Here is a 55,241-nt window from a genome sequence, read left to right on the forward strand (position 1 = left end):
TTCCATGCCTTGCTCGGCGAGAACGGCGCTGGCAAGTCGACCCTCGTCAAATGCATCATGGGCTATTACCACGCGACCGAAGGCGACATCCTCGTCGGCGGCCGCGAGCAGGCGATCGCCAATCCGAAGGACGCGCATGCGCTCGGCCTCGGCATGGTCTACCAGCATTTTACACTGGTGCCGGCCATGACGGTTGCCGAAAACCTCGTGCTGGCGCGCGACAATGTGCCGGCCGTGGTCGATTGGTCGAAGGAGATGAAGGAGCTCGAGGCGTTCCTGGCGCGGATGCCCTTCAAGGTGCCGCTCTCGGCAAAAGTTTCCGACATCTCGGCCGGCGAGCGGCAGAAATGCGAGATCCTGAAGCAGCTTTACCTGAAGCGCCGCTTCCTGATCCTGGATGAGCCGACCTCGGTGCTGACGCCGGCCGAAGCCGACGAGGTGCTCGGCATGCTCCGCGACATGGTCGTCAAGGGCGAGCTCACCATCCTGATGATCACACACAAGTTCCGCGAGGTCATGGCCTTCGCCGACGAGGTCACAATCCTGCGCCGCGGCAAGCTCGCCGGTGCCGGCAAGGTCGCCGAGCTGACGCCGGACGCGATGGCGCGCACCATGATCGGCGCAGAGGAGTTGACCGTGCAGCCGCCGCGGACCGGCGAAGCCGGACAGGCGCGGTTGGAGCTGGCAAAAGTCCGCGCGCTCGACGATGCCGGCGCCATCGCCGTGCATGACGTTTCCCTCACCGTGCGTGCCGGCGAGATCGTCGGCATCGCCGGCGTCTCCGGCAACGGCCAGCGCCAGCTGGTCGAAGTCCTGGCCGGCCAGCGCGAAGCGGAGGGCGGTGAAATCCGCGTCGCAGGCGATCCCTATCACGCCAGCCGCGAAGAGATGCGGCGCCACAGGATGTCGCTCCTGCCCGAAGAGCCGCTGAAGAACGCGTGCGTCGGCGGCATGAGCGTTGCGGACAACATCGCCTTCCGCGAGTTCGACCGCGCACCCTTCGCCAGCGGCGGCTGGTGGCTCAACCGCGGCGCCTTCCGCGACGACGCGAAGAAGAAGATTGGGCAGTACAAGATCAAGACCCGCACCCCGGATACGCCGATCTCGGCGCTGTCGGGCGGCAATGTCCAGCGTGCCGTGCTCGCCCGCGAACTTGCGGGCGATGTCGAGGTGCTGATCGCGGCCAATCCCTGCTTCGGCCTCGATTTCGCTGCCGTGGCGCAAATCCACGCCGAGATCATGGCGGCGCGCAACCGCGGCGCCGCAGTGCTGCTGGTCAGCGAGGATCTCGACGAATTGCTAGAACTTTCCGACAGGCTGGTGGTGATGTTCCACGGCGAATTCGTGTATGAAGCACGGACCAGCGAAGCCGATCTCACCGAGGTCGGCCGGCACATGGCGGGGCACTGACTAATCGTTTGAGCATGATTTTTTCGGAAAACCGATGCACACTTTTCCGGATCATGCTGTGGGAGCATCGATGGACGGCGCAAGCGAACGCGACGAGTATTTCCTGCGTCTGTCCTTCGCGGTCGCCCGCCGTTCCCTTGCCCATGGCAACCATCCGTTCGGCTGCATCGTCGTCGATGCCGATGGCAAGGTGCTGATCGAGGCCGAGAACGGCTACATGCCGGACCACGACGGCACCGCACATGCCGAGCGCCTTGCGGCCACTCAGGCCTGCCGCACGCTGAGCCGCGGGGTGCTGGCGACGGCGACGCTCTATTCCTCCGCCGAACCCTGCGCGATGTGCGCCGGCGCGATCTACTGGGCCGGCATCGGCCGCGTGGTCTATGGCCTCAGCGAGCACCGCCTGCGCAGCGTCACCGGCAATCACCCGGAGAACCCGACGCTCGACCTGCCCTGCCGTGAGGTCTTTGCCAGCGGCCAGCGGCCGACGACGGTGGTCGGACCGCTGCTCGAAGACGAGGCCGAAGCGCTGCACGACGGCGTGTGGACGAAGTAGGCGCCGCGGGGTCGATGCGCTCCCTCGTCCCGCTCTTGCGGGGAGAGGGTTGGGGTGAGGGGCTGCTTCCGCAAATATCGTAAGAGTTGGATTCGCGGAGAATCCCCCTCACCCGGATCGCATCTGACGATGCAATCCGACCTCCCCGCAGGCGGGGCGAGGTGAAGAAAACAAGATGACGCCGCGTTGCTGCGCGGCGCCATCGTTGTAGCTCGGAAACTTTCAGCCGATCAGAACTTCACAGTGATACCACCGTAGACCGTGGACTCGGTGCAGCTCTTGGTGCTCTGGCCGGTCGCGGCGACCGTGCAGACGCCAGCCATGGCATTGTGGTCGAGGCCGAACTTGTTCTGCCAGTAGCGGTAGGCGACCCAGAGGTCGACGAAGTGCGAGTACTTGTCACCCAAAGCCGCCTTCGACGCATCGAAGGTCAGGCGGATCGGTTCGCTGTTCAACTCGGTCTTGGACTTAGTGCTGAAAATGCCAGTGCCCGAAAGCGCAGGAAGGCCGTTCGAGTCGCCCTTCGGTCCGTACCAGCCGGCGCGGCCGCTGATCGACCAGAACTGCATGTTCGGCGGCAGGAAGCCGAGGTCCATGTAGTAGTTGACTTCGACGGCCCAGGTCGGGTTGTAGCTGACATTACCGTCGGAATTACAGGTCACGCCCGCGACGCCGGCACCGAACAGGCCGCACTGGGTGAAGGCGTTGTGGTTCAGGAACTCCCAATACATCAACGGAGCGACGTTGATATAGCCCTTGTAGGGAAGGTCGAAGGCGAACTGGAGACCAGCGACCACGTCACGCTTGGCAGGCGCAAGGAAGTTGTTCTCGGTATTGGCGTCCATACCGACTTCAAACGAGATGTTGTGCAGCGGCCCCATCGTGAAGGTCTTGGTGTTGAACAGCTCGTTCCAGCCGAAGGTCGAGCGGAACAGGCCATAGATCTCGGTTGCGCCCGCGCAGTTGCCGACACCGCCGGTGATGGTCACGCCCGGCGCGACGCAGGGCGAGGCGGGGTCGTTATGACCCGACTTGAACATCGAGATCGTGAAGAAGTTGGTGCCGTAGGCCCAGAGGTCGAAGTGCGTGAACGAATAGACCTGCTTGGCGGTGGTGCCGTTGATGCTGCCGTCCGGGCGGGTGCTCCACATGCCGGGGTCGGTGCCCTTGGGCATCCAGGAGAACGACACGCGGTCGTCGATCACCAGGAAGAACGGGAGATCAGGAGCCTTCTTGGCGGCCTTGACCGGCAGATCCGCAGCCTGCGCCAGACCACCGGTGGCGAGCGAAGCAAGTGACAGCACTGCAGCTGCAATTGCCCTGAAACGAAACGACATTCTGAATACCCCCAAGCTTGGACACGCAAAAATTAATGTCCCTTGGGAGCGACACTTGCGCCGAAGTCCCGAAGTGAGAAGCCTCAACTTCTTTCAAGGCATGGCGCTTGTTTCGGCAGCGTATCGCATTTCACTGCGGAATTTTGAGGGTATCCGATGCGACATCGTCAACGGCCGTGGACAACGTCTTGCCGAACATTCCCGTTTGATTCTGTTTAGCTTTTGCATCGGCGCGATAACCCAAGCGCGACTGTCGAAGGCGGCCGTCGTGGTCACGGAGAAATGCATACAGGCGGGTGGCGCGACTTTGCTCAGCTTCAGGTCAGGCCTGCCTAGCGGGTTCCGATTTGGCTAGAACCGTCACAAATTTGCAACAGCCGCCGCGTGCAGCGCGCAACCGCAAGAGCCGTGCAAGGGGCCATTGCGGACGCCTGGTGCCTGGAAACGGCCGCGACTCGCGCGACCGGCCTTCTGCCGAAGCGTTAAGCAAGGGATGACGCTTTTTCACACCTTACGCAGCGGTTCAAACTAGCCCAGTATTAAGGCACTTCATCCCATGCAAGCGCATCAGCGAATGTTAGATCCGACATCCAACGGCCTGCATTCCGGCGAGTCCCCGTTACTCAGGACGGTGGGACTCACCAAACGCTATGGAGATTTCCTTGCCAACGATTCCATCGACATCGAGATCTGGCCGAACGAAATCCACGCGCTGCTCGGCGAGAACGGCGCCGGCAAGTCGACACTGGTGAAGGCGATCTATGGGCTGATCCAGCCCTCTGCCGGCGAGATCCGCTGGCAGGGCGATCGAATCGTGCTGTCCGGCCCGTCGGAAGCGCGCAGCCGCGGCATCGGCATGGTGTTCCAGCACTTTTCGCTGTTCGACAATCTCACCGTCGCCGAGAACGTCGCGCTTGGGCTCGACGGCACGGAATCCTTCAAGGACATGTCGGCGCGGCTGGAGCAGGTGTCGAAGACCTATGGCCTGCCGCTCGATCCCAGGCGCGAGGTCTGGCAGCTGTCCGTCGGCGAACGCCAGCGCATCGAGATCGTCCGCGCGCTGATGCAGGACCCGAAATTCCTGATCCTGGACGAGCCGACCGCGGTGCTGACGCCGCAGGAAGCCGACCAGCTCTTCATCGTGCTGGAGCGGCTCAAGGCCGAAGGCCGCGCCATCCTCTACATCAGCCACAAGCTCGAGGAGGTGAAGCGGCTCTGCGATACCGCCACGATCCTGCGCGGCGGCAAGAAAATCCGAACCTGCAATCCCCGGCTCGAAACCGCAGCCTCGCTCGCACGCATGATGGTCGGCGGCGAGATCAAAGAAGTGAAGGCAGCCGCGGGCCGGCAGACCACGATACCGCGGCTGGTCGTCAACGATCTCTCGCTCGCGCCGGACGAGGCGCATGGTGTGTGGCTCGAGCACATCTCCTTCGAACTGAAGGGCGGCGAAATCCTCGGCATCGCCGGCGTGGCCGGCAACGGCCAGGACGAGTTGTTCGCAGCACTATCTGGCGAACGGCTGTCGAAGGATCCGGGCACGGTGGTGATCGAAGGTATTGCCGCCGGCCACCTCTCGATCACCAAGCGGCGCAAGCTCGGCGCCGCCTTCGTGCCCGAAGAGCGGCTCGGCCATGGCACCGCACCGCGCATGAAGCTGTCGGAGAATGCGCTGCTCACGGGACACGCGGCGAGCGGCATGGTCCATCATGGCTTCATCGACACAGCAGCCACGCTCAAGACCGTCGACCGCGCCACCGAAACTTTCGACGTGCGCAAGGCCAAGCGCGATCCGGAAGCAGCATCCCTCTCCGGCGGGAACTTGCAAAAATTCATCGTCGGCCGCGAAATCCTGCGCAACCCTGCAGTGCTGGTGGTGAGCCAGCCGACCTGGGGCGTCGATGCCGGTGCCGCCGCCGTCATTCGCCAGGCGTTGCTGGATCTCGCCACCGCAGGCGCCGCGGTGCTGGTGACCAGCCAGGATCTCGACGAGCTTGCCGAAATCGCCGACCGCATCTCCGTGATGTTCCACGGCCGCCTGTCGGAGCCGCTCGCCACACGCGACGCGACACGCGAAAGGCTCGGCCTGTTAATGGGCGGCAGCAGCCTGGAGCCGAAGGAGGCCGTGCATGCAGTTGGTGCTTGAGAAGCGCGCCGAGCGCTCCAACATGATCGCGCTGGTCTCGCCGCTGATCGCGATCGGCTTGACGATCGTGACCATGACCATCCTGTTCGCGATCCTCGGCAAGAATCCGCTGCTCGCCCTGCAGGCCTATTTCATCGCGCCTCTGACCGACAGCTATTCGCTTCAGGAGATCGCGGTGAAGGCGACGCCGCTGGTGATGATCGCGATCGGGCTGTCGCTCTGCTATCTCGCCAACGCCTGGAATATCGGCGCAGAAGGGCAATTCCTGATCGGCGCCGTCGCCGGAAGCTGGATCGCGGTGAAGACGCAAGGCACCGACGCCGGCGCCTGGGTGCTGCCGGCAATGCTCGTGCTGGCTGCAGCCGCGGGCGCGCTCTATGCGCTGATCCCGGCGATCTGCAAGGTGAAGTTCGGCGCCAGCGAGATCCTCATCAGCCTCATGCTGGTCTATGTCGCCGACCTGCTGCTGGACTATCTCGTGCGCGGTCCCTGGCGCGATCCGAACGGCTTCAATTTCCCGACGACGGCCGAGTTCGATCCGGTTGCGACGGTGCCGCTGCTGATCGAAGGCGGCCGGCTGCATCTCGGCTCGATCATCGCGCTGCTGGTGGTTGCAGCGGCTGCGATCCTGCTCGGGCGCACCATCAAGGGGTTCGAAATTCGCGTCGTCGGTGCCGCGCCGCGCGCGGCACGATTCGGCGGCTTCAACGCCAACCAGCTGATCATCCTGACCTTCGCGGTGTCGGGCGCGTTGGCTGGCCTCGCCGGCATCATCGAGGTCGCCGGTCCCGTCGGACATCTCCAGCCCGGCATCTCGCCCGGCTATGGTTTCACGGCGATCATCGTCGCGTTCCTCGGCCGGTTGAACCCGATTGGAATATTAATTGCAGGCCTTTTTCTCGCACTAACCTTTATCGGTGGCGAGCAGGCGCAGATCGCAATGAAGATCCCGTTGGACGTCACCAAGGTCTTCCAGGGCATCTTGCTGTTCTACGTGCTCGCCTGCGATTCCCTCATCCTCTACCGCTTCAAGCTGGTCTTCCCGAGCCGACAGGTGGCCCGTGGAGCTGGTTGAAGCCATCATCCTGTCGGTGCTCGCGGCGTCGACGCCGCTCCTGATCGCGGCAACCGGCGAGCTCGTGACCGAGCGCTCCGGCGTGCTCAATCTCGGCGTCGAGGGCATGATGATCGTCGGCGCGGCCTGCGGCTTTGGCGGCGCGTGGCTGACGGGCTCGATTCTGGTCGGCGCGCTGTTCGGCATCGTCGCGGGCACGCTGATGTCGCTGATGTTCGCGCTGATGGCACTCGGGCTCGCCGTCAACCAGGTTGCGACTGGGCTGGCGCTGACCATTCTCGGCGTCGGTCTCTCCGGCTTGATCGGTGCCGGCTTCGTCGGCGAACGCATCACGCCGGCAGCTCATCTCAACATTCCCGGCCTCACCGACATTCCGCTGGTAGGTCGCGTGCTGTTCGGCGAAGACGCCTTCATCTATTTCTCCATTGCACTCATCATCGGCGTCTGGTGGTTCCTGTACCGCACGCGCGCAGGATTGATCCTGCGTGCCTGCGGCGACAACCACATCTCCGCGCATGCGCTCGGCTATCCCGTGCTGCACATTCGCACCCTCGCCGTGATGTTCGGTGGCGCCTGCGCCGGGCTGGCCGGGGCCTATCTGCCGCTCGCCTACACGCCCTTCTTCATTCCCGGCATGACCGCGGGCCGCGGCTGGATTGCGTTGGCCCTGGTCGTGTTCGCATCCTGGCGCCCGGGCCGGCTGGTGGTCGGCGCTTATCTGTTCGGAGCTGTGACGATCCTGCAACTGCATGCGCAAGGCTGGGGCGTCGGCATTCCCTCGCAATTCATGTCGGCACTGCCTTATCTCGCGACCGTCATCGTGCTGGTCCTGCTCTCCCGTGCGCGCACCGGCGGCTCGACCGCACCGGCCGCGCTCGGCACCGTGTTCGTGCCTGACCGCTAGCGTTTTCATTTTCGCAACGTGCGCGATGGGGCGCGCACGTTGCGGATCGTGGCTTTCCCCTGATGTTTGGAGATTGATAATGAGGAAATCACTTCTTGCGCTGGTTGCCGGCCTTCTGCTTGCCGGGAGCGTCAGCGCAGCCTCCGCCGCCGACAAGCTGAAGGTCGGCTTCATCTACCTCGGCCCGATCGGCGATCTCGGTTGGACCTATCAGCATGAGCTCGCCCGGCAGGCTCTGGTAAAGGAGCTCGGCGACAAGATCGAGACCACCTATCTCGAAAACGTGCCGGAAGGACCCGATGCCGAACGCGCGATCGAGCAACTGGTCCGCGCCGGCAACAAGCTGATCTTCACCACCTCGTTCGGCTACATGGACCCGACGCTGAAGGTCGCCAAAAAATATCCGAACGTGCATTTCGAGCACGCCACTGGCTACAAGCGCGACAAGAACATGTCGACCTATTCGGCCAAATGGTATCAGGGCCGCTACATTCAAGGCCTGATCGCGGCCAAGATGTCGAAGTCCGGCGTGCTCGGCTATATCGGCTCGTTCCCGATTCCCGAGGTCGTCTCCGGCATCAACGCGACGATCCTCGCGGCGCAGACCATCAACCCGAACATCAAGGTCAAGATCATCTGGGCCAACACCTGGTTCGATCCAGGCAAGGAGGCCGACGCCGCCAAGGCACTGATCGACCAGGGTGCCGATATCATCATGCAGCACACGGATTCGCCCGCCGCGATGCAGATCGCCAGCGAACGCGGCAAGCTCGCTTTCGGCCAGGACTCCGAGATGATCAAGTTCGGGCCCAAGACCCAGCTGACCTCGATCCTCGACACCTGGGGCTCCTACTACATCGAACGCGTCAAGGCCGAGCTCGACGGCACCTGGAAGTCCGAGGACAGCTGGGGCGGTCTCGACAGCCACATGTTCGCGATGGCGCCGTATACCAACATGCCTGACGACGTGAAGAAGATCGCCGAGGATGCCCAGGCGGCAATCACCGCGGGCAAGCTGCACCCGTTCAAATGCCCGGTGATTGGGCAGGACGGCAAGGAGATCGAGTGCAAGGGCGGCGCCAATCTCGCCGACGGCCAGATCCTCGGCATGAATTTCTACGTCAAGGGTATCGACGACAAGCTGCCGGGCAAGTAGCACGCTTCTTGCATTGACTAAATCACCTGCTCCTCCCGGAGGAGGTTCGGAGGGGGTGGCCAGAAGCACCCGGCACTTGTGGTCGCCCCCTCCTTCTATTTTACCCCGCCCGCATCGCCCGCGCCGCGGAACTGTGCCGGCGGATGAGGTCCGGCACGTCCAGTCCCGGGATCGCGCCATCGACCACGGCCCAATTCCCCGCCACCATCACCCGATCGGCCCGATGCGCCCCGCACAGAACCAGTGCAGCCACGGCATCACCGTGGCCGGAGAAGCGCAGCTCGTCCAGCTTGAACAGCGCGAGGTCGGCGGCTTTGCCGACCGCGATCTCGCCCAACTCCGGCCGACCGACACACGCCGCCGAGCCCTTGGTAGCCCAGCGCAGCGCATCCTTGTGGCTAACCCTGGTCACACCGTAGCGCGCCCGCTGCAGCAGGAACGCGGCCCGCACCTCCTGCATCAGGTTCGATCCGTCGTTGGAGGCCGAGCCGTCGACGCCGATGCCGATGCCGACGCCAGCCTCTTCCATCTCGCACACCGGACAGCATCCGGAGGCCAGCAACTGATTGCTGCACGCACAATGGCTGATGGTGGTCTTGGCCTTGCCGAGCCGCTTCATCTCGTCGGCATTGAAGAAGATGCCGTGGGCGAGCCAGGTCCGCGAATTAAGCCAGCCGCATTGCTCGAGATAGTCGAGCGGACGGCAGCCATACATCTGCTGGCAGAATTTGTTCTCATCCTCGGTTTCGGCGAGATGGGTATGCAGGCGCACGTCGAGCTTGTCGGCGAGATCGGCGGTGCCGCGCATCAGCGAGGTCGTTACCGAGAAGGGCGAGCAGGGCGCAAGCGCGATCTGCACCATCGCATCCGCACCACGCTGGTGATATTTTGCCACAACACGCGCACTATCGGCGAGGATCGTATCCTCGTCCTGCACGACGCTATCCGGCGGCAGGCCGCCGTCGCGCTGCGACAGGTTCATCGAACCTCGCGTCAGCAGCACGCGCACGCCGAGCCGCTTTGCGACGCCGACCTCGATGTCGACGGACTCTTCGAGCCCCGCCGGGAAAACATAGTGATGGTCGGTCGTGGTGGTGCAGCCGGACAGCAGCAGCTCGGACATCGCCAGGGTAACACCGAGCTCCAGCGATTCCGGCGTCATCCTCGCCCACACCGGATAGAGTGCCTGCAGCCAGGGGAACAGCTCGCGGTCCATCGCCGCCGGCAGTGCCCGCGTCAACGTCTGGTAGAAATGATGATGGGTGTTGATGAGACCCGGCAGCACGACATGTTCGCTCGCATCGAACACCGTGACATCTGCCGTCGCGGCCGTGCCACCGGCCGGCACGAGTTCAATGATGCGACCATCCCTCACGACTACACCGCGCCCGGCACCATCGGCGAGAATGGCCAGGGGATCCCTGATCCAGATCGGCTTTGCGTCGCTCATGATCCTGTTTCTCCTCGCCCTCGTTAACGAATGGCCTGCAAGGCGGAGGCCATCCCGAGCGCGTTATTGCTGCGACTTGTTGTTGCCACTTGGCGCTGGTCTTGCAAGACTTTCCGAGAGAATAATGCGTTCGGTGGAAGCGTTGGCGCAGCCATGGACTTGAATACCATCACAGCGGTCGCCCATCCGCAAACGCGCGCGCAATTGCCCGCTTGGACGCCAGGTGATGCTTGGCTCGCGGGCGGCACGTGGCTGTTCTCGGAGCCGCAAGTCCACCTCACACGGCTGATCGATCTCACCGATCTGAAATGGCCGGCGTTGACGATTACCGAGAGCCACCTCAGCATCGCCGCGACCTGCACGATCTCGCAACTCGATGCGCTCACCTGCCCGACCGACTGGCTCGCGGCACCGCTGATCAGCCAATGCTGCCGCGCTTTTCTCGCCTCCTTCAAGATCTGGAAGACGGCGACCGTGGGTGGCAATCTCTGCATGTCGCTGCCGGCAGGACCGATGATCTCGCTCACCGCCGCGCTCGATGGCGTCTGCACGATCTGGAAAGCCGGCGGCGGCGAGCAGAGGATTCCGATCGTCGAATTCGTCACGGGCAACCAGCGCAACCGCCTGTCGCCGGGCGATCTGCTGCGGCAGATCGACATTCCACTTGCCGCACTGAAGCGCCGCTCCGCGTTTCGCCAGATCTCGCTCGCGCCGGTCGGCCGCTCCGCGGCCCTTCTGATCGGAAGCCTTGACAGCGCTGGCGCGCTGAAGCTGACCGTGACCGCATCGACCGTGCGCCCGATTCCGTTGTCGTTTCCAAAGCCACCCGATGCGAACGCGCTTCGCTCGGCAGTAGCCGAGGCAATCACGGATGATCTCTATCACACCGACATTCATGGCAAGCCGCTCTGGCGCAAGCACATGACGCTGCGGCTCGCCGAGGAGATCCGCGTCGAGCTCCTGGGAGCAACGCCGCCATGAGCTTCGAGGTCAATGGCGCGACATTTCCGCAAGCCCCACGCGCCGGCCAGTGCCTGCGCACGTTCCTGCGCGAGCTTGGCCATTTCGGGGTGAAGAAAGGCTGCGACGCCGGCGACTGTGGCGCCTGCACCGTGCTGCTCGACGGTGAGCCCGTGCACAGCTGCCTGATCCCCGCGTTTCGCGCAGAGGGACGCGCAATCACCACGATCGAAGGTTTCGGCGGCGAACATGGCGCGCACCCGATGCAGCAAGCCTTCCTCGACGCGCAGGGATTCCAGTGCGGCTTCTGCACGGCCGGCATGATCCTCACCTGCGCCACGCTGGACCAGGCGCAGCGCACCGATCTTGGCGCCGCGCTGAAGGGCAACATCTGTCGCTGCACTGGCTATGGCGCGATCGAGGACGCGATCCACGGCAAGTCCAATGTCGATAATAGCGTCGAGGCCGGCGGCGCGTTCGGCCGCAGCCTGCCGGCGCCCGCGGGCCCGGACGTCGTCCGCGGCACGGCGCGCTACACATTTGACACGCAGGTCGAAGGCCTGCTGCACATCAAGCTTCTGCGCTCGCCGCATGCGCACGCAAGAATTGTCGCGATCGACAGATCGGCGGCGATGGCCGTGCCCGGCGTGCACGCGGTCCTGACGCACGAGGACGCCCCATCGGTGCTGTTCTCGACGGCGCGGCATGAGAAGGACTGGATGGACCCCGAGGATACCCGCATCCTCGACGACGTCGTCCGCTTCATCGGCCAGAAGGTCGCCGCCGTCGTCGCCGAGAGCGAAGGCGCGGCCGAGGAGGCATGCCGATTGCTGAAGGTCGACTACGAGATCTTGCCTGCGCTGATCGATCCCGAACAGGCAATGATGGCGGGCGCGCCGCTCGTGCATCCCGATCGGACCGGCGCGAACCGCGTTGCCGACGCGCGGCGCAATCTCGTCGCGGAGACGCATGGCGAATTCGGCAATGTGGCCTCCGCCCTCGCCACATCCGCGGTCACCTTTGATGCCACCTTCCACAGCCACCGTGTGCAGCACGCGGCGCTGGAGACCCATGGCGGCCTCGCCTGGCTTGACGATGCAGGTGTCCTCAACATCCGCACCTCGACGCAAGTGCCGTTCCTGACCCGGCGTGCGCTTTCGGACATCTTTCAACTTCCGATGGATAAGGTCCGCGTGTTCTGCGAGCGCGTCGGCGGCGGTTTTGGCGGCAAGCAGGAGATGTTCGTCGAGGATATTCTGGCACTCGCCGCGCTGAAGACGGAGCGGCCCGTCAAGCTCGAGCTCACGCGTGAGGAACAGTTCATCGCGACCTCGACGCGGCACCCGATGCGGGTTCATATCAAGGCCGGCGCCGATGCCGACGGCAGGCTCACCGCGCTGCAGCTCGACGTGCTCTCCAATACCGGCGCTTACGGCAATCACGCCGGCCCCGTGATGTTCCACTCGCTGTCCGAGTCCATTGCCGTCTATAATTGCCCGAACAAGAAGGTGGACGGCTTTGCGGTCTACACCAACACGGTGCCGGCGGGCGCATTTCGCGGCTATGGCCTGCCGCAGACGCTGATCGCGGTCGAGGCCGCGATCGACGAGCTGGCCAAGCAGCTCGGCATCAACCCTTACGAGATGCGCCGGCGCAACATCGTCAAGCCCGGCAATCCCATGCTGTCGCCGCCGCCGTCCGAATATCACGACGTGCTGTACGGCTCGTACGGTCTCGACCAGTGCATCGACCTCGTCGAGCACGCGATGCAGGCCGATGGCCCGCAGCCCGAGCTGTCGGGCGAATGGCTGATCGGTGATGGCGTTGCCTTGACCATGATCGACACGGTGCCGCCGGCCGGCCACATGGCCGACGCGATGATCGCGCTCAACGACGATGGCGGCTTCGATCTCACCGTCGGCACCGCCGAGTTCGGCAACGGCACCAGCACCGTGCACGGGCAGATCGCCGCGACCGTTCTCGCGACCACCGTCGACAGGATCCGCCAGCGCCAGTCCGACACCGCCCATGGCGGCCACGACACCGGCGCCTATGGCAGCACGGGCACGTTCGTTGCCGGCAAGGCGACGCAAGCCGCAGCCATGCAGCTTGCGACCGAATTGAAGGCGGCCGCCGCCAGCGCATGGCTTTGCGATGTCGCGACCTGCACGCTCGAGGGCGAGTTCGTCGTCAGCGGCGTGCGGCGAATGTCCTTTGCCGAGCTGGCGAAGCTCGCGCGCGAGGCGGGTCGTCCGCTCGTCGCGCACGGCAATTCCGAGGGAACGCCGAGATCCGTCGGCTTCAACGTGCAGGGCTTTCGCATCGCCGTGAACAAGGGCACCGGTGAGATCAGGATTCTCAGGAGCGTGCAGGCAGCGGATGCGGGCGTTGTCGCCAATCCCATGCAGTGCCGCGGCCAGGTCGAGGGCGGTGTTGCGCAGGCGCTTGGTGCTGCGCTCTACGAGGAGATGGTGATCGATGCGAATGGCCGCGTCACCAATCCCAAATTCCGCGATTACCATCTGCCGTCCTTCGCGGACGTGCCGCGCACGGAAGTGTTGTTCGCCGAGACATCCGACACGATCGGACCGTTAGGGGCGAAGTCGATGAGCGAGAGCCCGTACAATCCGGTCGCAGCCGCACTGGGCAATGCGATTGCCGATGCCACCGGGATCCGCTTCACCACACCGCCTTTCAAGCCGGATCGGTTGTTTCCGGCGCTGCACGACAAGTTCGGCGACTAACTGCCGCGATAGGTCGAATAGCTCCAGGGCGTCACCAGCAGCGGCACGTGATAGTGGCTCTCCGGCTCGCTGATCGCGAACCGCAGCGGGATATCGTCGAGGAATGGCGGATCTGACAGCTGCACGTTGCGCTCGGCGTAGTATTTGGCGACGCTGAAGCGAAGCTCGTAGCGGCCGATCGGCAGCGGACGTCCGCCGATCAGCGGCTGGTCGGTGCGGCCGTCTACATTGGTGAGGGTGCGCGCGATGACGCGGCTCTCGCCGAGACTCGCGAGCTCAATCAACTCGACCGCGATGCCCGGCGCGGGCTTGCCCGCGTGATTATCGAGCACATGCGTCGAGAGCCGGCCGTGCACCTTGAGTTTGTCATCCGCGATGACGAGCTGGTCGAGCCGCAGAGCAGCGATACGAGATATTTCCTCGAGGGCGCGGCGTGTCTCGGTCTTAGCGATGTTCTGCAGTCGCGCCTCGAAGTCCTGCAGGATGGAATCCTTGGTGTGCCGGCGCGCGCAGACGATATACGGGATGCCAAATTTTTCGCGATACGCATTGTTCGCCCGCTCAAAGGCCGCATGTTCGGTGTCCGACAGACGGTCGAGACCGGCGCTGTTCTGCTCGGCACTCGAGTCAGGCGTGAGTCCCGCTGCGCGCTGGGTCTTGTTGGCGAGGTCGGGATGCGCGCGTATCAGCGCCAGTTGCACCTCGGGCTCGGCGCTCGCGATCGCCGCCTTGATCGCGTCGAGCAGTGGATTGATGCCGGCAAACGGACGGCGCGCCGCGGCTTCTTGAGCAATCCAAGGCGAATATTCGACCACGTTTTCAAGTACAGCGACGAAATCGTCGAAGCTCGCGGCATTGAGATCAGACAAGGCGATCTGCGACATTGCTTCCCTACCCGATCTCGAACGCGTCGGCGGCAAGATGCGCAAGCTTGTCGTGCCAATGCTGCGCGATCTGCAGCCGCGTCGGCACCCAGACGCGCTCGTGCTTGCTGATATAGTCGAGAAAGCGGATCAGGCCCGCCGCGCGACCCGGCCGGCCGGCGAGACGGCAGTGCAGGCCCACCGACATCATCTTCGGCGCGGTCTCACCCTCGGCATAGAGCACGTCGAAGGCATCTTTCAGATAGGTGTGGAATTGCTCGCCCTCGGCAAAGCCTTGCGGGTTGATGAAGCGCATGTCGTTGGCATCGAGCGTATAGGGAATGATGAGCTGTTTGCCCGTCGCGCCCTTGACCCAATAGGGCAGATCGTCGGCATAGGAATCAGAGAGATAGAGGAAGCCGCCCTCCTCCATCAGCAGACGGTTGGTGTTGATCGAGGAGCGGCCGGTGTACCAGCCGAGCGGCCGAGAACCGGTCGCCTCGGTATGGACGCGGATCGACTCGGCAATCTCGGCGCGCTCCTGCGCCTCGGTCATATCCTTGTGCTCGATCCATTTCAGGCTGTGGCTCGCGATGTCCCAGCCGGACTCCTTCATCGCGGCGACGATTTCCGGATTGCGCTTCAGCGCGGTGGCGACACCGAACACGGTGGTCGGCCATTTGCGCTCGTTGAATATCCGCCACAGCCGCCAGAAGCCGGCGCGCGAGCCATATTCGAACATAGATTCGATATTGGCATGACGCTGGCCGGGCCAGGGCTGCGCGCCCAGCACGTCGGACAGGAACGCTTCCGACGCGCGGTCACCGTGCAGAATGTTGTTCTCGCCGCCTTCCTCGAAATTGACGACGAACTGCACCGCGACCCGCGCGTCGCCGGGCCATTGCGGATGCGGCGGATTGCGGCCGTAACCGCGGAGATCGCGCGGGTAGCGGGCGTCAGTCACTCAGACTTCCTCGAAGCGGATCGGCAGTGCGCCCTTCCACAGCACGCTCTTGCCCAGCGTCGCGAGATTCTCGAGGCCCGAGGTTACCGTGATGAAGTGGTTGCCGGCGAGCTGGCCCATCTTGCTGGCGAAATGCACGCCGCCATAGGCCATCAGGATCTCGGTCTCGCTGATGCCACCGGGATAGAGGATGATCTGCCCGGGTGCGGGATAGCTCGTGTGGTTCTCGTAGCCGACGCCGAAGTCGAGATCGCCGAGCGGCATCCAGACGCCTTCGCCGCTCCAGCGCACATGGATGATATGGCTCTCGAACGGCAGCGCCTTGCGGAACGCCGCGACGGTCTTGGGCGCCGCCTGCTCCTCGAAGCGGGCGTCGAAGGTGAAATCGCCGGCGCGGATAACGAGTTTGCTCATCTCATCTCTCTGGATCGGGGACGGTGGCCCCACGGGGAACTTGCAAGCAAAGAGCATTCCAGCGAGCTTCGCGCAAGTGGCGCTCGCTCCTCACCTGCGGTCGTAAGACCAGCCGAACAGACCGCTCCGCCGCACCTCAGGCTCGGACTCGGCAGCCGGTGCGGGCGCCTCCTTCAGTTCCGCCTGCGGCGGGGGCGGAGGCGGCGCCGGCAGGTTGTCGCACTTCATGGAATAGACCAGCTTGCCGTCCGCGGTGCGTCCGATCGGCGCGCAGGGGTCGGGACGCGCCGCCGAGGTTTTGGGAGCAGGTTTCACCTGCGCCACAGCCGGCGAGGCGATCAAAAGCAGGACCAGCAGATATTTCGACATCGTTGTCGCGCCTGAAACCTTCATTGGCCCTATTCAACCGGATTGCGCCGGTCAAGTCCATCGGGCCCGGCCGGGCGATTGCCGAATATTTAGCCGGGACCAAAAAAGTTGCTCGCCCCATCGTGAAGCCGCGTTGCCGATCGTGAAGCCGGCGACGGTGACACTCGGCCGGACGCATCGCCATGTGAGCGTCAACGACGCGCAGATGAGATCGTCCTCAGTCGGAAGCGTCGTCACGGGAGAAACAACCATGCAGAAGACTCTTGCCATTCTTGGCGCTACGCTGATAACCGCCATCACCATCCAGACCGCCGCGGCGAGCGACCGCCATCACGCCCGCAAGCCCCAGCCTGCTCCCATCACCCAATCGGTCCGCGACTCCAACGCCGCCGTGTGGCCATCGCAGCCGACCGTCCCCGACTGGTCGCGCTACGCCAACGGCGCAATGTCGGCGCCTGCGGGCAGGTGATGTTGGGAGGGTAGAGCGCGGTTGCTCCAACCTCGTCCTTGCGAGCGCAGCGAGGCAATCCAGAGTCTTTCCGCGGGACAGACTGGATTGCTTCGCTGCGCTCGCAATGACGGAGCAAGGGGCGGCATTGCCATCCTCCAATGCATGTTCCAACTCGCAGACACACCTTCGCATTCTCGCGGCTGATTTCGCCCGAGCTTTGCCTGGTCACTCCACCCTCTTGTCCAAGAGGGCGCAGGGAAGGCCGGGTGCTGACCTCGCACCCACGGTCCGCTGTGCGCAAGTAGCGCAAGGAAAAATGCACAGCGGCATACAGGTGAAGCCGAACACACGGCCTTCCCTGCGCAGTGGGTTGACGGCTTATGCCGTGCTCTCCCGGGAGCCGAATTCCTTCTGGCCTCCCTCGCCTCGCAGATTAGCGATGCGGTTAACCCGGTTGGGCGCTCCGCACCTCCGCGAAAAGCTTGGCCGTAGCGACGACGGCCAGGACCACACGATTTTGCCGTACGCGCTCAGCGCCGTCCGTCTACACGTGGCCGCGGACTCACGGGGACTACCCGCCCTGCCCTTAACCTCTCGTGCCGACGCTGCCGCGTCCACCGCAAGTCCGGCTCTCGATCAGTGACGACGTACGATCGCCCCTCCAGGTCGAGCCGGGATGGGCGATACATACGTCATTTCCGAATTTCGGTAAAGCGGAATATTTTTACCGGGAGAGGTTGACAGGCCGCGCGCAGGTGTTTTGCCCGTCGGGCAACCCTCAATACGGATTGTAGTAGCGCGGGCCGCCATAGTAGCCGTAGCCGGGACCATAATAGCGCGGGCCGCCATAGTAATAGTTGTCGTAGTACTCCTGGCGCCGGCTCTCGGCGATCGCGCCTCCGATCAGACCGGCCGCGACGCCCATGAAGGCGAGGCCCGCAGCGTTCGGTCCGCGCCGGTAATAGTGGCGACGCCGCGCAGAGCTGAAATCGGTAGCATTGGATGAGCCTTGCCCTGCCACGGTCGAGGGCGTTGCCCTGGCCGGCGTGGGGGACGCGGCGGCCGACGGCGAGATAGACGCCGCGACCAGGGCCAGACTGGCGAACGCGGCCAGCGCTGCGTTGCGGCCAACTCTCGAATTCACGGACCTGTCACTCATCTTCACGTCCTCTGTTCTCGCCCAATGAAAGATATGGAAACAGCATATAATGCGCAAAGCACTGAAATGGTTTCGTGATGGCGGCAATCTGCCACGCTTGGAACGCTTTGGATCAACCCGGATGACACCACGCACGACCTCTAGGCCCGATAGCTCCAGTATTTCCGGAGTGCATCGCCTGAGGCCTGGAGGTCGAAGCGCCGGTCGGGGGCGAGTTGCTGTGCGATCAAATTGAACATGTCGTTCAGGATCGAACGCTTCTCGCCGAAATAGGAGTGGTGCAGGCCGACCAGGCTGGTGTCGACCAGCGACGCATCGATCGTATCGATGCCGTCAACGATCGTCAGGGCCTCGCCGGCCTCGCCCGCCCGGGGATAGCCGTGCACGAATTTCGAGGCCAGCAGCGCCACGTCGCGCGACGAGGCATAGAGCGTGACGCGCGCAGCACAGCCTTTGAACTTCGCCGCGAGCTGGATGAAGCGGTCGCGGTCGATGTCGGGCGCGGCAAAGATGATCTGACCGAGCTTTGCGGCGCCGGCCGGCAGCTGCCAGGAGGTGACGCGTTCGAGCGTGTTGATCACCGCGCGATTGCCCATGCTGTGGGCGATGATGTGAACCTTGCCGGCGCCGATTTCGCCGAGCGCGAGCTGGAGAAACGCCTCGAAATGATCGCGCGACCAGTCGATCGTGCTCTCGTCCACCGTGTACTTCCTGGTGTCAGCCGCCGACGCCCAGCTATACAGCAGCGTCCGGCCTGCGAATTTCAAATCCACGGCAAGCTGCCCGGCCCGCCGCGCCGCATCCTCGAACGTCACGTTGTAGCCGTGCACGAAGATTAGGACGTCATGATCGCTCGCCGCGGCAAGCGAGTCCTTCAGGCTCGTGACGAAGGCATCCCGGCCAAGCGCCCCGACGGTCTTGAGGATCACGTGCTTTTCGGGATTGGCCGAGAATTCGAAGTGCCACCAACTGGGACCGGTGAGCTCGCCGAGGTCGCGGCCGCGCGTGGGCACGCTGACCTCCGCGACGCCTAAGGACAGCGTGCCGCGCGCGCCGCCAAAATAACGCGCCGGCGTGTCGTCGCCCCGGGCGCGGTCGGTGCCGTAGAAGACCGGGATGGTGACGACGCCGGTCGTCTCATTCGTGGTCGGCCGGACTGTGTCCGGGACGACGGGCGGCGACACCCGGCCGCGACGGGTCACGGTCTCCCTGGCGGTGGTGGGCGCCGCCATGTCTGCCATCAAGCGCTCGACAAGCTCCATGGCCGGCGGCTCCGCAAGCAGCCGTACGACCAGCAGGTCGAGCGACCGGCGAAGCTTGTCCGGATCTTCGCCGCGGCCGGCGCGCCCGGCGAGCTCCTGCAATTCTTCGCCGTAAGGGAGCCATTTGTCGCCCAGCAGATCCTTCAACCGGGGCCCTAGCTCGAGCAAGGCAAGCAACAGGCGAAGCGTGTCCGACATCGCACGTCCCTCGTCGCTGAATGCGGCCAGGCACCAGCCCCGCCGTCCATCGCTAGCCTAGAGGTTGTGAACGATCTGGCAAGTCCGCTGCGCGTGCCAGCGTCAACTTGCCCGGGGCGCGGCGCGCGCTTTACGACAATGCGCCCAGCACGCCGCGCGTTGCCTTGTCGATTTCCTCGACATAGCGGCGCCGGGCAAAGGTCTCGGTGAGGAAGCCGACGACCTTGCGGCTGTCGGTGGAATCGACCACCGCCAGCATCTCGGCCTCGGCCTCGTCGAACACCGCCATCGCGCTCTTCACGTTCATTTCCGGGATCAGAACGATCTCGGTCAGGCGTGCGAGCTCGATGACCTGGATATCGTCGGCGATGGCGTCGAGGTCGCTGGAGAACAAATCGGGCAGCAGGACGAGGCCGACATATTCGTCAGCATTGTTGACGATGACGATGCCGGGCCGCGACCCCAACGCGAATTCCCCCCGTGTCGCGGCGATGGTGGTGGTCGACGGCACCTTGCCGACATCGGAGCGCATCAGCCGCTCGACGGTGAGGTTGCGCAGCCAGCCGACGTCGTTGGCGCTGCGGATGGTCTCGCCGCGCAGATGCAGGCGCCAGGTCGAGAAGGAGTGGCCGAACATGAAGCGGACGCAGATCGAGGTGACGATGCAGCCAGCCAGCACCACGGCGGTGACGTCGACATTGCGGGTCATCTCGAGCACGAGGAACGACATGGTCAGGGGACCGCCGACGATGGCGACGCCGAGCGTCGCCATGCCGGTCAGCATCGCCACTAGCGGATCGATCACGAAATTCGGGCTGATCAGCAGCAGGACACCCGAGAAGAACTTTCCGATCAGGCTGCCGACGAACAACGAGGCGAAAAAGAGACCGCCGCGGAAACCGGAGGCCAGCGAGATCAGGCAGGCCGTCACCTTCAGCGCGATGATGATCGCGATCAGGCCGATGGTCATGTCGTGGAAGAGATCGAGCACCATGGCGCCGTGGCCGGCCGCGAGCACCTGCGGCGTGATGATCGCAAAGCCGCCGACGATGAGACCGCCGATCACCGGGCGCAGCCAGACCGGCAGCCACTTGAATAGCCGCTCGAACACCGAGGACGAGCGCATCACCGCGATGCCGACGCCGCTGGTGACGAGTGCGAGCACGATCAATGCGAGATATTGCTCGACGCCGACGGCGCTAACCCTGGGAATTTCGATCGAATAAGGCGCACCGCCGAGCCATTGCGCGGTCAGCGCGCCCGCGAGCGAGGCCGCCAGTATCGGGGCTGCGCTGCCGACCGAATAGACGCCGACGATCAGCTCGCAGGCGTAGAAGGCGCCGGTGATCGGCGCGCCGAAGGCCGCCGCGATCGCCGCCGCAGCGCCGCAGCCCACGATCAAGCGGAGGTCGTTCCGGCGGAGATTGAAGAACTTGCCGAGCAGCGAGGCGATGCCCGAGCCGATCTGGGTGTAGCCGGCCTCAAGGCCGACCGAGGCGCCGCAGCCGTTCGAGATCAGGGTCTGGCTCGACACCACCACGCTGTCACGCATCGACAGATTGCCGCCGCGCAGCGCATTGGCCTCGATCGGGTCGACTGCGCTCGAGAGCTTCAGCCGTCGCCGCCACCATTCCATGATGCCGAGCACCAGACCGCCAAGCGCCGGCGCGATCATCGCCGCCCAGGGACTGATATAGGTGTTGGCGGAGAGGCGCACGTCGATCGGAATGCCGTAGATCACGACATGGGCGATCTGCGCGATCTCGGCCATCAGCGTCACGATCGCGCCGGCCAGCGTGCCGATCACGAGCGCCAGCGGGATCAGGTAGAACTCGTTGCTGCGCAGGAGCGCGCGCAGCCGGACCATGGTGCGGTTCGTCCCCTTGCCGTCGACGAAATATCTGATCCGCGCGAACACGCCTGCCCTACCCCTCCGACATGCCGTAGCCGGCCATGCGTTGGCGGACCCGTTCGATTTCGGCGCTCGACAGCAGCGGCGGTTTGCCGATCTGGAGACAGCCGTGATATTGCCGCGCCAGCGTCTCGACCTCGACGGCGAGCCACATCGCCTTGTCGAGCGTCGCGCCGATCGCGATCATGCCGTGATGGTCGAGCAGGCAGGCAAGCCGGCCGACCAGCGCGCGCACCGCATGCCCGGACAGCTCCGCCGTGCCGAAAGTGGCATAGGGCGCGCAGCGGATGCTGTCGCCGCCGGCGGCCGCAATCATGTAGTGCACGGGCGGGATGTCCATGCCCATGATCGCCAGAATGGTGCAATAGGTCGGATGGGCGTGCACGACGGCGTTGACGTCGGCACGCGCCTTCAGGATGTCCAGATGGAAGCGCCACTCGCTGGACGGCTTCTGGCCGGGGGCATGCGAGCCGTCCATCGCCATGAAGACGATCTGGTCCGGCGTCATGACGTCATAGGGTACGCTGGTGGGCGTGATCAAGAGCCCGTCCCCATGCCGCAGGCTGATATTGCCGGACGTGCCCTGGTTGATGCCGAGCGCGTTCATGCGGCGGCAGGCGTCGATGATGGCCTGTCTCTTGTCGAGCTCGTCCGTTGTCATCGACATCCCGATTTCATCCGACCTTCTTGTCGACCTTCTTGGCGATGGGCGCTTGTTAGACCCGAAGTACGTCAAAGCAACATGGCAGTGCAAGCGAAAGCGGACCTGTTCAGGTGCCGGCGAGCCCGCCACACCGATAATTATATCGTAAAATCAACAGATTAACAGATTGCCGCAGCCTAATGACAGGCTCGCCCGGACGGCCGCGATCCCGTTGATCACAAACTGCGCCGAATAGGCCGCGAACAGCATGCCGAGGACGCGCGACAGCACGGCATTACCGGTGCGCCCCAGCGTCCGCGCGATCAGGCTCGCCGAGACGAAACAGAGCATGCAGAGCAGGCAGACCGCGAGCACGATCGCGATGATGATCGTGACTATCGCCTTCGGCGCCGCGGAACAACTCCGCGGCGTCGATGCGTCAGACTGCAAGGGCCTGCTCCGCTTCGAGGAGCCAGGCATGCTCCAAGCGCGCGATGCTGGAATTTGCTGGAACCATCACCATATCCTCGCTTTCCAACCACAGCGCCTTCCCCGAGTTTTTGCCATGCAACCCAAAAACCCCTTCGACTGGATGCTGTCCGAAGCCCTGGACCAGCTGACCCGCGGCGAACGGCTGCGCCAGCAGTTCGGCCGCCAGGAAGCCTGCTGGGAGCCGCCGATCGACGTGCTCGAGACCGAGCATGAGCTCCTGATCCTGGTCGCGCTTCCCGGCGTCAGCCCGGACAATGTCGAGACGGTGATCGAGGACGGCGTGCTCGTCATCTCCGGCCAGCGCACGCTTCCGCCGGAGCTTCGCAACGCCCGCATCCACCGGCTCGAGCTGCCGCAGGGCCGCTTCGAGCGGCGGATCGCGCTTCCCCTCGGCCGCTACGCCATCAGCCGCTTCGTGATGGACGGTTGCGTCGCTCTGCGCCTCGCCAAATCCTGAGGTCGATCATGGCCACCGAACAGATGACTACCGCACAGACCAGTCCTGACGTGAAGATCCCCGAAGACGCACTGATCATCATCCCCGTGCGCGAGATGGTGCTGTTCCCCGGCGCCATCGCGCCGATCGCGATCGCGCGGCCGAAGTCCGTCGCCGCCGCACAGCAGGCGCTGCGCGAGCAGCGGCCGATCGGCATCGTCCTGCAGCGTAGCCCCGAGACCGAGGAGCCCGGCCCGGACGATCTCTATCGCGTCGCGACCATCGCCAACATCGTGCGCTACATCACCGCGCCCGACGGCAGCCATCACATCGTCTGCCAGGGCGTGCAGCGCGCGCGCATCCTCGACTTCCTGCCGGGGACGCCGTTCCCGGCCGCGCGCATCCAGCAGATCCCCGAGCCGATCACGAATTCGCCCGAGATCGAGGCGCGGGCCCTGAACCTGCAGCGCCAGGCCATCGAGGCGATCGAGCTGCTGCCGCAGGCGCCGCCCGAGCTGGTCGCGATGTTCCAGAACACCACCGCGCCCGGCGCGCTGGCGGATCTGGCGACCTCGTTCATGGACATCAAGCCGCAGGACAAGCAGGAGGTGCTGGAGACCATCGACCTCGCTCTGCGCGTCGAGAAGGTGTCGAAGCATCTGGCCGAGCGGCTGGAGGTGCTGCGCATCTCCAACGAGATCGGCCAGAAGACTCGCGCCAGCTTCGACGAGCGGCAGCGCGAGGCGATCCTGCGCGAGCAGATGGCGACCATTCAGCGTCAGCTGGGCGAAGGCGACGGCAAGGCCGCCGAAGTCGCCGAGCTGACGGCTGCCATTGCCAAGGCCAACATGCCGCCGGAAGCGGATGCGCATGCGAAGAAGGAGCTTCGCCGCTACGAGCGCATGCCCGAGGCCGCCGGTGAATCCGGCATGGTCCGCACTTATCTCGACTGGCTGATCGAGCTGCCGTGGGCGCTGCCCGCGGAGAAGCCGATCGACATCAAGGAAGCGCGCCGCATCCTGGATGCCGATCATTTCGGCCTGGAGAAGATCAAGAGCCGGATCATCGAATATCTGGCGGTGCGCAAGCTCGCACCGCAAGGCAAGGCCCCGATCCTGTGCTTCGTCGGCCCGCCCGGCGTCGGCAAGACCTCGCTCGGCCAATCCATCGCGCGCGCGATGGATCGCCCCTTCGTGCGTGTCAGCCTGGGCGGCGTGCATGACGAGGCCGAGATCCGCGGCCACCGGCGCACCTATATCGGCGCGCTGCCCGGCAACATCATCCAGGGCATCAAAAAGGCTGGCACGCGGAACTGCGTCATGATGCTGGACGAGATCGACAAGATGGGCCGCGGCGTGCAGGGCGATCCCTCTGCCGCCATGCTGGAGGTCCTCGACCCCGAGCAGAACGGAACGTTCCGGGACAATTATCTGGGCGTGCCCTTCGACCTCTCGCGCGTGGTGTTCATCGCGACCGCCAACATGCTGGACCAGATTCCCGGTCCGCTCTTGGACCGCATGGAGCTGATCAGCCTTGCCGGCTACACCGAGGAGGAGAAGCTGGAGATCGCGAAGCGGTATCTGGTACGGCGGCAGCTGGAGGCCAACGGCCTGACGGCCGAGCAGGCCGAGATCGAGCCGGAGGCGCTGAAGCTGGTCGTCAAGGGTTACACCCGCGAGGCCGGCGTGCGTAACCTCGAGCGCGAGATCGGCAAGCTGTTCCGCCATGCCGCGGTGCAGGTCGCCGAAGGCACGGCTGCGAAGGTCGTGGTGACGCCGAACGACATCGGCACCGTGCTCGGCCAGCCGCGCTTCGAAGGCGAGATCGCGCAGCGCACCAGCATTCCGGGCGTGGCCACCGGCCTTGCCTGGACGCCGGTCGGCGGCGACATCCTGTTCATCGAGGCCTCGCGCGTGCCCGGCCGCGGCGGGATGATCCTGACCGGGCAGCTCGGCGACGTCATGCGCGAGAGCGTGCAGGCGGCGATGACGCTGGTGAAGAGCAGAGCCACGCAACTCGGCATCGATCCCCAGGTGTTCGAGAAGAGCGACATCCACGTTCACGTGCCGGCGGGTGCAACCCCGAAGGACGGACCGAGCGCGGGTGTGGCGATGTTCACGGCCCTGACGTCGCTGCTCACCAATCGCACGGTGAGGAGTGACACCGCCATGACCGGCGAGATCTCGCTGCGAGGGCTGGTGCTGCCGGTTGGCGGCATCAAGGAGAAGGTGGTGGCCGCCGCCGCCGCCGGACTGAAGCGGGTGATGCTGCCGGCACGCAACAAGCGGGACTACGACGACATCCCGAAGAGCGCGCGGGACAACCTCGAATTCATCTGGCTGGAGCGCGTCGACGAGGCCATCGCGGCGGCGCTCGAGCCGGCTGAGGCCAAGGTCGAAGCGGCGGAGTGATGTGATGAAGAAACTGCTGGAAGAAGCGAAGCGATCGCGGAAGACGCAGCGGCTGCGTCAGTTGCTGGATCGGGCCATCGACCGGGTGCGCGATGCGCTCGCAGGACCCGAGCCGCGGCTTCAGCCGATCCCGGTCCGGGTGAAGCGCCGCAAGGGCTGAACCCCTCCGCCTCAGCCCTCGCGGTCACATACTCAGTACAAAAGGCCCCCTCTCATCGAGGGGGCCTTTGCGTGATCAGGCCACGGCGTCCTTGGCAGCCTTGACCGGGCGGGCGCGGACGATCTTCCGGGCCGGCTTGGCCTTGAACATCATCTCTTCACCCGTGAACGGGTTGGTGCCCTTGCGCGCCTTGGTCGCGGGCTTCTTGATGACGACGAACTTGGCGAAGCCCGGCACCAGGAACAGGCCGTTCTTCTTGAGCTCCTTGTGGCCGACGTCGGTCAGCGTCTCCATGACGCTCTTGACGTCGCGCTTGGAAAGCTCGGTGGCGGTCGCAATCTTTTCGATCAACTGCGATTTGGACATTTGGGCTGGCATCGTGTCTCCTCTGATTCGTTGCCGGTTGCATATTAGACCAACCGGCGAAGGCCTAGAGCCTTCTGCACAGTTTTGTCGCGGTTTTACGGGCTTTTTTGGCCCCCTCAGGCAAAAAACCCTGCATTTTAGCGGCTTCCTGAGCGGAAGGCACCTCGGGCAGCGGTTTTTGCCTTGTTTCAAAGGCCCGCAAGCAGCCTTGCTAAAGCTGATTCGATGCTTTCGACAAGCGACGACCGGCCTCTTTGCCCGAGGAGGAGCGCGTTTCACCCTAGAAAATAAGGCTAGATCCGTTCGATGATGATAGCCGGTGCCATGCCGCCGGCCGCGCACATGGTGACGAGACCACGCTCGAGGTCGCGCCGTTCGAGCTCGTCGAGCACGGTGCCGATCAGGATCGAGCCGGTCGCGCCGATCGGATGGCCGAGCGCGATCGAGCCGCCATTGACGTTGACCTTGGCGCGGTCGAGCTTGAGATCGCGGATATATTTTTCCGCAACGACCGCAAAGGCCTCGTTGATCTCGAACAGATCAATGTCATCGATGGTGAGCCCGGCCTTCGCCAGCACCTTGCGCGTCGCCGGCACCGGCGCGTTCAGCATCAGGGTCGGCGAGTCCCCCATATTCGCCATCGCCACCACGCGGGCACGCGGCTTGAGACCATGCGCCTTGGCGTAGGACGGCGATGCCAACAGGATCGCAGCGGCACCATCGACGACACCCGACGAGTTGCCGGCGTGGTGCACGAAGTCGATGTTGAGATCAGGATATTTCTGCAGGATCAGGCCGCGATAGGTCGTGCCCTTGTCGTCCAGCGCATAATCGGCAATCGCGGGGAAGGCGGGCTTCAAGCTGCTGAGCCCTTCCATCGTGGTCTGCGGCCGCGGATATTCTTCGTGGTCGAGCGCGAGGCTGCCGTCCTCGCGATGAACGGGCACGAGGCTCTTCTTGAAGTGGCCACCGGCAATCGCCTGCGCCGCCCGTTTCTGGCTTTCGAGCCCGAGCGCATCGACGTCCTGCCGCGTGATGCCTTCCAGCGTCGCAATCGCATCGGCGCAGACGCCCTGATGCGACTGCGGGTGCCGCGCACGCAGGCGCAGATTACCGCTATCCATCATCATCGGACCGCCGCCGCGACGCCCCTCCATCGACATCATCTCGCATCCGCCGGCGATGACGAGATCTTCCGCGCCAGCCATGATCGAGCACGCCGCCATGTTGACGCTGGTGATGCCGGAGCCACAAAAGCGATCGAGCGTCACGGCGCTGGCGCGCACGTCATAGCCGGCATCGAGCGCCGACATCCGCCCGAGATCGCCGCCCTGCGTTGCGACCTGTGCGCTGCAGCCCCAGACGATGTCGTCGACATCGGCGGTGTTGATGCCGGTGCGATCGGCGAGCGCGCGCAGCACGGTGGCGCCAAGCTGCTGCGGATGAATGCCGGAGAGTGCTCCCTTGCCCGCCTTGCCGACGCCCCGCGGGGTGCGGCAGGCATCGATGATCAGCGCGTCGGTCATGGCGTTGTCCTCTTGTCATGAGCGTTGAAGGCGGTTTTGAATCACGGGGAGAGCGGAGTCAATGCGCGGCGTTTACGCCCCCGCCGCGTTGTTTGCGATCACGTTGCGGTAAAAGCTCGCGCTGAGTTTTGGCGTACGCACCTGGGTGTCGAAATTGACGTGATAGAGCCCAAAGCGCTTGTTGAGCCCGAACACCCATTCGAAATTGTCCATCAGGCTCCAGAGGAAGTAGCCGCGCACCGGTACGCCCTCGGTGGTGGCGCGCTGGAGCTGGGCGAGATAATTGCGCAGATACATGATGCGGTCGGTGTCATAGATCTTGCCGTCCTGCATCACCTGGTCGTCGCCGGACGTGCCATTCTCGCTGATATAGATCGCATCCGTCTTCCAGATATTTGCAGCCAGCTTCGGCACCCAGTAGATCGTCTCGGGGCCAACGCGGAGCCAGTCCGAATTCATGTGCGGAAACGCTTTCGGGATCGGCAGCGGCATGAAGCCCGCACCCTGGTCGGACGCAACGATGTAGTGCTGCGGCGCGTAGATGTTGAGGCCGAGGAAGTCGACCGGCGAGGAGATGATCTTTAATTCCGCCTCGGTGTATTTCGGCGCGGCGGCGCCGGCATATTTCAGGAATGCGTCGGTGTAGCGGCCTGTCATGATGACGTTGAGATAGCCGGCATTCAACTCGCGCAGCGCGATCTCGGCGGCGCGGACGTTCTCGGGCGTGTCGATCGCGGGAATGCAGGCATCGATATTCTCGGCCGGCCCGACGCGCGTGCCGCGTCGGCCATGAGCGCGCACCGCCTGCACCGCAAGCCCGTGCGCGAGCGCGCTGTTGTGCCGGATCTGGTTCAGTTCAGCCTGCGGCAGGGTCAAGCCCGGCGCATCGATGCCGATGCCGTAGCCGAAATAGACGAAACGGCCGCTCTCGTTCAGCGTAAAGACGTTCCTGACGCGATCGGTCATGTGCTCGGCGACATAGGCCGAGTAGTCGCCAAAGATCTTGCAGGTCTCGGTCGAGCGCCAGCCACCAAAACGGTCCTGCAGCGATTGCGGCAAGTCCCAGTGATAGAGCGTCAGCCACGGCTCGATGCCGTTTTTCAGGAGCTCGTCGACCAGGCGATTGTAGAAGTCGAGCCCTTTCGGGTTCGGCTTGCCGTCGCCGTCCGGAAACACCCGCGGCCAGGCCACCGAGAAGCGATAGGCCTTGCAGCCGAGCTCCTTGATGAGTGCAATGTCCTCCTTGTAGCGGTGATAATGCTCGTTGGCGCGGTCGCCGTTGGTGCCGTCCTCGATCTTGCCGGGGATGCGGACGAACTTGTCCCAGATCGAGGCCCCTCGCCCGTCCTCCTCGACCGCGCCCTCGACCTGATAGGACGAGGTCGCCGTGCCCCAGAGGAAATTTTGCGGAAAGCCGCCGGCGCTATGCGGCACCGCTGCCGGCATGGCGTCGGCGAGCTCCAGGGGGGCCGTCATTCCGGCTGCGGACAACCCCGCGATTTTCGCGAACTGGCGACGCGAGACCTTGTCCGACATTGGTACTGCTCCGCTTCCATCGTTTTCGGACGGCACATTGACGAGTTCCGGCCGATTTGAGAAGCAACCTCCCTGGTGTCTCGACTGTAATCGGCGCTCACACCTGTCGTCTCCGACGTGGAGCGCCGATAAAGCGTTATCGGACCAAACCATGGTTTAGCTTGAAGAGAACCCGGTTCCTGAGGTCTCATCCGGACGGCTTGCACCGAAGCGGATCGGACGTTCCCCCGTTGTGGATACCGGGACTTATCTGTGTCCAAGGCATGAAACTCGCATGACAAGGTACCGGGAGACCCGTAACTTTTCGCCTTGAAGGCGCACGAGGGGACAGGGATGATTCACGCTGGCGTAAGCCTGATGGCGTTGCGTGGTGATCGGCCCGGCCAGGATGTCGCTGCCGGCCTCACCCCAGGCCTTTCGTTCGCTTTGGTGCCACTTGCGCCGCGAGAGATGCTGCGCGTTTTACGGCGCGGCTCTACCGTCACCGTGGAGATCCATTGGCCGTCCGGAGAGGCAGGCCTCTTCCTGCGATGCCGTATCGAGCTGAACGCGAGAGACCAGTGGCGGTTGCAGCATCGGTGGCACGCCCATCAGGCTGCGAACCATCAATCTTCTCAATTGGCGATCCTTGCAATGACATTGCTGCTGGCCATCTGCGGCTGGATCGCCGGCGGAGCCGAGGGCATGCAACGGGCGCTGTTGGGAAGCACGCCCCGTCCCGACGAAACGGTCCTCTCGCGCGAGAATGTGTATCGCTGGTTCGGCGCCCGCCTGCTGTCCCCTGCCGCGGTGCCGGACCTGTTCGCCATTCTGACGAAAGTTTGCAGCCGGGCCGGCCTGGTGCGATTGCCGGATCTCTATTGTCTGCCGGCACCGCGCGACATGAATGCCTATGCACTCGGCGGACCGGAACGCAGTGCGATCGTGTTGACCGAAGGCCTGCTACGCGGCCTGACGCACGACGAGATTGCCGGGATATTGGCCCATGAAGTCGCTCATATTCGCAACAATGACGCCCGGACGATGGGTTGGGCGACAGCGTTGCGACACGCAATCGATTGGACCTCGCTCGCCGGTCTCGCGCTGCTGCGAACCAGCCATCATCACGGTGGCATGACGTCAAGCCGGCCATTGGCGATGCTGCTGAGCGCAGCACCGACTCTCGGCCAGCTCCTTGGACTTGCTCTGTCGCGCGTTCGCGAACTGGATGCAGATGCAACGGCGCTCGAACTGACCGGCGACTCGCGAGCGCTCATCGCCGCACTCGACAAGCTGGAGCGTCATCACACCGGCTCTGCACCAAGCCGCACGTCCGCATTCGTGCATGATCCGATGCGCTTGCTTCGCAGCCATCCCGCCACCTCCGAGCGCGTCGGCACATTGCTCAACCTCGCCTATTAGCATTCGCTGAAGTTGACACAGATGCACATCGGAAGGCTCGCTAACCAGGCAAAGAGTGCTGACGAAAATCCGCGCGGCTTGAAACTTTTGTGAAATTTGATTGCCGCCAAAATATCGCCGCGCTTGCGCGAAACCATTTGGAGGTGAGTACGTTTTCCGCGTCTCTGCTCATTGCAGAACCGGGGAGAAACCAGCGTAATTGCCGAACGCTTGAGCGGGACGTAAGACATAAATGGCTGGCCACCATGCCAGCGAGGAAAATCCGCTCCCATATCTCTCGACGGCTATCATTTTGCCGCTCTAAAACATTTCACCGTCGGCTTGTCACCTTGAGGGGACGCAGCTCGCGCCTCCCAAGCGGGTGATATTGCTTGCGGCTGAGACTTCCGTGCCAAGCATTTGAACTTGAAGGTCCAACGCCGACTCACCGGCGTGATGGACGGCCATTTCCAGCGAAGGGGTCGCGCATGCGACCGGCCTGGGCAGGATTTTGGGCTGAGGGCACCAACCATCGCAAGGAGATCAAGCGATGACCTACTATGACACCCTTCAACAGAACCTCGCGCATGGTTCGCCATTTGGACAGTTCGGTCCGCAACAATGGGGATCCGGAGCTTTCGGTTCGCAAGGCGGCCAACAGTATGGAGGAGGCGGTCTTGGACTGGGCCAGGCTGCCTATGGACAGCAATACGGGCAGTTCGGCGGTCAGCCGCCCTTTGGCGCGTCTGGATATGGCCCCGGCTGGGGCGGGCAAATGGGTGGGGGACAGCAGCACTGGGGCGGCCAACAGCGCCAGCTTTCGCCACAGGACGTGAATGAGGTCGTGCGCCAATTGGTACCGGCGCTACCTCAAATTCTCGCGCAAGCTCAGACTCCGTTCGCGGGAATGGGCTATGCGGCTTACGGCCAGGCGCCGCGGCAGCTAAGTCCGCAAGACGTGAGCGAGGTCGTGCGACAGATCCTGCCCATCGTGCCGCAGATCGTGGGAATGCTGCAGGGCCAGCCCCAAATGCAGCATTCGGCCATGCACGGCGGTCCCGGTCAGGGTCAATTCGGAGGCCTTGGTCAATTCGGTCTCGGCTATCCGACGCAGACTCAGCCGGCGCAGATGTGGGGTGCGCAGTTCGGCGCGCCGCAGTTCCAGGCGGCATTCGGCGGTCCGACCGGCTTTGGCCAGCAGCGACAACTAACGCAGCAAGATGTCGCCGACATCACCCGCCAGTTGATCGGCGTCATTCCCCAGGTCATCGGTAACCTTCAGGCCTACGGCCAGCAGCGGATGATCTGACCGTGCGGTAAGGCGCGACCGCCGCCAAAAGCGGCGGTCGCGCCTGCCGTTGCGAACGCTTCCTCCGAAGGAGAACCCTCATGTCGGATTCCAATCCCTCTGCCGCAACCGCGTCACAGCGGCACTCGTCAGACATTCAGCAACTCGTGGGCCTGCTCAGCAATCTGATGCCGCTGCTCTTGCGCCTGCAATCCCAAGGGTTCGAGCAGCCGTTCCGGACCATGCCCGGCACCTTCCCGATACCGAACCCGGTGCTCGATCATCAGGCTGCGGAAAACATGATCGGAGACATGACCGCAGAATCGCTGCGTTCGCTCTCTGCCTATCTCGAGGCCAACGCCGCACAGCATGCGGGCCTCGAAAACTGCGTCTCGATCGTCACCCAGGCAGCCAACAAGTTTACCGAGCGGGATTTTGCGCAGGCCTTCAACCTGATCTATTTCGCCTATCGCGCGATCGAAGCCGCCCGCGCAGCCGATCCCCACCTTCCGTTGCTGCGACAGGCTTCGATCGATCGCACGCAATCTTCTATCCACTGAAATCAAAGGAGGCGACGCCATGGCAACGAGTCCAGATGATGCGCGACCGACCTCGAGCGACAATCGACGCAAACCAGTGCGCACCACTCAATACATGATCGCGCCGGCGGGCGCCGGCATCAGCGCTCAAACGCTGGCCGAACAACTGAACCAGTTCGGCAACATCCTGTGGACCCACGACCAGCGCGGCGTCAGTGGCCCGCCAATTGCGATCGTGCGCATGCCCGACGAAGCCGCCGCCGCCTTGCGCCGCTCCACGGCCGGCAGCCTGATCATCGAGCCGGACAGCCATCTGCGGGCTGCATCCTTTGCCGGCTCGGCCTCCTCTTTCATCCCGGCGGCCACGACGATGACCGCGCTCGGGCCGGACTTGAAGGTGACGATCCGGGTTCTCGGCGAAGCAGGTGCACCTGTGGAACATGCAACTGTGCGGCTCGTTGGCGAGCAGGCGTCAGCTCAAGGACGGACCGACCGTGATGGCAACGTCGATCTTGCGCTGCTGGGCGAAGTACCGGAAACAATCGCCGCCATTTTCGTCAGTGCGCGCTCCGGCCATTGGGGCTTGTGGCAACAGCGGCCCTATATCGAGGCCGATGCGGTAAACACCCTCACCCTGAAACCGTTGCCGCTACATGGCCGGCTGGATTGGGGCGGCGAAGCGATGCACTTCGATCAGGTTCCTGACCACTGCCGTGGAGCTGACGTCAAGATCGCGCTCATCGACAACGGCGTGGCGACCAGCCACAAGCAATTGGCTGACATCAAACACGGTACCGATGCCCGAAGTGGCGAAGATCGCTCATGGTCAAAGGACGTCACCGGCCACGGCACGCCTTGCGCCGGCATCATCAATGCGGCCGCACAGGCAGATCACGGCGTCCGCGGCTACGCCCCGGACAGCGAGCTGCATGTTTGCAAGCTTCCCCTGGATGCCCGTTGCAGCGACCTGATCGCAGCGCTCGATGATTGCCTGCAAAACGGCATCGACGTGGCGTGCGTCGGAGTCGGTTGCGAGCGCGGCTCCGTGCTGGTTGAGCAGCACATTGCCATGGCCAAGCAGCAAGGCGTCAGCATCATCGCGGCCGCCGGCAACGCCGGAGAGGGCATGCTGTTTCCGGCCTGTTCTCCGCATGTCGTGGCGGTCGGTGCGGTCGGACAGATGGGAAGCTTCCCGGAAGACAGTCCGCAGGCGGCGCAGGCCGCAGCCGCCACTGCGGCGGCGGGCGGGTTGTTTGTACCGCCGTTTTCTTGCCGCGGGTCCGAACTCGACCTCTGCGCACCTGGTGTTGCGGTCATTGCCTGCCAGTCGCCGGACGGCTACGCGGTCTGCGATGGCACCTCGATTGCGGCGGCTTACGTCGCCGCGCTCGCAGCCTTGATCCTCGCCGACCACATCGACTTCAAGGGCAGCTTCGTCGCCAAGGATGCCCATCGGGTCGAACGCCTGTTCCAAATTCTGAAGGATACGGCGCAGCCCATCGGCCATCCATGGCAGACCGGGGCCGGGTTGCCGGATGCAGCCCGCGCGCTCGGCGTCTGGTCCGATCAGCGGCCCCTCGCCATGCCCCTGAATGCGGGATTGCGCGAGATGCGCGGCGCCATTCGGCAGCTCGACCGGATTCCATTCGGCGCAAGCCAGGCGATGATGTTCGAGCCGCTGCGCGGCCCTGCCAACGTGACGCGGCTTCCGCTGAATCCGGCCCCTCTGGCGTTCCAGGCTGCCGGCGGGGGAACAGCCGGGGGAAGAGCGACGGTGCATGAACTCAGAGCAGCGATGGCGCTCGCGGGTCTAGCGGAGGGACCTTAGAGAATGATCGGGACCCCGCAGTCCTAGAACGTCACCCGCGCGCCCGCGTAAAACGCGCGCGGCCTTGCCGGGCCCAGCGAGCGCGGATCGGTGAAGGGGTTTCCGCCATTGGTGAAGTTCGGCAGAGCGCCGGTGTCGAAGAACTGTCCGTAGGTCGCGTAGCGATTGTCGAAGACGTTGTCGATCTTGCCGTAGATCTGGAAATTCTTGGCGACCTGGTAGGACGTGTGCAGATTGAAGACCGTATAGGATGACAGCTTGGAATACTGGTTGGATTCGTCGCCGACCAGGTATTGGCTGGAGACAAACAGCGCATTGCCGCCAACCTTCCACTCATCGGTAACAGCGTAGTCGATACCGACCTTGACCCGGTGACGCGGGATCGCGGGTATCTGGTTGCCGGGCAAGACCTGGATGTTTCCGTCGGCATCGGCGAACGGGCTGTTCGAGCCGAGCGTCAATGCGTCGAGGAAGCGGGCATCGACGAAGGTGTAGCTGGCCTGGAACTGAAGCGTCGGTGATTTGATGTTGACCTCGGCCTCGAGCCCCTGCCGTCGTGTCCTGCCGACATTGGTGAAATAGCCGAAGCCGGTCCGGCCGGGAACGGGGACGGCCAGGATGTCATCATAGTTGGTGGCGCGGAAGCCGCCGATCTTCCATCCGAGCGTGCCGATGTTCAGCTCCCTGGTACCGCGCAGGCCAGCCTCCACCGTTTTGGACACGACCTGCTTCAACGGCGGGTCGGAGACCAGAAACGCCGCGATGAGACACGGATTGTTCGGATCGGCGCAGCCGAGCTCGAGCGGTGTCGGCACGCGGTTGGCCTCGGAATAGCCGGCATAGGCGGTCAGCTCCGGCGTGATCTTGTAGGTCCCGCCGATCACCGGATTGAACCGGGTGTAGGTGTAGTCGCCGTTGAGCGCAGTGCCGAGCTGGTCCTCCAGCGAGATGCGCGCCACGTTGAAGCGGCCTCCGCCGGTAATCGCGAAGGCATCCGTGACGTTGAACGTGTCCATCGCATAGAGGCCGTTATATTGATTGACGGTCCGCAGCGAGACGGGACCGGCAAACCCGGTATCGATCGTGCCGGTCGGCCCCAGGAAGATGCCGCCGCCGCTCACGACATAGTTCTCTCCGATCGAACCGATCTCGGCGGTGGCATCGTAGCGCGTGACGCTGGCATCATAGCTTGTGCCCATCACGAAGCGGTTGTCATGCCCAAACAGCTGATCGGTGTTGGTGGCCTGCCCCGATGCGCCGAAGCTGGTCGACCGTATCGAGCTCCGGTCGATCTCGCCGAGGATCGTTCCCGGCGCAAAGGGATTGCCAAGCTGCACGCCGTTCGTGCCATTCGCGGGCGTCGCACCGTCGCCGAAGCACAGCAACGTCGCGTCCGCCGTGCACTCGCCGACGTTGGTTGGATTGCCGTCCACGATCTTCTGCTCGTACCTGCGCACATGCGCGGTGCCTTCGAGCGTCCAGGTCGGCGTCGCGTCGGCCCTGGCGGTCAGGTTGAGATAGCCGACGCGGTTGGCGCTGGTTTGCGGTGTCGTGTAGGTCGCGCCCCAATATTTACCCAGGAGCTCGGCCGGAACGGTGGCGTTGGCGCCGAAATCGTTCTTGGCGACCCCCATATTGACGTGGAATTCGCTGTCGCCGGCCTTGTAGCCGACGTCACTGTAGAAGCGCCGCACGTCCGATTGGGAGAAGTTGCGAAAACCGTTGTCGTGCAGGCCTTCGAGCGCGGCGTAGATGCCGTAGTTCTGGTCGACCACCTTGCCCCATTGCGCCGAGCCCTGGATGCGGCCGAATGAGCCGCCCATGGCATCCAGCTCCGCGCCTTGATAGGTGAAGCCATCCTTCATTTGCAGATTGATCGCGCCTCCGAGCGCGTTCAGGCCGAAGACCGGGTTATTGGTCACCAGCGTCACCGACCTGATCGCCGCGGTCGGGATCAGGTCCCAGTTGGCGGCGTCCGAGAACGCTTCGTTGATCCGCACGCCGTTCTGGTACACCGCGAGTCCTTGCGGCGTGCCGGTCACGGGCGAGGCGACAAAGCCGCGAAACTCGACGTTCGGCTGGAACGGGTTGCCGGTCACCTCGCTGATGCTGACCCCGGCAATGTTGTCGCGCAGCGCATCCGTGACGTTGAGCGAGCCGGTGCGCTTGATCTGGTTGGCGTCAACGGCGTTGATCGCCGACGGAACCTTGTCGACATCGAGACCCCTGCCGGTGCCAGGCGCGGTCGGGTAGACGTAAATCCTGCCCTCCCTCGGCTTGCCGGAGCTCGCAGCCGTCCGCGCAACCGGCCGCGGCGACGCGCGCCGCGGCGTCGGCTGCGGCGCCACCACCTCGACCGCAGGCAGATTCTGGACGTTGGTCTCTTCGTCCTGCGCAGCGCGGGCGCTGGTCCCGAAACAGAGTCCGGACACCAACCCGGTCGCGACCAAGGCCATCAGCAGACGCCGCGTGTGTCCCAGCTTGCGCATTCCTAGTATTGTCCCACCCGTAACCTTCAGCTGTTTTGGTTTTCACCGTTGGTTGTGACGAGTGTATTCGGCGGCGGCTCATGCACCAGCCGCAAAAGGTCGGGCACAATCCGTACCCGTTTTCCCGACCAAATCGGGAATTCTTCCCGATCGAACCGGACGCGATCAGGCCGCAGCGGTTGGAACCAGCGCCTCTACGGTGACGCCGCCCGCGCCCGACGCCACGTTGAGCGTGCCGCCCAGCGCCAGAATACGCTCGCGCATGCCGACGAGGCCGAAGCCGAGCTTCTGGCCCGGCTCCATGCCGTGGCCGTTGTCGCTGACCCGGACCCGGGCGCAGCAGCGACCGTCGCGGCCGGGCTGCTCCGCCGGCTCGATCACGACATTGATCGCGGTCGCGCCGGCGTGGCGGAACGCATTGGTGAGCGCCTCCTGCACGACGCGATAAATCGTCAGGTCCGCGGTCTCGCCCGTAACCCCCAGCGCCGGCGAGATCGTCGTCTCGATGTTCACGTCGGGATGCGATTCCCGCCACAGCCGCGACAGCGATTCCAGCGCCTTGCCAAGGCCAAGCTCGGCAAGGCCGACGGGCCTCAAGCGCTCCAGCACGCGACGGGTGAACTGCTGCAGCGCATTGATCTGCTCCAGCAAGGCTCCGCCGTGTTTTCGCACGGCATCTGCACTTGGTGCGCGTCCGTCGGCGAGCTTTGCGAGAGCGCTGGCATGCGCGCGCAGCGAGAACAGATACGGCCCGAATTCGTCATGCAGCTCGCGCGCGATCTCCTTGCGCTCGACGTCCTGGAGCGACACCGCGCGCTCGGCAAGCCGCCGCTTGTCCTCGACCGCCTCGCCAAGCGTCGCCGCGAGATGATTGAGCTTGGTGCAGATCGCAGCGAGCTCAGGCGCGCCGTCGGGCACTGCACGCGCGTCGTAGCGGCCGTCCTCGAGCTCGCCCATCGTCTGTGTCAGCGACTCAAGCGGCGCGAGCGCGCGGCCGACGACCGTCATCATCACCAGAAACAGCACCAGCGCGATGACTGAACCGACCTCGAGCTGCGTGACGATGGCATCCCATATCTCGGCAATCTCGTCATTGGGATGCGAGGTAATCACCAGCGAGCCAGGCTTGCCATGGACCGAGACCGGCACGCTGACGGCGGTCTGCTCGGGATGAACCAGGCTGACGAACCAGGCCGGTGGCCCGGACGTGTCGTCATCGGCCTCGGTGCGCGGCGGCGTCAACGGGTTCCCACCTGCGTCCCGAAGCGCAATGCTGATATGGCGGAGCCGATTGAGGTCACGCGCGATCTGGCTCAGCCTGGCGTCGGGATCCGGCGCCTCGTTGAGATCGGCAACGATCATCTCAATGAACTCGCGCGCCAGCCGGATCACGCTCTGGTCCTCGGCCTGGACGCGGGGACCGGCCTCCGCGACCTGTCGGGCGATGTTGACGGCGAGCCCGAGCGCAAGCAGCAGCGCCAGCAGGAGGTTGATGCGCCCGCGCAAGGATAGATTTTGCCACATTGCTCTCGCCTGCCCCACGAAGGATCGCTCGCCCCTGTCCGATAGCGTTGACAGCGACGAAGCGCCCGATATCTAATCGGAAGCGTACAGCAATCCCGGCCGGGTTGCATGACCCGACATGAGACGCGCGTCCGTCCCGTCCGGAATCATGCGGCGCGAAAACAGGCAAATTCTTTCACGGGGATGCGCTGTCACGGGGAACGCCTATGCGCATTCTGATAGTCGACGATCATCCCATTGTCGCCTCCGGCTGCCGCGCGGTGCTGGCCGACGAAGGCGAGATCGAGATTTTGGAGGCCGCCGATGCCGAAGACGGCGAGTGCGTGTTCATCGTCGAGCGCCCCGACCTCTGCGTCATCGACATCAACCTGCCGACCGTCTCCGGCTTCGAGCTTGCGCGCCGCATCCTCGAACGCGCGCCTGATGCCCGCATCATCATGTTCAGCATGAACGACGACCCGGCCTTTGCCGCGCGCGCGATCGAATGCGGAGCCAAGGGCTACGTCTCCAAGACCGGCGACCCCGACGATCTCGTTGAGGCGATCCGCACCGTCGGCGGCGGCGGCACTTATCTTCCGAGTGCGATCGCGCGCAGCATCGCCTTCGCAGGGCCCATGCTGGCGCAAAGCCCGCTGTCGAAGCTGAATGCGCGAGAGATGGAGATTTTGCGGCTGCTCAGCGCGGGAAAGAGCCTGTCCGAGATCGCCTGGCTGGTGCAATCGTCCTACAAGACGGTCGCCAACACCTCCTCGATCATGCGCCAGAAGCTCGGGGTGAAGACCTCGGTCGAGCTGGTGCGGCTGGCGATCGACAGCGGTGTCGCCTGACCCTGGGTCAGCCTTTGCGTTCCCGCGCTAATTCGGACACACGAGCATTGCATTCTTGATGTGGTGAGATGCCACGGAGCAAACCGGCATGACGATCCAGACTGTCTCGACCAACACTTCCTATGGCGGCGTACAGGGCGTGTATCGCCATGCGAGCCAGGCGACCGGCACCGACATGGTGTTCTCGGTCTATGTTCCCCCGCATGCCGACGGCACCAGGCTGCCCGTGGTCTGGTATCTCTCCGGCCTCACCTGCACCCATGCCAACGTCACCGAGAAGGGCGAATTTCGCAAAGCCTGCGCCGAGCTCGGCCTGATCTTCGTCGCCCCCGACACCAGCCCGCGCGGGCCCGACGTGCCGGGCGACGCCAACAACGCCTATGATTTCGGCTTAGGGGCCGGTTTCTACGTCGATGCGACGGAAGCGCCGTTCGCGCGCAATTATCGCATGTGGAGCTATGTCACCGACGAGCTGCCGAAGCTCGTGGCGGGACATTTTCCCGTCGACGCCAAGCGGCAATCGGTGATGGGCCATTCCATGGGCGGCCATGGCGCGCTGACTGTGGCGCTGCGCAACCCGCACCGCTATCGCGCGGCCAGCGCCTTCGCGCCGATCGTGGCACCGTCGCAGGTACCGTGGGGCATCAAGGCGCTGACCGGCTATCTCGGGCCCAACAAGGATGCCTGGCGCAGCCATGACACGGTGGCGTTGATCGAGGATGGCGCGAAATACGCAGGCTTCCTGGTCGACGTCGGCGAGGCCGATAATTTCCTGAAGGAGCAGCTTCGTCCCGAGCTGCTGCAGGCGGCCTGCAACAAGGCCAACATCCCGCTGACGCTTCGGCGTCAGCCGGGCTACGACCATAGCTACTATTTCATCTCGACGTTCATAAGCGACCATCTGCACTGGCACGCGGAGCGGCTGAGGGCGTGAAAATGCCCGCTACTCCGGCTTGCCGTAATTCGGCGCGAGCAGGCGGTTGCGGATCAGATAGCTCATCGTGCGCGACCAGGATTCGTCGGTGTTGCCGCGCATGTCGGCGCTTGCCGCGGTGATCATGTTGCCGGTCTTCACGTCGCGCAGATAGATGTTCAGATTGATGATCAGGTTCGAGACCTTCTGCACCATGCCGGTGATCTCGAGGTCAGCACCGAGCTCTCCGGCAAGCTTGAGGTCGCAACCGCCGCAGGCCTGCAGATTGGCGTGACTGGCGGCATCCCTCACCGGCGCGATATCGAGCAGCTGGAACCGGCCTGAGTCGGCCAGTTGCTTGCGCAACTGGTCGCTGATATGCGCGAGCCGCGCCTCTTCCGGCCGGGAGCCGTAGAACTCGCCGGGCAGGCTGGTGTCGATCAACTCGAAATCGAACACGGCAAGTTTTGGCGGATCGGCGGCTGCCTGCGAACCCATCAGCAGCAAAGCCGCGAAACATATCAGCGCTCGCATGATCGTGATTCCGCCTGTGGTGTCGCGACGACCAAATGCGGGGTTGCATGCCCGGCCAAATCGGTCATGCTTCAAGAGAGACAATTCTTCACCGACGGTCAAGCCGGGGAGGACGTCAGGAGGAAGCATGATCCGATGGTTGCTCGGCCCGATCGGCCTGTGTCTGGCAGCGATGCAAGCGCTCGCGGCCGACCCGGTCACGATCGGCGTCGGCTATCTCGGTGTCGCCGGCACCAGATCGACGCTCTCGCTGGTCGAGCAGCCCACGGACAATGACGGCGTCGCCGGCGCGAAGCTCGCGATCGAGGACAACAACACCACAGGGAAATTCCTGAACCAGCGCTTCACGCTGGAGGAGCGCCGCATTAGGGAAGGTGAGGACGTGGTCCAGGCCGCGACCGCGCTCGCCGAGCACAACGGCTTCATCGTCACCGACCTGCCGGCCGATGCACTGTTGAAGGCCGCCGACGCCTTGCGCGACCGCGGCACGCTGCTGTTCAACGCCGGCGCAATCGACGAGCGGCTGCGCGAGGCCGATTGCCGCGCCAATGTGATCCACGCCGCGCCGACGCGCTCAATGCTGGCCGATGCGCTCGGCCAGTACCTGGTGTGGAAGCGATGGCCGCGCTGGCTGCTGGTGGTCGGCTCGCATGACAAGGACAAGCTATACGCCGATGCACTCCGTCGCGCCGCCACGCGCTTTGGCGCCAAGATCGTGCAGGAGCGGACCTTCGAGGACACCGGCGGCGCGCGCCGCACGGACTCGGGCGTGACGCTGATCCAGCGGCAGATGCCCGTGTTCACGCAAGCCGCGCCCGCCTACGACGTGCTGGTCGCCGCCGACGAGAGCGAGGTATTCGCAGCCTATCTGCCTTACCGCACCTGGGATCCCCGCCCCGTCGCGGGCTCGGCCGGCCTGGTGCCGCGCAGCTGGGACGCCGCGCAGGACCAATGGGGCGCGACGCAGATGCAGAACCGCTTCATGAAGCTCAATTCGCGGCGCATGACTGCGCTCGACATGCAGGCCTGGACTGCCGTGCGCATGATTGGCGAGGCCACCTCGCGCACCAATTCCGGCGACGTCAAGAAGGTCACCGATTTCATCAAGGGACCGGACTTCTCCGTCGCCGCCTTCAAGGGCACCAAGCTGACGCTGCGCGACTGGAATCTCCAGCTCCGCCAGCCGATCCTGCTGGTCGACGGCCGCATGGTGGTGTCGGTGTCGCCGCAGGAAGGGTTTCTGCACCAGGTCTCCGAACTCGACACGCTCGGCTATGATCGTCCGGAGAGCAAATGCAAGCTGAAATGAGGACACGGATGTTGCGTGTGGGATTGCTGTCCGGATTGGTGCTCGTCGCGGCGCCCGCGCATGCCTTCATCGCCTATGTCTCGAACGAGAAGAGCAACACGGTGTCGGTGATCGACACCGAGAGCTGGGCCGTGACCAAGACCATCAAGGTCGGCCAGCGCCCGCGCGGCATCGAGTTCACGCGCGATGGCAAATTCGTGATGGTCGCGGTCGGCGACGACGACACCATCCAGGTGATCGACGCCAAGACCCAAGCCGTTGTCGACACCCTGCCCTCCGGGCCCGACCCTGAACTGTTCACCCAGGATGCCGCCGGCAAGACGCTCTATGTCGCCAACGAGAACGACAATACGGTGACGGTGATTGATCTGGAGAAGCGTGCACGCCTCGGAGACATCCAGGTCGGCGTCGAGCCCGAGGGCATGACCATCAGCCCGGACGGGAAGATTCTGATCAACACGTCCGAGACGACCAACATGGCGCATTTCATCGACACCGCGTCGCGCCAGATCGTTGCCAATGTGCTGGTCGATGCCCGGCCGCGCTTTGCCGAGTTCAAGCACGACGCGTCCGAATTGTGGGTGTCCTCCGAGATCGGCGGCACCGTGTCGATCGTCGACCCGCAGAAGCACGAGGTCATCGGCAAGGTCAATTTCGAGATTCCCGGCTTGAGGAAGGAGGCGATCCAGCCGGTCGGTATCGGCATGACCAAGGATGATAAAACGGCGTTTGTCGCGCTCGGCCCCGCCAACCGAGTCGCCGTGGTCGATGTCGCCACGCGCAAGGTGACGAAATATCTCCTGGTCGGCCAGCGCGTCTGGCACATGGCCTTCACGCCGGATGAAAAATACCTGCTCACCACCAATGGCGTGTCCAACGACGTTTCCGTCATCGACGTCGCCGCGCAAAAGGTGATCAAGACCATTCAGGTGGGCGAACTGCCCTGGGGCATCACGATCGCGCCATGACCAGCCCCGCTCCCATCGCCGAACTTCGCGAGACGCCACGGCCTGATCCGGCCGCGGTGCCCGCGCTGTCGATCGACGGCGTCAGCCATTCCTATGGCCCGCGCCGGGCGCTGATCGACGTCTCTTTCAACGTGCAACCCGCGAGCTTCACCGCCTTGCTCGGCCTCAACGGCGCGGGCAAGAGCACGCTGTTCTCGCTGATCACGCGGCTGTTCGGCATCCAGGCCGGCCGCGCCGGTATTTTCGGCCATGACATCAGCCTTACGCCCGGCGAGGCGCTGCGGCTGCTCGGCGTCGTGTTCCAGCCGCGCACGCTCGATCTCGATCTGTCGCTGACGCAGAACCTGCTCTATCACGCCGCCCTCCACGGCATCAGCCGGCGCGAGGCGGCTGCGCGCAGCGCCGAGCTGCTCGCGCGCATTGGCCTCGCCGATCGCGCCGCCAGCAAGGTGCGCGATCTCTCCGGCGGGCAGATGCGGCGGCTGGAGATCGCCCGTGCGCTGCTGCACCGGCCGCGGCTGTTGCTGCTGGACGAACCGACCGTCGGCCTCGACGTCAAGGCACGCGCAGACATCATCAGCCATGTCCGCCAGCTCGTGACGGAGCAAGGCATCGGCGTGCTCTGGGCCACGCATCTGTTCGACGAGATCATGCCCAGTGACGACCTCGTGGTGCTGCACCAGGGCAAGGTGCTGGCACAGGGCCCGATGAGCCGCGTCATGACCGAGGCCGGCGCGCAGGACGTCAACACCGCCTTCATGCGCCTGACCGGTGCGCAAGTGATGCCGGGAGGCGGCGCATGAGCAGCATCACCACGCGCGACGCGCCGCGCGGCTTCTCGGCGTCCGAGTACATGACCTGCCTGACCGGCATCGTCTGGCGCGAGGGGCTGCGCTTCCTGCATCAGCGCGAGCGCTTCGTCTCGGCACTGGTGCGGCCGCTGGTGTGGCTGTTCATCTTTGCCGCCGGGTTCCGCCAGGTGCTCGGCATCTCCATCATCCCGCCCTACGAGACCTACATCCTCTACGAGGTCTTCATCGCGCCGGGACTGATGGCGATGATCCAGCTCTTCAACGGCATGCAGTCCTCGCTCTCGATGGTCTATGACCGCGAGATGGGCAATATGCGCACGCTGCTGGTGAGCCCGCTGCCGCGCGGCTTCCTGCTGTTCTGCAAGCTGCTCGCGGGAACCGCGGTGTCGCTGCTCCAGGTCTATGCGTTCCTGATCATCGCCTGGTTCTGGGACATCACGCCTCCCACGATCGGCTATCTCACCGTCCTGCCGGCGCTGATCCTGTCCGGGCTGATGCTGGGCTCGCTCGGCATGCTGATCTCGTCCGGCATCAAGCAGCTCGAGAACTTTGCCGGCGTCATGAACTTCGTGATCTTCCCGATGTTCTTTGCCTCCTCTGCGCTCTACCCGCTCTGGCGGGTGCAGGAGGGCAGCCCTTATCTCTATTATGTCTGCCAGGCCAATCCGTTCACCCATGCGGTCGAGCTGATCCGCTTCGCGCTGTATGGACAGATCAACTGGATCTCGCTCGCCGTGGTCGGAGCTTGCACAATCGTCTTCATGATCGCCGCGATCTATGCCTATGATCCCTCGCGCGGGCTGGCCCGACGCGGGCCCGCGGGAGGCGAAGGATGATGGTTCGGACACTTGCCGTGGCAGCCATTGCGTTCGCGGTCTCGACCGCCGCCGCACGCGCAGCCGATCCGCGCTATCCCGACTGGCCCTGTTCGCAGGCCAAGGTTCCGGACATCTCGCTCGCCGCCGTCTGGGCCGGTCCTGCGCTCGACGACGCCGAGAGCAAGTGGAAGGACGACAGCAAGGTCAGCGCGCTGGTCTCGAAGCTGGCAGCGCGCAAGACGCCGCTGGACGAGGCCGAGAGGTCGATCAAGGAATTTTTGGGCGGCTCCGCGGCCGACAAGACCGCCAACGCAAAACTGCTGTTCGCCGGCCTGTTCGACACGCTCAACGCCCAGCGCTCGCAAGTCATGAGCGGGCTCGAACGCGTCAGCCGCAAGCAACGCGAGGCCGCCGACAAGATCCGCGAGGAGACCATCCAGCTCCAGGCGCTCCAGGACGCAACGCCGCGCGACGACGCCAAGGTCGATGCCATGAGCAACCAGCTGATCTGGGAGACCCGCATCTTCGAGGATCGCCGCAAGGTGGTGCGCTTCGTCTGCGAGGTTCCGACCGCCATCGATCAGCGCCTGTTTGCGCTCGGCCGCGTGATCCAGCAGGAGATGGAATAGCGTCAGCCCTGCTGGCGGCTTTCACAAAAGTTCCCGCGATTTCAATGCGATCATTAATGTTTGCCACGCTATCTGCCGGAACCAAATCGATCTAGGATGGCTTGTCGATGTGAACATCCAATGCCGGGAGGCCTCGATGGGAACAGCAAGATTCATCCTCGCAGGCGCTGCAGCCATCAGCATGCTCGCGTCCTCCGCTTTTGCCGACGACATGACCGGAATGGTCACCAGCATCAATCGGCTCAACAATACGATCTCGATCCAGCAGACGCAGAAGGGCACGGTCGGCGGCAGTGCCGGCGGCGCCGGCGCGTTGCAGCAGTACAAGGCTAAGGACGCCGCGATGCTGGATACCGTCCATGCCGGCGATCGGGTGACGTATTCCGCGACCGACGTGGATGGCTCCGGCACACTGACGAAGTTGCAGAAGCAGTAGGACTGGGTTTCGCTGCGGAGGTTGCTCGCCGCGGGTCGATCCGGCTGACGGATGCAATTGGCCTCCACATCGTCGTTGCGAGCGCAGCGAAGCAATCCAGAATCTTTCCGTGGAGGGACTCTGGATTGCTTCGCTGCGCTCGCAATGATGGAGGAATCGAGCCACTCACTGCTCAGGCCGCGGCTCCGGCTGTGCCTCCTCTGTTGGCAGCTTCGCATGCTCCCAGCCGTCGGTGCCCTCGGGATACCAGGCGACGTTGGAATAGCCGTAAGCGAGCGCGCGCTTGGCGGCGTTCCAGGACATCCAGCAATCGGCGAGGCAATAGATCACGAGCAGCGTGGCCTTGTCGCCATATGACGCTTGCGCGAGACCGCGCTGGAGATAACCGTCCATCGCCGATGGCAACGCGCCGTAGCCGGTATCCGGCAGCCAGATGCTGCCGGGTATGTTTTTCCGGGGTGCGTCGCGCCAGACCGTGCTTGCTGGAAGGTTCTTTGGCTTCGGCGCGCGCGGCAGCACGTCGATGAAGGCGCCGCTCTTTGCGCGCCAGATCGCCTCGGCCTCCGCCGTCGTCAGCACGCGCGCGCCTTCCAGCGTCGCCGGCACCGGCGCGCGGTAATTGTCGGTGCGATACCCTTCGGGCTCAAACGGCTCCTGCTGCTGCGCCAAAGCCGGCACCGCCAGGGCGGCGGCGACGAGCGCGCCGGCAAGAGGCCGCCTCATGGCGCCTTCTTGGCCGTCCCCGCACCGAGCGGCCGGTCGTTTTCATCCAGCAGCGGCACGCCGAAGTCGAGCAGGATCTTGTTGATCTCGCCCTGGTTCTCCTGAATCAGCTTGTTGAGCTGCCGCTTCCAGTTCTGGTCGACGGCGCGCACGCCCATGCCGATACGATACACCAGTTTTGGACCGGTGGTTTCCTTCACCAGCGGCGTCACGTGCAGCGAACCGACCTTCTTGGCGTAGTACCCTGCCATCGGTCCCCACAGCACGCCGGCGTCGATCTTACTGGCAGCGAGGTCGTCGATCATGGCCTGCGCCGAATTGTCGTAGCGTGTGTCGATCATCAACGGATAAGGTTTTGCATCGCCCATCAGGCCTGCGATGGCCATGTTGGTCGCGGGTGGCGTGCCGGCGACGATGCCGACATGCTTGCCCTTCAACTTCGGGTCTTCGAGCGTGTCGACGTCCTCCAGCCCGCTGCCCGCTTTCGCAACCAGCGCGTACGATGTGCGATAATACGGATTGGTCCCCTGGACGAGGTCGTCGCCTTGCGGGAAGCCCATGATGACGTCGCAGCGATGCGCACCCAGCGTCATCCGCACGAAGCCTGTGGCCTGCGGGAAGAAGACGTAGTCGAGCTTCTTCTGAAGCTTGTCCGCGAACAGCTCGGCGAGCTTGTTCTCGATTCCCTCGCCTTTCTCATTGGAGAACGGCAGATTGCGCGGGTCGGCGCAGACGCGCAGCACCTTGGGGTCGACCAGCTCGAACGAGAGGTCACCACCATCGGTCGTTTGCGCGCGGGCGACGTTGCCGATCGCACAAGATGCCGCCATCACACACAGTGAAAACAACCAGCGACGATGTCGTCCGGCCTCCATCGCGCTTCCTCCTCATTTCATTTCATTCGAATGCTATCCATGCAACGCAGGACGCACCATGTTTGCCAAACCTTGCGTTGGCTTGTTGTGCTGCAGTGCAATGCGGCAAGCCCTGAACTGAGGCGGAAAAGTGTCGCATCTCACGTCAAAGATCGCAGCCCTGTCCCTGCTGGGATTCGCGACGGTAGCACGCGCCGGGGCAGCCGAATTGCCTGTGAGCGAAGTCGCACCGGGAATCTTCGTGCACTCCGGGACCATCGCCCTGATGACCCGCGAGAACGAGGGCGATATTGCCAATGTCGGCTTCGTCGTCGGCGCGGATGCGGTGGCCGTGATCGATACCGGTGGCAGCCTTCGTGAAGGCGAGGCGCTGCTGGCCGCGGTGCGAGCCCGCACCAGCAAGCCGATCCGCTACGTCATCAACACCCACGGCCATCCCGACCACGTTTTCGGCAATGCGGCCTTCATCGCGGACGGAACCAGCTTCGTCGGCCACAGCAAGCTGCCGCAGGCGCTGGCGACGCGCGGGCCGTATTATCTCGATAGTTTCCGGCGCATCATGGGCGGCGAACTGATCGATCCCGTGAAGATCGTGCCGCCCACTGTGCTGGTTAAGGACGTCATGGCGCTCGATCTCGGATCGCGCCGGCTGACCTTGCGGGCATGGCCGGCCGCGCACAGCGACAATGACCTGACCGTGTTCGACGAGACGACCAAGACGCTGTTCGCAGGCGATCTGGTCTTTCTCCGCCACATTCCGGTGGTGGATGGCAGCATTCGCGGCTGGCTCGCCCTGCTGAAGGAGCTGGAGAGCGTTCCGGCGGCCCGCGTCGTTCCCGGTCACGGCCCTATGAGCGACTGGCCTGCAGCGTTATCAGATGAACGGCGCTATCTCTCGACACTGCTGTCGGACGTCCGTGCCTCGAACAAGAAGGGCGAGCCGATCCGAACCGCGGCGGAGAAGGCAGCGGCCACGGAGCGGCCGGACTGGGAACTGTTCGACGACTACAACGCCCGCAACGCAACCGCAGCATTTTCGGAAATTGAATGGGAGTAGCGGACGCGCTACGTTGTCTCCGGGATCAGCTACGCTGACTCCGAGATCAGCTACGCTGACTCCGAGATAACTGCGTCGTCCGCACAGGACCATCATCATGGGCCATACGCTCCGCATCACCTTGATCGCCGCACTGGCCGGCATCGCCTTCGCGCTGCCGGCGAGCGCCGAAGAGGCCTACGATCCCTGGCCGGGCCTGGTGCAGGATATCTTCAGCAACCGTCCGATGAACGATGGCAACAATGTCATCGCCATCGAGATGCCCTATCGCGCCGAGGACGCGGCCATCGTGCCAGTGAGCCTGCGCAGCAAGCTGTCGCCGGGCGATGCGCGCCGCATCCGATCGATCACGCTGGTGATCGACCGCAACCCGGCGCCGATGGCCGCGAAATTCGAGCTTGGCGCGGATGCCAATATCACCGAGATCTCCACGCGCGTGCGTGTCAACAATTACACTGACGTTCATGCGGTAGCGGAGCTCAGCGACGGCCAGCTTTACGTCTCAAAGACCTATGTGAAGGCGTCAGGCGGCTGCTCGGCGCCGGCGGGAAAGAACGCGGAAGAGGCCCAGAACCGCCTCGGCCAGATGCGCTACCGGCAATTCGCCCGCGAGGAAGCGCCGGCGAGCCGCATCCGTGAAGCGCAGATCATGATCGGCCATCCCAACAATTCCGGCCTGCAGATGGATCAAGTCACGCAGCTCTATATTCCCGCCTTCTTCGTCAACCAGCTGAAGCTGACGCAGGACGACAGCCTTGTGCTGTCGATGGAAGGCGGCATCTCGATCTCGGAAGATCCCAATCTGCGCTTCACTTACGTGTCCAACGGCGCGAAGCGATTCCGCGCGGAGGCCAAGGACACGGATGGGCACATTTTCCGGAATGAGTGGGACGTGGAGAAGCCGGGGACGTAGGTCTCTATCTTCAGCTAGAAACACCTCACCTCAGCCTCAGCCTGCGCCCGCCGCAAATCATTCACGGCCGAATTCGCCTGCTCTGATGTCCGGAATTGGGTGCCGAGATTGCCCTGGACCTGGGACATGCTGAGCGCGGTCTCGGCGGTGACATAGCGCTCGTAAGAGACAATCGAGGCGACCACGTCGATCGAGCAGGAGCATTGCTCGATCGCCTGCCGCGTCTCGCCATTGGCTTTCATGCAGCCATAGACATATTCCGCGCGCGCCGACGTCGGATAATCATTGGGCTCCTCGGCCCGCGCCGCGTAGACGGTCGCCGCGAGCACGATCATAGCGGCGACAATCGGTCGTACCTGTCCCGCAAAACTCATGAGCGTCCTCCCACTGGTTGCGATGGAAGCTATGCTATGCGTATTGTCCTGAAAAGCACTCCCTTCGAGGAAATGGCTCACAAGGTGATCAGAGTTTTGGCACGAATATTGGCGCTCGCGATGATGCTGGCACTGACGCTGGGCACCTCCGCTCGTGCCGCGGACACCATCCGCCTGGCGGTGCAAAAGACCGGAACATTCTCCTGGGAACTGGCCACCATCCGCGAGGCCGGGCTCGACAAGGAGGCCAACCTGGCGCTGGAAGTCACCGAGCTTGCGAGCCCCGAGGCCGGCAAGATCGCGCTGCGCGCCGGCAATGCCGACATCATGTTGTCGGACTGGCTCTGGGTGTCGCGCGAGCGCGCGCTCGGCGCCAAGCTCACCTTCTATCCTTATTCCAGCGCGCTCGGCGCGGTGATGGTGCCCGCGGCCTCGCCGATCAAGACGCTTGCCGACCTGAAGGGCCGCAAGCTCGGCGTCGGCGGCGGCCCCATCGACAAGAGCTGGCTGCTGCTGCAGGCACGGATGAAGCAGGACGGCATCGACCTCAAATCGGATGCAACCATCGCCTATGGCGCTCCGCCCCTGATCGCCGCCAAGGCGCTCGACGGCGAGATGGATGCGAGCCTGAATTTCTGGAATTTCTGCGCCCAGCTCGAGGCCAAGGGTTTTCGGCGCCTCGCCGGCATCGAGGAGATTTTGCCGAAACTCGGCGCCAAGGGCGCGGTGTCCGCCGTCGGCTATGTCTTCGACGAGAGCTGGGCCGCGAGCCATCGCGACGCCGTGGCACGCTTCATCGCCATGACCCGCAAGGCCAAGCAGCTGCTGGTCACCTCGGATGCGGCCTGGGACAAGATCGCCCCGCTCACCGGCGCGAGCGATCCGGCCATGCTCAAAACCTACCGCGACCGCTATCGTGACGGCATTCCACGCCGGAACATCAACGATGAGGAAGCGGATGCGCGCGTGCTCTATCGCGTGCTGGCCGAGATCGGCGGCCGCGACCTGGTCGGTCCGGCGGCCGGGCTCGATCCCGGCACGTTCTATCACGCAGTGCCCGGAGACTGAGGTGCTGCGCCTTCTCTCGTTCGCCCTGTTTCTCGCGATCTGGTGGACCGCCGCGCTGTTCGTCGGCGGCGCAAAGCTGCCCTCCCCGTCCGCCGTGCTCGATGTCATTATCGCGGAAGCGTCAAGCGGGGCACTGTTCCTGCATCTCGGTGCGACATTGGCACGCGTCGCGCTGGCTTTCGTCCTGGCGATGTCGCTCGGCAGCGCCATCGGCTATCTGATGGGGCGGGTGAAGCTCGCCGACCGGCTCGGCGATCCCTGGCTGATCCTGCTGTTGAACCTGCCGGCGCTGGTGGTGATCGTGCTGGCCTATGTCTGGGCCGGGCTCACCGAGGCCGCGGCGATCACAGCAATTGCCATCAACAAGTTGCCGACGGCGGTCGTTACCTTACGCGAGGGCACGCGCGCGCTCGACCGTTCGCTCGACGAGATGGCGAGCGTGTTTGCGATGCCGCGTTGGCGCGCATTCCGCCATGTCGTGCTGCCGCAGCTTGCGCCCTATATCGCGGCCTCCGCCCGCTCCGGCCTGTCGCTGGTGTGGAAGATCGTGCTGGTCGCCGAGCTGCTGGGACGGCCGAATGGCGTCGGCTTCGAGATCGGCGTCGCCTTCCAGCTGTTCGACACGCCGCGGCTGCTGGCCTATTCCCTGACCTTTGCCGCGGTCGTGCTCGTGATCGAGACGGCGCTGGTGCAGCCGTTCGAGGCCCGCGCAACGCGGTGGCGCCCCCGTGCGGCTTGAGGTCGAGATCACAGGCAAGACGTTCAAAAGCGCTGCGGGCGGAACGCAGGAGGTGCTGGCGCCGATGAAATTCGCGCTGCAGTCCGGCGAGGTCGGCGTGCTGATCGGCCCGTCCGGCTGCGGTAAAAGCACGATGCTGCGCATCATCCTCGGGCTCGACCGCGATTTCGACGGCCATGTCGCGCGCCCACCGGAGGCGCGGATCGGCATGGTGTTCCAGGAGCCGCGGCTGTTGCCGTGGCGCTCAGTCGAGCAGAATGTGCGGTTGGCGGCACCCGACGTGAGCGACGCAAAACTCGCCGAGCTTTTCAGGATTTTGGAGCTGGAGGCGCATCGCAGCCACTTCCCCGGCGAATTGTCGCTGGGGCTTGCCCGACGGGTTGCGCTGGCCCGCGCCTTTGCGGTCGAGCCCGACGTTCTGGTGCTCGATGAGCCCCTCGCCTCGCTCGACGACGCGCTGGCCGGCCGATTGCGCGACGAGATCGCGACGCTGGTCGCCAGCCGGCCCGTCACGACGCTGCTCGTGACGCACAGCCTGGACGATGCGGTGCGTCTCGGCGACCGCTTGTTCTTCCTGTCGCCCCGCCCGGCGCGCATTCTGGCCGAGGTCCCCATCGGCATCCCTCGCGAGGCACGCAGCGACGCCGCGATTGCCGCGATCAGGGCCGGGCTTGCGCGGCGAGCCCAGGATGAACAAGGCGGCGAACGCGCCGGGCGGGATGTCTCATAGGCAGCCGCACGGTCCGTGTGCTAAACAGGCCGGCAGCGGAGCCTGACGATGAGACGAACCGTTGCTCTGACGACGCTTGGCTTCGCGCTCGTCGCGACCGTGGCGAGCGCCCAGGACATGATGCGTGACGTCGACCTCACCTCACCCGCCATGGTTTCCGCTGAAATGAGCCGGCAGGAGGTCGAGGCCGTGCTGGCCAAAGCGGGCGCCGGCGCGCCCGCGGACTTCACCGGCACGCGCTTGTCGGGGCTCGATCTCTCGGGGCTCGACCTTTCCAGGTCGGTGCTTCGCGCGGCACGGCTCAACAAGACAAAACTCAGCGGCGCCCGTCTTGATCGAGCGATCCTCGATCAGGCGTGGCTTCTCGACGCGGATCTCACGGGCGCGAGCTTGAAGGACGCCAACCTATTCGCCACGCAGATGGCGCGCGCCCACCTAGACGGCGCTGATCTGACCGGCGCGCGCATCGCAGCCGACCTCAGCGGCGCAAGCCTGGTCGGCGCCTCGATCGCCGACGCGCATCTCGGCGCCGACATGCGCAACCAGTCGATGGGGCTGATGCGCGCCGTGCTGCGATCGGCCAATCTGGAACGGCTGAACGCGCGCAACGCCGACCTGTCGCGCGTCGATCTCGAGTTTGCCTCCCTCAGGGGAGCCGACCTGACCGGTGCGTCGCTCCGGAACGCCCAACTCGGCGGCGCCGACCTGACCGGGGCGACCGTCATCGATACCGATTTCGAGGGCGCCGATCTCGCCTCCGCCAGGCTGATTGCACCGATCGGCCTTGACCGCGCCAAAAATTTCGACAAGGCAAAGAACAGCGAGCGCCTGATCAGGCAATAGCGGCGGCGCTTTGGGAGGACGATTTGATGCGTTGGGGTCTGGTGTTGATCGCGTTGCTGGCGTTTGCCGACGAAGCCGCCGCGCAAAGCAAGGGCAAGGGCATCCGGCTCTGGAATCTGACCACGGAGACCATTTCCGGCTTCCAGCTCTCGCCGGCCGGCAAGACCGAATGGGGCCCGAACCAGACCTTGAACGACAAGGACAAGGAGGTCGACCACGACGAGCGGCTGCGCATCACCGGCGTCGAGCCCGGCCACTACGACGCCAAGGTCAGCTACCCCAATTCACGGCAATGCATCGTCCGCGACATCGAGATCAAGGCCGACGCGGTGTTCTCGATCGCCGACAAGGATTTGAAGGACTGCACGAAGTAGCGCGGCAACTTACGCCTTGTCGCTCGAGTGCGGATATTCGCAGCGCCAGCGCACCGCCTGCCACTTCGGATGCTCGCCGACCCATTGCGCGATATAGGGCGGCGCGGCCATCGCGCATTGCGTCGGCGACCCCGCATAATTGAACACAATATGCTGCTCCTCGCAGGTCGCAGGCGAGAGCACCGCACACACAGTCACCACCAGGTCGATCGGATTCATGCCGGGATCCTCGCGCGGAAGCAGTTCAGGCTAACACAAAGGGATACGTTCCAAGGAGCCGGAAGTTTCAATCCGGCGTGAGAAGTAGGCGGGAACCGCTTTGCTAGAAGTTAATCCCGAACACCAGCCTTGCCTGATGCCGCTCGAAATTGACGAGGTCGAGATTGGCTCCCGCTCCGGCCGGACGGCCCCAGGCCTGCATGCTCCAGCTTAGGGTGAGCCGCGATTGCTCGGAGAGCTGGAAGTAGGCGGTCGGTCCGACGAACAGCGCCTGGCCCGAGAACCCGCCGAGGCCGATGCCCTCATACTGGCGGAAGTAGCGCAGCTCGCCGCCGAGCAGGACATTGGGGCGCACGCGCACCATGCCGGCAAAGGCCGCGCCGATGGTGGAGCTCTTCTCGGACAGCCCGCTCACCTCGAAGCGCGTCCATTCCGGCTGGTAGATCAAATTGAGCGCGCCGATCGCAAAATTCGGGATCAGCTCGCGATCGAAGGCGAGCGTGAAGGCAGTGCCGTACATCCGTCCCTTGGCGCCGCTGACTTCATCGATGCGGTCGCCATGGGTCTCGGTGGCGATCGTCATCCCGAACGGGGCGCTCTCGCGGTCGAGCAGGCGATAACGCAGGTCGAGCGAGAGGCCCTGGAAATTGAACTGGCGGCGGTCGTCGATATCAGGGACGCCGGTGATGTCATGCAGCGTGGCGGTGCCGCCGACCTCGATACGAAAATTCGGCAGCGGCACGATTTCGATCTCGACCTCCTGGCCAAGGGCGCGATAGCTGCCACCGCCTTTGCCGAAGCGTCCCGTCGTCTCGGTCTGAAATTCGCGCTCGCCGGGATTGCCGACATCGCTGCCGATCATGAAGCCGAAGATATGCTCGGTGTCGAAGCCCTCTTCGGCCCTGGCGCACATTGGCACGAGCGTGAGCGTACACGCGACCGCCGTCCAGATTGTGTGGGCTCCAATGCGCATCACGAACACTACCACGGCTTCGACGGCATCCGCCATCAAAGCCGCGGCAGGTCATCAGTCTTACTTGCGCGCAGCGCAGGCGTACATGTTGATTTCCATGCCGACCGGCACTTCCACGATCTTCGGAGCTTTCCAAGCCATTCGGGTCTCCCCAAGTATTGAGCGCGACATCGCGCCGGGCAAAACCTAGGGCTGCCTCAGCAACTGCGCAAGCCTGGAATCGGACCACGAGCACAGCGAACTTTCGCGTCACACGCGTACAGTTCACTCTCGGGCAAACCGCCTTCGCTCCCAGTCAAGCGCTTCTGTTCTCAACGCAATAGCCGCAGCAGTGCGCGACCCGCGCGCGAGTTCAGCTCCTTTGCATCCAGCGTCCCATCCTTGTCGGGATTCGCCGCGTTGAAGCGCTGCTCCACCACGGCAAGATATTCGTCGAGCGTCAGCGTCCCGTCGTGATCGGGGTCGGCGGCGGCGAGTTCTTTCGCCGTTAACCGTCCGCGCAATTCACGCACGTCGAGCGTCCCGTCATGGTCGGGATCAAGCTTTGCGAACAGCGCGGCAGCCGCCTTCTTCACCTCGGCCAAATCGAGCGTGCCGTCATTGTCGGTGTCGAACATTTTGACCGCGCCGCCGGATGCCGACAAGGCCGGACCGGAGAGCACAGCGAGCGCGAGCGCAAGTGCAACTGAGCGACGCGATATCATTTGGACCTCCCTGACCATGAGCCCCGATTCGCCGGGGATAGCGACATGATAAGTCCGCAAGCCAGCCCCGGTTCAAGCCGAATTGCGATGCTTCGCCCGGGACGGAAACGGGTTGGGCCAAAATTCTCGCGCTGCGCCAATCTTCGCGCCGTGGAAATTGGTGCAGCGCATCCGCGCAAGACGCGCAAAATTTCTCGAGGATTGGCGCATCAAACCTGGCATCTGGCGTCTAACATATCGGCAGCGTGCTTTCGACTTTCGTATTGACGGGTTTTGCTTTCGGGCGGAGTGTTGCAATCGCAGCGTCAAAAGGCGCGCATATTGGGAGGAACGGATGAAACGCTTTGCGATGGCCGCGAGCCTCGTCATATCCGCATGCTCGGTTGCGAGCGCACAGACGACCGATCAACTGGTCAAAGGCGCAACCGATACGTCGAACGTTCTCAATTACGGGA

55 protein-coding genes and 1 pseudogene (2 of these 56 running past the window's edge) are annotated in these 55,241 nt (G+C 64.2%); 32 read left to right on the top strand and 24 right to left on the bottom strand.

Annotated elements, in window-relative coordinates; translation table 11 throughout:
* Both ABID59_RS09940 and ABID59_RS09945 read left to right on the top strand, forming a co-directional pair.
* Positions 1-1,410: the 3' portion of an ABC transporter ATP-binding protein gene (locus tag ABID59_RS09940; RefSeq protein ID WP_354035454.1), read on the top strand. Its footprint begins 123 nt before the window's first position; the window shows 1,410 of its 1,533 coding nt (coding positions 124-1,533); the start codon falls outside the window, past its left edge; it ends in the stop codon at positions 1,408-1,410.
* A 70-nt stretch (positions 1,411-1,480) separates the two neighbouring features.
* Complete coding sequence (locus ABID59_RS09945; RefSeq protein ID WP_354083274.1) at positions 1,481-1,966, top strand: nucleoside deaminase; 486 nt, start codon at positions 1,481-1,483, stop codon at positions 1,964-1,966.
* A 230-nt stretch (positions 1,967-2,196) separates the two neighbouring features.
* On the opposite strand, the gene ABID59_RS09950 is transcribed toward ABID59_RS09945, so the two are convergent.
* A complete protein-coding gene (locus tag ABID59_RS09950) occupies positions 2,197-3,303 on the bottom strand; it encodes a hypothetical protein (RefSeq protein ID WP_354035451.1) in 1,107 nt (368 codons plus the stop codon).
* 574 nt (positions 3,304-3,877) lie between these two features.
* On the opposite strand from ABID59_RS09950, the gene ABID59_RS09955 reads away from it, so the two are divergent.
* From ABID59_RS09955 to ABID59_RS09970, 4 genes are all read left to right on the top strand, one after another.
* Positions 3,878-5,449, top strand: coding sequence for an ABC transporter ATP-binding protein (locus ABID59_RS09955; protein ID WP_354083275.1), 1,572 nt, complete (start codon positions 3,878-3,880; stop codon positions 5,447-5,449).
* A complete protein-coding gene (locus ABID59_RS09960) occupies positions 5,433-6,524 on the top strand; it encodes an ABC transporter permease (RefSeq protein WP_354083276.1) in 1,092 nt (363 codons plus the stop codon). The genes ABID59_RS09955 and ABID59_RS09960 overlap by 17 nt, the downstream gene beginning before the upstream one ends.
* The gene (locus ABID59_RS09965) at positions 6,511-7,428 is read left to right on the top strand and encodes an ABC transporter permease (RefSeq protein WP_354083277.1); all 918 of its coding nucleotides are present in this window, start codon (positions 6,511-6,513) and stop codon (positions 7,426-7,428) included. The genes ABID59_RS09960 and ABID59_RS09965 overlap by 14 nt, the downstream gene beginning before the upstream one ends.
* A 79-nt stretch (positions 7,429-7,507) precedes the next feature.
* Positions 7,508-8,584 (top strand): BMP family ABC transporter substrate-binding protein, encoded by a 1,077-nt coding sequence (locus tag ABID59_RS09970; RefSeq protein WP_354083278.1) that lies wholly within the window; start codon positions 7,508-7,510, stop codon positions 8,582-8,584.
* 100 nt (positions 8,585-8,684) lie between these two features.
* Here the strand turns inward: ABID59_RS09970 and ABID59_RS09975 are convergent, their stop codons facing one another.
* Positions 8,685-10,034 carry an 8-oxoguanine deaminase gene (locus ABID59_RS09975; protein ID WP_354083279.1) on the bottom strand — a complete coding sequence of 450 codons (1,350 nt, stop codon included), beginning with the start codon at positions 10,032-10,034 and terminating at the stop codon, positions 8,685-8,687.
* A 153-nt stretch (positions 10,035-10,187) separates the two neighbouring features.
* Between ABID59_RS09975 and ABID59_RS09980 the strand changes: the two genes are divergently transcribed.
* Together ABID59_RS09980 and ABID59_RS09985 are read left to right on the top strand one after the other, a co-directional pair.
* Positions 10,188-11,015, top strand: coding sequence for an FAD binding domain-containing protein (locus ABID59_RS09980; protein ID WP_354083280.1), 828 nt, complete (start codon positions 10,188-10,190; stop codon positions 11,013-11,015).
* The gene (locus ABID59_RS09985; RefSeq protein WP_354083281.1) at positions 11,012-13,738 is read left to right on the top strand and encodes a molybdopterin-dependent oxidoreductase; all 2,727 of its coding nucleotides are present in this window, start codon (positions 11,012-11,014) and stop codon (positions 13,736-13,738) included. Before ABID59_RS09980 ends, ABID59_RS09985 begins: the two co-directional genes overlap by 4 nt.
* Here ABID59_RS09985 and uraD read toward each other — a convergent pair.
* The 4 genes from uraD to ABID59_RS10005 all read right to left on the bottom strand — a co-directional run bounded on the left by uraD (position 13,735) and on the right by ABID59_RS10005 (position 16,348).
* Complete coding sequence (uraD, locus tag ABID59_RS09990) at positions 13,735-14,622, bottom strand: 2-oxo-4-hydroxy-4-carboxy-5-ureidoimidazoline decarboxylase (protein ID WP_354083282.1); 888 nt, start codon at positions 14,620-14,622, stop codon at positions 13,735-13,737. The two genes, ABID59_RS09985 and uraD, sit on opposite strands and share 4 nt — an antisense overlap.
* 7 nt (positions 14,623-14,629) lie before the next feature.
* Complete coding sequence (gene puuE / locus ABID59_RS09995) at positions 14,630-15,565, bottom strand: allantoinase PuuE (protein WP_354083284.1); 936 nt, start codon at positions 15,563-15,565, stop codon at positions 14,630-14,632.
* Positions 15,566-15,979, bottom strand: coding sequence for a DUF3830 family protein (locus ABID59_RS10000; protein WP_027531871.1), 414 nt, complete (start codon positions 15,977-15,979; stop codon positions 15,566-15,568). It lies immediately after the preceding gene.
* 90 nt (positions 15,980-16,069) lie between these two features.
* Positions 16,070-16,348 (bottom strand): hypothetical protein, encoded by a 279-nt coding sequence (locus ABID59_RS10005; protein ID WP_354083597.1) that lies wholly within the window; start codon positions 16,346-16,348, stop codon positions 16,070-16,072.
* 250 nt (positions 16,349-16,598) lie between these two features.
* Here ABID59_RS10005 and ABID59_RS10010 point away from each other — a divergent pair, with 250 nt between their 5' ends.
* Complete coding sequence (locus tag ABID59_RS10010; protein WP_187435114.1) at positions 16,599-16,817, top strand: hypothetical protein; 219 nt, start codon at positions 16,599-16,601, stop codon at positions 16,815-16,817.
* A 760-nt stretch (positions 16,818-17,577) separates the two neighbouring features.
* Here ABID59_RS10010 and ABID59_RS10015 read toward each other — a convergent pair.
* From ABID59_RS10015 to ABID59_RS10035, 5 genes and pseudogenes are all read right to left on the bottom strand, one after another.
* Positions 17,578-17,958, bottom strand: a complete 381-nt coding sequence (locus ABID59_RS10015; RefSeq protein WP_354035436.1) for a hypothetical protein — start codon at positions 17,956-17,958, stop codon at positions 17,578-17,580.
* 140 nt (positions 17,959-18,098) lie between these two features.
* Complete coding sequence (locus ABID59_RS10020; protein ID WP_354083285.1) at positions 18,099-19,418, bottom strand: alpha/beta hydrolase; 1,320 nt, start codon at positions 19,416-19,418, stop codon at positions 18,099-18,101.
* A gap of 130 nt (positions 19,419-19,548) precedes the next feature.
* Positions 19,549-21,336, bottom strand: a complete 1,788-nt coding sequence (locus ABID59_RS10025; protein WP_354083286.1) for a chloride channel protein — start codon at positions 21,334-21,336, stop codon at positions 19,549-19,551.
* 7 nt (positions 21,337-21,343) lie between these two features.
* Positions 21,344-21,997: a class II aldolase/adducin family protein gene (locus tag ABID59_RS10030; RefSeq protein WP_354083287.1), complete on the bottom strand. Its 654-nt coding sequence runs from the start codon at positions 21,995-21,997 to the stop codon at positions 21,344-21,346.
* Positions 21,998-22,144: 147 nt separating this feature from the next.
* Positions 22,145-22,369: pseudogene (locus ABID59_RS10035) on the bottom strand (MarC family protein); the annotation flags it as partial.
* Positions 22,370-22,538: 169 nt separating this feature from the next.
* Between ABID59_RS10035 and ABID59_RS10040 the strand changes: the two are divergent.
* Genes ABID59_RS10040 through ABID59_RS10050 form a run of 3 tightly spaced genes read left to right on the top strand, consistent with a single transcriptional unit; the run spans position 22,539 to position 25,472 of the window.
* Complete coding sequence (locus tag ABID59_RS10040) at positions 22,539-22,922, top strand: Hsp20/alpha crystallin family protein (protein WP_354083288.1); 384 nt, start codon at positions 22,539-22,541, stop codon at positions 22,920-22,922.
* 8 nt (positions 22,923-22,930) lie between these two features.
* Positions 22,931-25,312 (top strand): endopeptidase La, encoded by a 2,382-nt coding sequence (gene lon / locus ABID59_RS10045; protein WP_354035428.1) that lies wholly within the window; start codon positions 22,931-22,933, stop codon positions 25,310-25,312.
* Positions 25,313-25,316: 4 nt separating this feature from the next.
* Entirely contained in the window at positions 25,317-25,472 is a 156-nt protein-coding gene (locus ABID59_RS10050) for a hypothetical protein (protein WP_167358281.1), read from the top strand.
* A gap of 75 nt (positions 25,473-25,547) precedes the next feature.
* Here ABID59_RS10050 and ABID59_RS10055 read toward each other — a convergent pair whose 3' ends face one another.
* From ABID59_RS10055 to ABID59_RS10065, 3 genes are all read right to left on the bottom strand, one after another.
* Positions 25,548-25,850, bottom strand: coding sequence for an HU family DNA-binding protein (locus ABID59_RS10055; protein ID WP_008139488.1), 303 nt, complete (start codon positions 25,848-25,850; stop codon positions 25,548-25,550).
* A 281-nt stretch (positions 25,851-26,131) separates the two neighbouring features.
* Positions 26,132-27,364, bottom strand: a complete 1,233-nt coding sequence (locus ABID59_RS10060) for an acetyl-CoA C-acetyltransferase (protein WP_354083289.1) — start codon at positions 27,362-27,364, stop codon at positions 26,132-26,134.
* A 72-nt stretch (positions 27,365-27,436) separates the two neighbouring features.
* A complete protein-coding gene (locus ABID59_RS10065; protein ID WP_354083290.1) occupies positions 27,437-28,900 on the bottom strand; it encodes a GH1 family beta-glucosidase in 1,464 nt (487 codons plus the stop codon).
* Between the two features lie 333 nt (positions 28,901-29,233).
* Here ABID59_RS10065 and ABID59_RS10070 point away from each other — a divergent pair, with 333 nt between their 5' ends.
* The 4 genes from ABID59_RS10070 (at position 29,234) to ABID59_RS10085 (ending at position 33,935) form a co-directional block, all read left to right on the top strand.
* Positions 29,234-30,301 carry a M48 family metalloprotease gene (locus ABID59_RS10070; protein WP_354083291.1) on the top strand — a complete coding sequence of 356 codons (1,068 nt, stop codon included), beginning with the start codon at positions 29,234-29,236 and terminating at the stop codon, positions 30,299-30,301.
* Between the two features lie 529 nt (positions 30,302-30,830).
* Positions 30,831-31,589, top strand: coding sequence for a hypothetical protein (locus tag ABID59_RS10075; protein WP_148755777.1), 759 nt, complete (start codon positions 30,831-30,833; stop codon positions 31,587-31,589).
* Between the two features lie 80 nt (positions 31,590-31,669).
* Positions 31,670-32,128: a hypothetical protein gene (locus tag ABID59_RS10080; protein ID WP_148755778.1), complete on the top strand. Its 459-nt coding sequence runs from the start codon at positions 31,670-31,672 to the stop codon at positions 32,126-32,128.
* Positions 32,129-32,204: 76 nt separating this feature from the next.
* A complete protein-coding gene (locus ABID59_RS10085; RefSeq protein ID WP_354083292.1) occupies positions 32,205-33,935 on the top strand; it encodes a S8 family serine peptidase in 1,731 nt (576 codons plus the stop codon).
* Between the two features lie 23 nt (positions 33,936-33,958).
* Here the strand turns inward: ABID59_RS10085 and ABID59_RS10090 are convergent, their stop codons facing one another.
* Positions 33,959-36,424: a TonB-dependent receptor gene (locus tag ABID59_RS10090; protein ID WP_354083293.1), complete on the bottom strand. Its 2,466-nt coding sequence runs from the start codon at positions 36,422-36,424 to the stop codon at positions 33,959-33,961.
* Positions 36,425-36,589: 165 nt separating this feature from the next.
* Positions 36,590-37,948 carry a histidine kinase gene (locus tag ABID59_RS10095; protein ID WP_354083294.1) on the bottom strand — a complete coding sequence of 453 codons (1,359 nt, stop codon included), beginning with the start codon at positions 37,946-37,948 and terminating at the stop codon, positions 36,590-36,592.
* Positions 37,949-38,154: 206 nt separating this feature from the next.
* Between ABID59_RS10095 and ABID59_RS10100 the strand changes: the two genes are divergently transcribed.
* Together ABID59_RS10100 and fghA are read left to right on the top strand one after the other, a co-directional pair.
* Positions 38,155-38,775, top strand: coding sequence for a response regulator (locus ABID59_RS10100; RefSeq protein WP_354035419.1), 621 nt, complete (start codon positions 38,155-38,157; stop codon positions 38,773-38,775).
* 88 nt (positions 38,776-38,863) lie between these two features.
* On the top strand, positions 38,864-39,709 hold the full coding sequence (fghA, locus tag ABID59_RS10105) for an S-formylglutathione hydrolase (protein ID WP_354083295.1): 846 nt from the start codon (positions 38,864-38,866) through the stop codon (positions 39,707-39,709).
* A gap of 9 nt (positions 39,710-39,718) precedes the next feature.
* Here fghA and ABID59_RS10110 read toward each other — a convergent pair whose 3' ends face one another.
* Positions 39,719-40,222, bottom strand: coding sequence for a DUF3280 domain-containing protein (locus tag ABID59_RS10110; RefSeq protein ID WP_354035417.1), 504 nt, complete (start codon positions 40,220-40,222; stop codon positions 39,719-39,721).
* Positions 40,223-40,349: 127 nt separating this feature from the next.
* Between ABID59_RS10110 and ABID59_RS10115 the strand changes: the two genes are divergently transcribed.
* The 6 genes from ABID59_RS10115 (at position 40,350) to ABID59_RS10140 (ending at position 45,194) form a co-directional block, all read left to right on the top strand.
* Positions 40,350-41,531, top strand: a complete 1,182-nt coding sequence (locus ABID59_RS10115; RefSeq protein WP_354035416.1) for a lanthanide ABC transporter ABC transporter substrate-binding protein PedA1 — start codon at positions 40,350-40,352, stop codon at positions 41,529-41,531.
* A complete protein-coding gene (locus tag ABID59_RS10120; protein WP_354035415.1) occupies positions 41,516-42,499 on the top strand; it encodes a YVTN family beta-propeller repeat protein in 984 nt (327 codons plus the stop codon). Before ABID59_RS10115 ends, ABID59_RS10120 begins: the two co-directional genes overlap by 16 nt.
* Positions 42,496-43,302 (top strand): lanthanide ABC transporter ATP-binding protein PedB/LutE, encoded by an 807-nt coding sequence (locus ABID59_RS10125; protein ID WP_354083296.1) that lies wholly within the window; start codon positions 42,496-42,498, stop codon positions 43,300-43,302. Before ABID59_RS10120 ends, ABID59_RS10125 begins: the two co-directional genes overlap by 4 nt.
* Entirely contained in the window at positions 43,299-44,147 is an 849-nt protein-coding gene (locus ABID59_RS10130; RefSeq protein ID WP_354083297.1) for a lanthanide ABC transporter permease protein PedC, read from the top strand. The genes ABID59_RS10125 and ABID59_RS10130 overlap by 4 nt, the downstream gene beginning before the upstream one ends.
* Positions 44,144-44,758 carry a hypothetical protein gene (locus tag ABID59_RS10135; protein ID WP_354083298.1) on the top strand — a complete coding sequence of 205 codons (615 nt, stop codon included), beginning with the start codon at positions 44,144-44,146 and terminating at the stop codon, positions 44,756-44,758. The genes ABID59_RS10130 and ABID59_RS10135 overlap by 4 nt, the downstream gene beginning before the upstream one ends.
* Before the next feature lie 136 nt (positions 44,759-44,894).
* Positions 44,895-45,194 (top strand): copper-binding protein, encoded by a 300-nt coding sequence (locus ABID59_RS10140; protein WP_354083299.1) that lies wholly within the window; start codon positions 44,895-44,897, stop codon positions 45,192-45,194.
* A 165-nt stretch (positions 45,195-45,359) separates the two neighbouring features.
* Here the strand turns inward: ABID59_RS10140 and ABID59_RS10145 are convergent, their stop codons facing one another.
* A complete protein-coding gene (locus ABID59_RS10145; RefSeq protein ID WP_354083300.1) occupies positions 45,360-45,917 on the bottom strand; it encodes a PQQ-dependent catabolism-associated CXXCW motif protein in 558 nt (185 codons plus the stop codon).
* A complete protein-coding gene (locus ABID59_RS10150) occupies positions 45,914-46,792 on the bottom strand; it encodes a substrate-binding domain-containing protein (RefSeq protein ID WP_502916788.1) in 879 nt (292 codons plus the stop codon). Before ABID59_RS10150 ends, ABID59_RS10145 begins: the two co-directional genes overlap by 4 nt.
* A gap of 265 nt (positions 46,793-47,057) precedes the next feature.
* On the opposite strand from ABID59_RS10150, the gene ABID59_RS10155 reads away from it, so the two are divergent.
* Together ABID59_RS10155 and ABID59_RS10160 are read left to right on the top strand one after the other, a co-directional pair.
* Positions 47,058-47,849 carry a quinoprotein relay system zinc metallohydrolase 2 gene (locus ABID59_RS10155; protein ID WP_502916796.1) on the top strand — a complete coding sequence of 264 codons (792 nt, stop codon included), beginning with the start codon at positions 47,058-47,060 and terminating at the stop codon, positions 47,847-47,849.
* A gap of 97 nt (positions 47,850-47,946) precedes the next feature.
* Positions 47,947-48,762: a quinoprotein dehydrogenase-associated SoxYZ-like carrier gene (locus ABID59_RS10160; RefSeq protein ID WP_502916789.1), complete on the top strand. Its 816-nt coding sequence runs from the start codon at positions 47,947-47,949 to the stop codon at positions 48,760-48,762.
* A gap of 14 nt (positions 48,763-48,776) precedes the next feature.
* Here ABID59_RS10160 and ABID59_RS10165 read toward each other — a convergent pair whose 3' ends face one another.
* Positions 48,777-49,136, bottom strand: coding sequence for a hypothetical protein (locus tag ABID59_RS10165; RefSeq protein ID WP_187435430.1), 360 nt, complete (start codon positions 49,134-49,136; stop codon positions 48,777-48,779).
* 120 nt (positions 49,137-49,256) lie between these two features.
* Between ABID59_RS10165 and ABID59_RS10170 the strand changes: the two genes are divergently transcribed.
* From ABID59_RS10170 to ABID59_RS10190, 5 genes are read left to right on the top strand one after another with little or no spacing between them, the layout of a single operon-like run.
* Positions 49,257-50,204, top strand: a complete 948-nt coding sequence (locus tag ABID59_RS10170) for an ABC transporter substrate-binding protein (protein WP_187435431.1) — start codon at positions 49,257-49,259, stop codon at positions 50,202-50,204.
* Position 50,205: 1 nt separating this feature from the next.
* Positions 50,206-50,943: an ABC transporter permease gene (locus tag ABID59_RS10175; RefSeq protein ID WP_354083302.1), complete on the top strand. Its 738-nt coding sequence runs from the start codon at positions 50,206-50,208 to the stop codon at positions 50,941-50,943.
* Positions 50,933-51,673 (top strand): ABC transporter ATP-binding protein, encoded by a 741-nt coding sequence (locus ABID59_RS10180; protein WP_148756040.1) that lies wholly within the window; start codon positions 50,933-50,935, stop codon positions 51,671-51,673. The genes ABID59_RS10175 and ABID59_RS10180 overlap by 11 nt, the downstream gene beginning before the upstream one ends.
* A 48-nt stretch (positions 51,674-51,721) precedes the next feature.
* Positions 51,722-52,516 carry a pentapeptide repeat-containing protein gene (locus ABID59_RS10185; RefSeq protein ID WP_354083303.1) on the top strand — a complete coding sequence of 265 codons (795 nt, stop codon included), beginning with the start codon at positions 51,722-51,724 and terminating at the stop codon, positions 52,514-52,516.
* 26 nt (positions 52,517-52,542) lie between these two features.
* Positions 52,543-52,890 carry a hypothetical protein gene (locus ABID59_RS10190; RefSeq protein ID WP_148756038.1) on the top strand — a complete coding sequence of 116 codons (348 nt, stop codon included), beginning with the start codon at positions 52,543-52,545 and terminating at the stop codon, positions 52,888-52,890.
* Positions 52,891-52,899: 9 nt separating this feature from the next.
* Here ABID59_RS10190 and ABID59_RS10195 read toward each other — a convergent pair whose 3' ends face one another.
* The 4 genes from ABID59_RS10195 to lanM form a co-directional block, all read right to left on the bottom strand.
* A complete protein-coding gene (locus tag ABID59_RS10195; protein WP_148756037.1) occupies positions 52,900-53,109 on the bottom strand; it encodes a hypothetical protein in 210 nt (69 codons plus the stop codon).
* Between the two features lie 103 nt (positions 53,110-53,212).
* Positions 53,213-54,118: a DUF6662 family protein gene (locus ABID59_RS10200; RefSeq protein ID WP_354083304.1), complete on the bottom strand. Its 906-nt coding sequence runs from the start codon at positions 54,116-54,118 to the stop codon at positions 53,213-53,215.
* 24 nt (positions 54,119-54,142) lie between these two features.
* Positions 54,143-54,223: a pyrroloquinoline quinone precursor peptide PqqA gene (pqqA, locus tag ABID59_RS10205; protein ID WP_012029362.1), complete on the bottom strand. Its 81-nt coding sequence runs from the start codon at positions 54,221-54,223 to the stop codon at positions 54,143-54,145.
* 170 nt (positions 54,224-54,393) lie between these two features.
* Positions 54,394-54,786, bottom strand: a complete 393-nt coding sequence (lanM, locus tag ABID59_RS10210) for a lanmodulin LanM (RefSeq protein ID WP_354083305.1) — start codon at positions 54,784-54,786, stop codon at positions 54,394-54,396.
* 334 nt (positions 54,787-55,120) lie between these two features.
* Here lanM and ABID59_RS10215 point away from each other — a divergent pair, with 334 nt between their 5' ends.
* Positions 55,121-55,241, top strand: partial view of a methanol/ethanol family PQQ-dependent dehydrogenase gene (locus ABID59_RS10215; protein WP_148756034.1) — the 5' portion only. 1,544 nt of this gene lie beyond the right edge of the window; only the first 121 of its 1,665 coding nucleotides appear in the window; the start codon lies at positions 55,121-55,123; the stop codon falls past the right edge of the window.

Origin of the sequence: Bradyrhizobium sp. S3.3.6 (assembly GCF_040546905.1) — a bacterium.
GTDB lineage: Bacteria > Pseudomonadota > Alphaproteobacteria > Rhizobiales > Xanthobacteraceae > Bradyrhizobium > Bradyrhizobium cytisi.

Excerpts from the sequence above, each read along its gene's own strand:
- ABID59_RS10110 (WP_354035417.1), bottom strand. The coding sequence starts at position 40,222 with ATGCGAGCGCTGATATGTTTCGCGGCTTTGCTGCTGATGGGTTCGCAG.
- ABID59_RS10120 (WP_354035415.1), top strand. The coding sequence starts at position 41,516 with ATGCAAGCTGAAATGAGGACACGGATGTTGCGTGTGGGATTGCTGTCC.
- ABID59_RS09955 (WP_354083275.1), top strand. The coding sequence starts at position 3,878 with ATGTTAGATCCGACATCCAACGGCCTGCATTCCGGCGAGTCCCCGTTA.
- ABID59_RS09945 (WP_354083274.1), top strand. The coding sequence starts at position 1,481 with ATGGACGGCGCAAGCGAACGCGACGAGTATTTCCTGCGTCTGTCCTTC.
- ABID59_RS10145 (WP_354083300.1), bottom strand. The coding sequence starts at position 45,917 with ATGAGGCGGCCTCTTGCCGGCGCGCTCGTCGCCGCCGCCCTGGCGGTG.
- ABID59_RS10200 (WP_354083304.1), bottom strand. The coding sequence starts at position 54,118 with ATGGCGGATGCCGTCGAAGCCGTGGTAGTGTTCGTGATGCGCATTGGA.
- ABID59_RS10155 (WP_502916796.1), top strand. The coding sequence starts at position 47,058 with ATGACCCGCGAGAACGAGGGCGATATTGCCAATGTCGGCTTCGTCGTC.
- ABID59_RS10070 (WP_354083291.1), top strand. The coding sequence starts at position 29,234 with ATGATTCACGCTGGCGTAAGCCTGATGGCGTTGCGTGGTGATCGGCCC.
- ABID59_RS10100 (WP_354035419.1), top strand. The coding sequence starts at position 38,155 with ATGCGCATTCTGATAGTCGACGATCATCCCATTGTCGCCTCCGGCTGC.
- ABID59_RS10130 (WP_354083297.1), top strand. The coding sequence starts at position 43,299 with ATGAGCAGCATCACCACGCGCGACGCGCCGCGCGGCTTCTCGGCGTCC.
- ABID59_RS10005 (WP_354083597.1), bottom strand. The coding sequence starts at position 16,348 with ATGTCGAAATATCTGCTGGTCCTGCTTTTGATCGCCTCGCCGGCTGTG.
- ABID59_RS10020 (WP_354083285.1), bottom strand. The coding sequence starts at position 19,418 with ATGTCGGACACGCTTCGCCTGTTGCTTGCCTTGCTCGAGCTAGGGCCC.
- ABID59_RS10185 (WP_354083303.1), top strand. The coding sequence starts at position 51,722 with ATGAGACGAACCGTTGCTCTGACGACGCTTGGCTTCGCGCTCGTCGCG.
- lanM (WP_354083305.1), bottom strand. The coding sequence starts at position 54,786 with ATGATATCGCGTCGCTCAGTTGCACTTGCGCTCGCGCTCGCTGTGCTC.
- ABID59_RS10055 (WP_008139488.1), bottom strand. The coding sequence starts at position 25,850 with ATGCCAGCCCAAATGTCCAAATCGCAGTTGATCGAAAAGATTGCGACC.
- ABID59_RS10065 (WP_354083290.1), bottom strand. The coding sequence starts at position 28,900 with ATGTCGGACAAGGTCTCGCGTCGCCAGTTCGCGAAAATCGCGGGGTTG.
- ABID59_RS09960 (WP_354083276.1), top strand. The coding sequence starts at position 5,433 with ATGCAGTTGGTGCTTGAGAAGCGCGCCGAGCGCTCCAACATGATCGCG.
- ABID59_RS09975 (WP_354083279.1), bottom strand. The coding sequence starts at position 10,034 with ATGAGCGACGCAAAGCCGATCTGGATCAGGGATCCCCTGGCCATTCTC.
- ABID59_RS10165 (WP_187435430.1), bottom strand. The coding sequence starts at position 49,136 with ATGAGTTTTGCGGGACAGGTACGACCGATTGTCGCCGCTATGATCGTG.
- ABID59_RS10115 (WP_354035416.1), top strand. The coding sequence starts at position 40,350 with ATGATCCGATGGTTGCTCGGCCCGATCGGCCTGTGTCTGGCAGCGATG.
- ABID59_RS10150 (WP_502916788.1), bottom strand. The coding sequence starts at position 46,792 with ATGGAGGCCGGACGACATCGTCGCTGGTTGTTTTCACTGTGTGTGATG.
- fghA (WP_354083295.1), top strand. The coding sequence starts at position 38,864 with ATGACGATCCAGACTGTCTCGACCAACACTTCCTATGGCGGCGTACAG.
- uraD (WP_354083282.1), bottom strand. The coding sequence starts at position 14,622 with ATGTCGCAGATCGCCTTGTCTGATCTCAATGCCGCGAGCTTCGACGAT.
- ABID59_RS10060 (WP_354083289.1), bottom strand. The coding sequence starts at position 27,364 with ATGACCGACGCGCTGATCATCGATGCCTGCCGCACCCCGCGGGGCGTC.
- ABID59_RS10195 (WP_148756037.1), bottom strand. The coding sequence starts at position 53,109 with ATGAATCCGATCGACCTGGTGGTGACTGTGTGTGCGGTGCTCTCGCCT.
- ABID59_RS10075 (WP_148755777.1), top strand. The coding sequence starts at position 30,831 with ATGACCTACTATGACACCCTTCAACAGAACCTCGCGCATGGTTCGCCA.
- ABID59_RS10015 (WP_354035436.1), bottom strand. The coding sequence starts at position 17,958 with ATGAGTGACAGGTCCGTGAATTCGAGAGTTGGCCGCAACGCAGCGCTG.
- ABID59_RS10080 (WP_148755778.1), top strand. The coding sequence starts at position 31,670 with ATGTCGGATTCCAATCCCTCTGCCGCAACCGCGTCACAGCGGCACTCG.
- ABID59_RS10125 (WP_354083296.1), top strand. The coding sequence starts at position 42,496 with ATGACCAGCCCCGCTCCCATCGCCGAACTTCGCGAGACGCCACGGCCT.
- ABID59_RS09970 (WP_354083278.1), top strand. The coding sequence starts at position 7,508 with ATGAGGAAATCACTTCTTGCGCTGGTTGCCGGCCTTCTGCTTGCCGGG.
- ABID59_RS10170 (WP_187435431.1), top strand. The coding sequence starts at position 49,257 with ATGATGCTGGCACTGACGCTGGGCACCTCCGCTCGTGCCGCGGACACC.
- ABID59_RS09980 (WP_354083280.1), top strand. The coding sequence starts at position 10,188 with ATGGACTTGAATACCATCACAGCGGTCGCCCATCCGCAAACGCGCGCG.
- ABID59_RS09985 (WP_354083281.1), top strand. The coding sequence starts at position 11,012 with ATGAGCTTCGAGGTCAATGGCGCGACATTTCCGCAAGCCCCACGCGCC.
- ABID59_RS10135 (WP_354083298.1), top strand. The coding sequence starts at position 44,144 with ATGATGGTTCGGACACTTGCCGTGGCAGCCATTGCGTTCGCGGTCTCG.
- ABID59_RS10090 (WP_354083293.1), bottom strand. The coding sequence starts at position 36,424 with ATGCGCAAGCTGGGACACACGCGGCGTCTGCTGATGGCCTTGGTCGCG.
- ABID59_RS09950 (WP_354035451.1), bottom strand. The coding sequence starts at position 3,303 with ATGTCGTTTCGTTTCAGGGCAATTGCAGCTGCAGTGCTGTCACTTGCT.
- ABID59_RS10040 (WP_354083288.1), top strand. The coding sequence starts at position 22,539 with ATGCAACCCAAAAACCCCTTCGACTGGATGCTGTCCGAAGCCCTGGAC.
- ABID59_RS10010 (WP_187435114.1), top strand. The coding sequence starts at position 16,599 with ATGCAGAAGACTCTTGCCATTCTTGGCGCTACGCTGATAACCGCCATC.
- ABID59_RS10050 (WP_167358281.1), top strand. The coding sequence starts at position 25,317 with ATGAAGAAACTGCTGGAAGAAGCGAAGCGATCGCGGAAGACGCAGCGG.
- ABID59_RS10030 (WP_354083287.1), bottom strand. The coding sequence starts at position 21,997 with ATGTCGATGACAACGGACGAGCTCGACAAGAGACAGGCCATCATCGAC.
- lon (WP_354035428.1), top strand. The coding sequence starts at position 22,931 with ATGGCCACCGAACAGATGACTACCGCACAGACCAGTCCTGACGTGAAG.
- ABID59_RS10190 (WP_148756038.1), top strand. The coding sequence starts at position 52,543 with ATGCGTTGGGGTCTGGTGTTGATCGCGTTGCTGGCGTTTGCCGACGAA.
- ABID59_RS10160 (WP_502916789.1), top strand. The coding sequence starts at position 47,947 with ATGGGCCATACGCTCCGCATCACCTTGATCGCCGCACTGGCCGGCATC.
- pqqA (WP_012029362.1), bottom strand. The coding sequence starts at position 54,223 with ATGGCTTGGAAAGCTCCGAAGATCGTGGAAGTGCCGGTCGGCATGGAA.
- ABID59_RS10140 (WP_354083299.1), top strand. The coding sequence starts at position 44,895 with ATGGGAACAGCAAGATTCATCCTCGCAGGCGCTGCAGCCATCAGCATG.
- ABID59_RS10095 (WP_354083294.1), bottom strand. The coding sequence starts at position 37,948 with ATGTGGCAAAATCTATCCTTGCGCGGGCGCATCAACCTCCTGCTGGCG.
- ABID59_RS10000 (WP_027531871.1), bottom strand. The coding sequence starts at position 15,979 with ATGAGCAAACTCGTTATCCGCGCCGGCGATTTCACCTTCGACGCCCGC.